General features: G+C 38.3%; 49 protein-coding genes, 4 tRNA genes and 1 pseudogene (2 of these 54 cut by a window edge). 38 read left to right on the forward strand and 16 right to left on the reverse strand.

From position 1 onward, the window contains the following. The 3 genes from A3Q33_RS15110 to A3Q33_RS15120 form a co-directional block, all read left to right on the forward strand. A protein-coding gene (locus A3Q33_RS15110) for an AAA family ATPase (protein ID WP_155866786.1) crosses the window boundary here: on the forward strand, nt 1–121 show its 3' end. The gene continues 809 nt to the left of window position 1, outside the view; only the last 121 of its 930 coding nucleotides appear in the window; its start codon lies off the left edge, out of view; it ends in the stop codon at nt 119–121. A gap of 136 nt (nt 122–257) precedes the next feature. Then, the gene (locus A3Q33_RS15115) at nt 258–1,331 is read left to right on the forward strand and encodes a DUF58 domain-containing protein (RefSeq protein WP_155866787.1); all 1,074 of its coding nucleotides are present in this window, start codon (nt 258–260) and stop codon (nt 1,329–1,331) included. 7 nt (nt 1,332–1,338) lie between these two features. Continuing rightward, a complete protein-coding gene (locus tag A3Q33_RS15120) occupies nt 1,339–3,516 on the forward strand; it encodes a transglutaminase TgpA family protein (protein ID WP_081180661.1) in 2,178 nt (725 codons plus the stop codon). A gap of 16 nt (nt 3,517–3,532) precedes the next feature. Here A3Q33_RS15120 and A3Q33_RS15125 read toward each other — a convergent pair whose 3' ends face one another. The 3 genes from A3Q33_RS15125 to A3Q33_RS15135 are packed head-to-tail and all read right to left on the reverse strand — an operon-like array spanning nt 3,533 to nt 6,711. After that, nucleotides 3,533–5,230, reverse strand: coding sequence for a GldG family protein (locus A3Q33_RS15125; protein ID WP_081180662.1), 1,698 nt, complete (start codon nt 5,228–5,230; stop codon nt 3,533–3,535). Next, a complete protein-coding gene (locus tag A3Q33_RS15130) occupies nt 5,231–5,941 on the reverse strand; it encodes an ABC transporter permease (protein WP_081180663.1) in 711 nt (236 codons plus the stop codon). After that, nucleotides 5,941–6,711 (reverse strand): ABC transporter ATP-binding protein, encoded by a 771-nt coding sequence (locus A3Q33_RS15135; RefSeq protein ID WP_231295703.1) that lies wholly within the window; start codon nt 6,709–6,711, stop codon nt 5,941–5,943. Before A3Q33_RS15135 ends, A3Q33_RS15130 begins: the two co-directional genes overlap by 1 nt. Nucleotides 6,712–7,857: 1,146 nt before the next feature. On the opposite strand from A3Q33_RS15135, the gene A3Q33_RS15140 reads away from it, so the two are divergent. From A3Q33_RS15140 to A3Q33_RS20875, 23 genes and pseudogenes are all read left to right on the forward strand, one after another. Then, the gene (locus A3Q33_RS15140; protein ID WP_081180664.1) at nt 7,858–10,320 is read left to right on the forward strand and encodes a TonB-dependent receptor; all 2,463 of its coding nucleotides are present in this window, start codon (nt 7,858–7,860) and stop codon (nt 10,318–10,320) included. Nucleotides 10,321–11,120: 800 nt separating this feature from the next. Further along, entirely contained in the window at nt 11,121–12,467 is a 1,347-nt protein-coding gene (gene nhaA / locus A3Q33_RS15145; RefSeq protein WP_081180665.1) for a Na+/H+ antiporter NhaA, read from the forward strand. Between the two features lie 278 nt (nt 12,468–12,745). Then, on the forward strand, nt 12,746–13,093 hold the full coding sequence (locus A3Q33_RS15150; protein WP_081180666.1) for a hypothetical protein: 348 nt from the start codon (nt 12,746–12,748) through the stop codon (nt 13,091–13,093). A gap of 124 nt (nt 13,094–13,217) precedes the next feature. Beyond that, nucleotides 13,218–13,550, forward strand: a complete 333-nt coding sequence (locus tag A3Q33_RS15155) for a YnfA family protein (RefSeq protein ID WP_081180667.1) — start codon at nt 13,218–13,220, stop codon at nt 13,548–13,550. 48 nt (nt 13,551–13,598) lie between these two features. Continuing rightward, nucleotides 13,599–14,753, forward strand: a complete 1,155-nt coding sequence (locus A3Q33_RS15160; protein WP_081180668.1) for an acyltransferase family protein — start codon at nt 13,599–13,601, stop codon at nt 14,751–14,753. A gap of 719 nt (nt 14,754–15,472) precedes the next feature. Then, a complete protein-coding gene (locus tag A3Q33_RS15165) occupies nt 15,473–15,901 on the forward strand; it encodes a DUF1090 domain-containing protein (protein WP_081180669.1) in 429 nt (142 codons plus the stop codon). Between the two features lie 120 nt (nt 15,902–16,021). Continuing rightward, nucleotides 16,022–16,258 carry a hypothetical protein gene (locus tag A3Q33_RS15170; protein WP_081180670.1) on the forward strand — a complete coding sequence of 79 codons (237 nt, stop codon included), beginning with the start codon at nt 16,022–16,024 and terminating at the stop codon, nt 16,256–16,258. A 107-nt stretch (nt 16,259–16,365) separates the two neighbouring features. Then, nucleotides 16,366–16,809 (forward strand): hypothetical protein, encoded by a 444-nt coding sequence (locus tag A3Q33_RS15175; protein WP_081180671.1) that lies wholly within the window; start codon nt 16,366–16,368, stop codon nt 16,807–16,809. 143 nt (nt 16,810–16,952) lie between these two features. Further along, a pseudogene (locus A3Q33_RS15180) lies at nt 16,953–17,323 on the forward strand (VOC family protein). A 269-nt stretch (nt 17,324–17,592) separates the two neighbouring features. Next, nucleotides 17,593–17,979 carry a DoxX family protein gene (locus A3Q33_RS15185; RefSeq protein WP_081180672.1) on the forward strand — a complete coding sequence of 129 codons (387 nt, stop codon included), beginning with the start codon at nt 17,593–17,595 and terminating at the stop codon, nt 17,977–17,979. Between the two features lie 123 nt (nt 17,980–18,102). Next, nucleotides 18,103–18,618: a flavodoxin family protein gene (locus A3Q33_RS15190; RefSeq protein WP_081180673.1), complete on the forward strand. Its 516-nt coding sequence runs from the start codon at nt 18,103–18,105 to the stop codon at nt 18,616–18,618. Next, complete coding sequence (locus A3Q33_RS20755; RefSeq protein ID WP_196797975.1) at nt 18,605–18,781, forward strand: hypothetical protein; 177 nt, start codon at nt 18,605–18,607, stop codon at nt 18,779–18,781. The genes A3Q33_RS15190 and A3Q33_RS20755 overlap by 14 nt, the downstream gene beginning before the upstream one ends. An 81-nt stretch (nt 18,782–18,862) precedes the next feature. Beyond that, entirely contained in the window at nt 18,863–18,985 is a 123-nt protein-coding gene (locus A3Q33_RS21005) for a hypothetical protein (protein ID WP_286160892.1), read from the forward strand. 90 nt (nt 18,986–19,075) lie between these two features. Next, the gene (locus A3Q33_RS15200; RefSeq protein WP_081180674.1) at nt 19,076–19,516 is read left to right on the forward strand and encodes an SRPBCC family protein; all 441 of its coding nucleotides are present in this window, start codon (nt 19,076–19,078) and stop codon (nt 19,514–19,516) included. Between the two features lie 145 nt (nt 19,517–19,661). Next, nucleotides 19,662–23,417, forward strand: a complete 3,756-nt coding sequence (gene recC, locus A3Q33_RS15205; protein WP_081180675.1) for an exodeoxyribonuclease V subunit gamma — start codon at nt 19,662–19,664, stop codon at nt 23,415–23,417. After that, the gene (gene recB, locus A3Q33_RS15210) at nt 23,414–27,166 is read left to right on the forward strand and encodes an exodeoxyribonuclease V subunit beta (protein WP_081180676.1); all 3,753 of its coding nucleotides are present in this window, start codon (nt 23,414–23,416) and stop codon (nt 27,164–27,166) included. Before recC ends, recB begins: the two co-directional genes overlap by 4 nt. Further along, on the forward strand, nt 27,159–29,381 hold the full coding sequence (gene recD / locus A3Q33_RS15215) for an exodeoxyribonuclease V subunit alpha (RefSeq protein ID WP_081180677.1): 2,223 nt from the start codon (nt 27,159–27,161) through the stop codon (nt 29,379–29,381). Before recB ends, recD begins: the two co-directional genes overlap by 8 nt. 54 nt (nt 29,382–29,435) lie before the next feature. Next, complete coding sequence (locus tag A3Q33_RS15220; protein ID WP_081180678.1) at nt 29,436–30,020, forward strand: DUF3087 family protein; 585 nt, start codon at nt 29,436–29,438, stop codon at nt 30,018–30,020. Between the two features lie 19 nt (nt 30,021–30,039). Next, complete coding sequence (locus tag A3Q33_RS15225) at nt 30,040–30,426, forward strand: VOC family protein (RefSeq protein WP_081180679.1); 387 nt, start codon at nt 30,040–30,042, stop codon at nt 30,424–30,426. A gap of 134 nt (nt 30,427–30,560) precedes the next feature. Further along, nucleotides 30,561–30,821, forward strand: a complete 261-nt coding sequence (locus A3Q33_RS15230; RefSeq protein WP_081180680.1) for a DUF5062 family protein — start codon at nt 30,561–30,563, stop codon at nt 30,819–30,821. A 105-nt stretch (nt 30,822–30,926) separates the two neighbouring features. Continuing rightward, a complete protein-coding gene (locus A3Q33_RS15235) occupies nt 30,927–31,151 on the forward strand; it encodes a DUF2986 domain-containing protein (RefSeq protein ID WP_081180681.1) in 225 nt (74 codons plus the stop codon). 37 nt (nt 31,152–31,188) lie between these two features. After that, nucleotides 31,189–31,680: an AAA family ATPase gene (locus A3Q33_RS15240; protein WP_155866790.1), complete on the forward strand. Its 492-nt coding sequence runs from the start codon at nt 31,189–31,191 to the stop codon at nt 31,678–31,680. Between the two features lie 974 nt (nt 31,681–32,654). Next, the gene (locus A3Q33_RS20875; RefSeq protein WP_081180683.1) at nt 32,655–33,257 is read left to right on the forward strand and encodes a PEP-CTERM sorting domain-containing protein; all 603 of its coding nucleotides are present in this window, start codon (nt 32,655–32,657) and stop codon (nt 33,255–33,257) included. A 391-nt stretch (nt 33,258–33,648) separates the two neighbouring features. Here the strand turns inward: A3Q33_RS20875 and A3Q33_RS15250 are convergent, their stop codons facing one another. Beyond that, on the reverse strand, nt 33,649–34,458 hold the full coding sequence (locus tag A3Q33_RS15250) for a crotonase/enoyl-CoA hydratase family protein (protein ID WP_081180684.1): 810 nt from the start codon (nt 34,456–34,458) through the stop codon (nt 33,649–33,651). 213 nt (nt 34,459–34,671) lie between these two features. Here A3Q33_RS15250 and A3Q33_RS15255 point away from each other — a divergent pair, with 213 nt between their 5' ends. The 6 genes from A3Q33_RS15255 (at nt 34,672) to A3Q33_RS15280 (ending at nt 42,279) form a co-directional block, all read left to right on the forward strand. Then, complete coding sequence (locus tag A3Q33_RS15255; RefSeq protein ID WP_081180685.1) at nt 34,672–35,721, forward strand: isoaspartyl peptidase/L-asparaginase family protein; 1,050 nt, start codon at nt 34,672–34,674, stop codon at nt 35,719–35,721. Next, complete coding sequence (locus tag A3Q33_RS15260; RefSeq protein WP_155866791.1) at nt 35,711–36,211, forward strand: CreA family protein; 501 nt, start codon at nt 35,711–35,713, stop codon at nt 36,209–36,211. The genes A3Q33_RS15255 and A3Q33_RS15260 overlap by 11 nt, the downstream gene beginning before the upstream one ends. Nucleotides 36,212–36,340: 129 nt before the next feature. Further along, nucleotides 36,341–37,123, forward strand: coding sequence for a hypothetical protein (locus A3Q33_RS15265; RefSeq protein ID WP_081180687.1), 783 nt, complete (start codon nt 36,341–36,343; stop codon nt 37,121–37,123). 145 nt (nt 37,124–37,268) lie between these two features. Continuing rightward, nucleotides 37,269–37,682 carry a CBS domain-containing protein gene (locus A3Q33_RS15270; RefSeq protein WP_081180688.1) on the forward strand — a complete coding sequence of 138 codons (414 nt, stop codon included), beginning with the start codon at nt 37,269–37,271 and terminating at the stop codon, nt 37,680–37,682. 216 nt (nt 37,683–37,898) lie between these two features. Further along, nucleotides 37,899–41,900 (forward strand): ATP-dependent RNA helicase HrpA, encoded by a 4,002-nt coding sequence (gene hrpA, locus A3Q33_RS15275; RefSeq protein ID WP_502687193.1) that lies wholly within the window; start codon nt 37,899–37,901, stop codon nt 41,898–41,900. A 79-nt stretch (nt 41,901–41,979) separates the two neighbouring features. Beyond that, on the forward strand, nt 41,980–42,279 hold the full coding sequence (locus A3Q33_RS15280; RefSeq protein ID WP_081180689.1) for a PilZ domain-containing protein: 300 nt from the start codon (nt 41,980–41,982) through the stop codon (nt 42,277–42,279). Nucleotides 42,280–42,367: 88 nt separating this feature from the next. On the opposite strand, the gene A3Q33_RS15285 is transcribed toward A3Q33_RS15280, so the two are convergent. Further along, on the reverse strand, nt 42,368–43,558 hold the full coding sequence (locus A3Q33_RS15285; protein ID WP_081180690.1) for a class I SAM-dependent methyltransferase: 1,191 nt from the start codon (nt 43,556–43,558) through the stop codon (nt 42,368–42,370). A gap of 158 nt (nt 43,559–43,716) precedes the next feature. Here A3Q33_RS15285 and A3Q33_RS15290 point away from each other — a divergent pair, with 158 nt between their 5' ends. Further along, nucleotides 43,717–43,986, forward strand: a complete 270-nt coding sequence (locus A3Q33_RS15290; protein WP_081180691.1) for an acylphosphatase — start codon at nt 43,717–43,719, stop codon at nt 43,984–43,986. A gap of 97 nt (nt 43,987–44,083) precedes the next feature. Then, entirely contained in the window at nt 44,084–45,061 is a 978-nt protein-coding gene (locus tag A3Q33_RS15295) for an NAD(P)H-quinone oxidoreductase (RefSeq protein ID WP_081180692.1), read from the forward strand. Here A3Q33_RS15295 and A3Q33_RS15300 read toward each other — a convergent pair. The 9 genes from A3Q33_RS15300 to A3Q33_RS15340 all read right to left on the reverse strand — a co-directional run bounded on the left by A3Q33_RS15300 (nt 45,058) and on the right by A3Q33_RS15340 (nt 49,116). Continuing rightward, complete coding sequence (locus A3Q33_RS15300) at nt 45,058–45,981, reverse strand: tetratricopeptide repeat protein (protein WP_081180693.1); 924 nt, start codon at nt 45,979–45,981, stop codon at nt 45,058–45,060. The two genes, A3Q33_RS15295 and A3Q33_RS15300, sit on opposite strands and share 4 nt — an antisense overlap. A gap of 401 nt (nt 45,982–46,382) precedes the next feature. Beyond that, nucleotides 46,383–46,589 (reverse strand): DUF1653 domain-containing protein, encoded by a 207-nt coding sequence (locus A3Q33_RS15305; RefSeq protein ID WP_081180694.1) that lies wholly within the window; start codon nt 46,587–46,589, stop codon nt 46,383–46,385. 16 nt (nt 46,590–46,605) lie between these two features. After that, nucleotides 46,606–47,076 carry a molybdopterin synthase catalytic subunit MoaE gene (gene moaE / locus A3Q33_RS15310; protein WP_081180695.1) on the reverse strand — a complete coding sequence of 157 codons (471 nt, stop codon included), beginning with the start codon at nt 47,074–47,076 and terminating at the stop codon, nt 46,606–46,608. Between the two features lies 1 nt (nt 47,077). Continuing rightward, nucleotides 47,078–47,326 (reverse strand): molybdopterin converting factor subunit 1, encoded by a 249-nt coding sequence (gene moaD, locus A3Q33_RS15315; RefSeq protein ID WP_081180696.1) that lies wholly within the window; start codon nt 47,324–47,326, stop codon nt 47,078–47,080. Nucleotides 47,327–47,337: 11 nt separating this feature from the next. Beyond that, the gene (gene moaC / locus A3Q33_RS15320; RefSeq protein ID WP_081180697.1) at nt 47,338–47,829 is read right to left on the reverse strand and encodes a cyclic pyranopterin monophosphate synthase MoaC; all 492 of its coding nucleotides are present in this window, start codon (nt 47,827–47,829) and stop codon (nt 47,338–47,340) included. 385 nt (nt 47,830–48,214) lie between these two features. Then, nucleotides 48,215–48,291: transfer RNA gene (locus A3Q33_RS15325), tRNA-Met, on the reverse strand. A gap of 205 nt (nt 48,292–48,496) precedes the next feature. After that, nucleotides 48,497–48,573: transfer RNA gene (locus tag A3Q33_RS15330), tRNA-Met, on the reverse strand. Nucleotides 48,574–48,756: 183 nt separating this feature from the next. Further along, nucleotides 48,757–48,833: transfer RNA gene (locus A3Q33_RS15335), tRNA-Met, on the reverse strand. Nucleotides 48,834–49,039: 206 nt separating this feature from the next. Then, nucleotides 49,040–49,116: transfer RNA gene (locus A3Q33_RS15340), tRNA-Met, on the reverse strand. 324 nt (nt 49,117–49,440) lie between these two features. Between A3Q33_RS15340 and rlmKL the strand changes: the two genes are divergently transcribed. From rlmKL to A3Q33_RS15360, 4 genes are read left to right on the forward strand one after another with little or no spacing between them, the layout of a single operon-like run. Next, nucleotides 49,441–51,570, forward strand: coding sequence for a bifunctional 23S rRNA (guanine(2069)-N(7))-methyltransferase RlmK/23S rRNA (guanine(2445)-N(2))-methyltransferase RlmL (gene rlmKL / locus A3Q33_RS15345; RefSeq protein WP_081180698.1), 2,130 nt, complete (start codon nt 49,441–49,443; stop codon nt 51,568–51,570). Between the two features lies 1 nt (nt 51,571). Beyond that, a complete protein-coding gene (locus tag A3Q33_RS15350) occupies nt 51,572–51,802 on the forward strand; it encodes a glutaredoxin family protein (protein WP_081180699.1) in 231 nt (76 codons plus the stop codon). Nucleotides 51,803–51,805: 3 nt separating this feature from the next. Continuing rightward, nucleotides 51,806–53,716 (forward strand): ATP-binding cassette ATPase Uup, encoded by a 1,911-nt coding sequence (uup, locus tag A3Q33_RS15355; protein ID WP_081180700.1) that lies wholly within the window; start codon nt 51,806–51,808, stop codon nt 53,714–53,716. A gap of 25 nt (nt 53,717–53,741) precedes the next feature. After that, nucleotides 53,742–55,514 (forward strand): DUF3466 family protein, encoded by a 1,773-nt coding sequence (locus A3Q33_RS15360; RefSeq protein WP_081182667.1) that lies wholly within the window; start codon nt 53,742–53,744, stop codon nt 55,512–55,514. Between the two features lie 101 nt (nt 55,515–55,615). Here the strand turns inward: A3Q33_RS15360 and ilvN are convergent, their stop codons facing one another. Next, nucleotides 55,616–56,119: an acetolactate synthase small subunit gene (ilvN, locus tag A3Q33_RS15365; RefSeq protein ID WP_081180701.1), complete on the reverse strand. Its 504-nt coding sequence runs from the start codon at nt 56,117–56,119 to the stop codon at nt 55,616–55,618. Beyond that, nucleotides 56,119–57,671, reverse strand: partial view of an acetolactate synthase 3 large subunit gene (locus tag A3Q33_RS15370; RefSeq protein WP_081180702.1) — the 3' portion only. Its footprint extends 172 nt past the window's final position; the window shows 1,553 of its 1,725 coding nt (coding positions 173–1,725); its start codon lies off the right edge, out of view — the gene reads right to left on this strand; the stop codon is at nt 56,119–56,121. Before A3Q33_RS15370 ends, ilvN begins: the two co-directional genes overlap by 1 nt.

The raw sequence follows: 57,671 nt of genomic DNA on the forward strand, positions 1-57,671 counted from the left end.
GGTTTTCTCACCTGTTTGTGAGCATAGGTTAGCACCACAACAACACCATATTTTTGATCAGGCAGATGAAATATCACAGCAAATACTATCGCAAGTTGACCCGACTAATCCGCTAGGTTAGTTGTTGCTTTATTTCATCAACTTTCGCTATGGCGTTAAGTCATTGTTAACTAATTTGTTAACTAATTTGTTAACTAAGTTGTTAAAGTTCAAGTTAGCTAATACAGTCCCAACAATCGAATGAAGAGGAGTGCTAATTGTCAAGTAAACGAAAAAACTCCATGCTTTCATCGATAAAGTCAGGATTAAAAAGCTTACTGAATAAGCGTTTTAATGCCTGGCTATCACGTCGTATTCCACAACACAGCCAACAAGTTATTAATCATCGCAATATTTTTATCATACCAACGCGATTTGGTGTCGGTTTGATGATGTTTATGTTATTGCTATTTTTACTGGGCACTAATTATCAGAATAATGTCATTATTTTGATCAGTTATTTGCTGGTGAGTTTTTTTATTGTTGTTTTGCACCACAGTTTTTTTAACCTGTCTGGCTTGCGGTTTCAGGCAATCAGTTCATTACAAGGCTTTGTTGATTCACAGCTGTATTTCCCGCTCGTTGTAACCAGTAAAAAAACACGCTTCAATATACGCTTTACTTTTGATCAACCCCCAGTAAAGCTTGAGCAAGAAATTGATCACAGGGAAGCTAAAAATAACACACTAAAAAGTCAGTTTGACCATGTAACACTTACAGAATTAGCCGTAGGTGAAAACAATATTCGAATACCCTATTTTGTTCGCAAGCGCGGTGAATATTCATTGGGTAGAGTGTTAATTATTAGCGAGTTTGGTTTTGGCTTATTTAGAACTTGGACAAGATTAGATTTTGCACAGCAAGTGACAGCTTATCCTGAACCCATTGAAAATATTTGGACGGATAAGCAACAAAGTGTTGCAGGCGAAGAGGTGGAAAATAATGTTGAAAGTTATCAAGACAGTTTTCAACCGGGCCAAGATGAATTTCATCAATTACAACAGTACCAATTAGGTGAACCGCTGAGTCGTGTGGCATGGAAACAAGTCGCTCGCGGGCAAGGTTGGTTAACAAAACAATATCAACAAGCCTTGTCAGGCAAGCTAGAATTAGACTTTGAACACTTGCCCTCAGGCACACTGGAGCAGCGTTTAAGTTGGCTAAGTTATGCCATTAAAGACTGCAGTGATAAACAAATTGCCTTTTCGCTGAAACTACCTAATCAAGTGGTTGAATACGACCAGAGTTCACAACATACCTTAAAATGCTTAACCGCATTGGCACGTTATTGAGCGCATAATGACAAAAAACATTCCACCAAAAATGAAAGAAAACGTTCAGCCTAGTGAAAGTAAAAGTAAAAAGGCTGAAAAAAATAATGATTTAAAGCTTAATAGCAAAATGTATTTTTGTTTATTAGCTTTTCAGCTGCTTAATCTTTTAACCTTGGTTTTGCAGTTTAATTTAATCTATTTGTTATTTGCCATTTTTGTATTGGTACTACAATTTATTGTTCATTTTAAAGTTTTTCGTAAAAGCACATTCATAAAACATCAGCCTGCACACTTTTATGAAGCCCCTAAAATAATACCTTCTTGGTTAATTTTAGTATTGGCCATATCAGGCAGTGTTGGTATTGCGGTTGCAGGTCAAACCCTCGGGCTTTTATTGAGTATGATCCATTTACTATGCTTTGCTTATAGTTTGAAAATGTTTGAAATACCCAGTCGTAAAGATCTATATCAATTGGTGGTATTAGGTATTTTTGTTGCTACCTCTTCATTAATTTTCATTCAGTCTATCTACTTTTCATTAGCCGTTATAATTTTAGTTTTAGGTAATTTTTTAATTTTAATTAATTTATTTGCCCCAACAATAGCCTTGTCTGCACAAGCTAAATTATTAGCAAAACTCAGCTTATATTCAATACCGTTAGCGGTGATTTTATTTGTAGGCTTTCCCAAGTTAAGTCCATTTTGGCAGGTGCCTAATGTTGAATCGGCGAAAGTTGGACTTTCTGATAGCGTAAAAATTGGCGATATAGCACAGTTAGCCTTGTCAGATGAATTGGCATTTAGGGTGAGCTTTCAAAACAGCAACCCCGAGCATGCACAGTTATATTGGCGTGCGATGGTATTAGATGATTTCGATGGTGTAACTTGGCGACAAGGGCTTCGAGAGAAAGGTCAACAGAATAATCAGCGTTATGGCTCAGCAAGCTTAGAGCATGCGAATAGTTCAACAGGTATTGAGATAAGTGGCACAGGCTTAAGTTACCAAGTCATTGCAGAGCCTAGTTTCCAGTCTTGGTTGTTTGCACTTGATTTCGCTACCAGTGAACAAGGCAATATTGGCCAGCGTAATGACTTTTCGTTGTTTTATCGCGGTATTATTAGTCAAACATTGAGTTATCAAGTCACCAGTTATCCCAAAGCCATACTTGCGCCGACATTGGGCGATGAAACACGCGCAGTGAATTTAATTTTATCAACCGACAATAATCCTAAACTGTTAGCTAAAGGCCTACAATTACGCAAAAAATATCGTGACGACAGGCAGTTAATTAATCATGTATTAGCTGAGTTTAATCAAGAGAATTACTTTTACACCTTGCAACCACCGCGCTTAAATAACAATAGTTTAGATCAGTTTTATTTCGATACACGGGCGGGTTTTTGTGAACATTATGCCAGTACCTTCACTTATTTAATGCGTGCCGCGGGTGTTCCTGCTCGGATGGTGGTGGGGTATTTAGGTGGCGAGTTCAATCCTAATGGTAATTATTTAAGTGTATATCAGCGTAATGCTCACGCTTGGTCCGAGGTATGGCTTCCTGATAGCGGTTGGCAGCGAGTTGACCCTACCGCAGCGGTTGATCCCGAACGTGTTGAAAGGGGCTTTTCAAGTAATTTAATGCAGGAATATGACAATTTATCTTCTGGAATTTTTTCGATGCAACCGTTACGTGCAATGTGGTGGTATAAGCAACTTAAAATGCAAATTGACTCGATTGACTATCAATGGACACGATGGGTAATTGGTTACACAGGCCAAAAGCAATCACGTGTTATGGCACAACTGCTAGCAAGTTTAAAGCAAGGTAAAAACATTGTTTACTTCCTACTAATATTAATCGGTATCGCCTTGCTCGTTTATTTGTATAAATTAATGAAAGTGAAGGCAAAGCCTGATGATAAAATTAAAGCACTTTATTTAAAAACCCTGACATTATTAGCACAGCATAAGCTCGTTAAAATAAGGTCGATGACCGCGCAACAGTTTGCTGACTTTATCGATACGACAAGACCTGAGTTGTCTGCACACTTTGCGATAATATCCAATGGTTTTACACAATTAGCCTATCAAAACTTTGATGTTAAAAGCGAACAAGAACGCCATATTCAGTTAATCAAATTGCAAAGTAGTTACCGGCATTTACGCATGCAATTATGGTTAGTCAAGTTTGGTATAAGGTAATAGTTACTTTGCTACATCAACGTTGTTTTGACTTTAACCAAACCACCATTCCAATAATAAAAAAGAAAAATATGGTGAAGAATAATATCACTACGACTTGACGCATTTGTTTGCTGGTTAAGTCTAAACGTTCAATCTTTATCACTTTTGCACGCACAAAAGCCTGATAGTCTAGTTCGGCTAACCAATTGACAATATTCAGTCCCATTTGGGCATTGCTGTATTGATTAATATAAACATTGGTGATGAAATCAGCGTCGGTAAACACAATGATACGAGTGTCTGAACGAGGTGTATTCGTTTTGTAGGGAAGGGGACTTGGCGCAGTATTGTCAGCTTTGTGTTCTTCAAGCACGACATAAGAAATTGGCACCGGGCCTGGGGTATCTATGCCTTGGTCATATTGAATGGCTAAATTTCTATTAGTTTCTGCCCAACTTTTTTCTTTTGATGCGGTAGACGCAATGACTGCTAACTTAATGCTTGGACGACGCTCCGGTAACATTTCAATGGAGCGTGGTCTAACGTAAAAGGTATAATCTAAACCTTCGGTAATGGCTTTATGTTGTTGATAGTTTTTGGTGGCTGGGCTGCCAACATCGTCGCCAACATGGTTAGTTAAATCAACCACAATATCTGACTTAATGTTAAGCCCCCAGTGATTAATAATACTATTTAATGACGGGTTTTCTTGCAGCTGCTCTGCCGTTAGGGGCTTGTCAGGCGAGGTAACTGTGGTATGTTCAATCAGAAATAGCGCATCGCCACCTGCGGTCAAATAATCAATAATTAACTTATCTTCCTGTTCGGTAAGTTCAGTTCTCGCACCGGCAATAATCAGCACATCACAATCAGCAGGAATCGACTGCGTTATACCTAACATCAATGTTTTGCTTTGTACGTTGTTATCTGCCAATAACTGTTTAAAGGTTGATAAACCAACATTGTCAGTATTTGTTATTGAATATTCGCCATGGCCAACGAGAAAGTAAACTTGCCTTGGTGGACTACTAGCACGGGCAATGGCATTAGTGAGTTTTTCTTCCGTGAGTGCGTCATCACTAAAGTCAACGTCCTTACGGCCATTACTTGATTGCACAATAACCTTGCGCTCACGGCCACTGACCACATTTCCAAACTTAGCAGCGAATGAAATATTATCTATTGGGTCTATTATTTGTGTACTAATAAGCCCAGCAGATAGCCTTTCATATTCATTAAATAAATCTTGTAAATATTTGGGTGGTAACCCGACATACAGTGCGGTTAATTCGACTTCTTCTTTAAGTGTGCTAATAAACGCTATGGTGTTCTTTGTTAAGGTATGTTGTTCATTTTCGGTAACATCCCATCGAGTCGTTATGCTATTGGCCGCATAATGGCTAATCGCAAGAAACGCTAAACTCGCCATTATCATAGTGAAAATGCGTAAGGGTTTTTTCCATTGTTTGCCGATGGAAAGTCCGCTAATAGCAACTTGGTTAGTTTCTCCTAACGTAGCCGTATCATTAAGTTTGTTGTTTAATATCAGCAAGACAATAAAGGCTATGCTACCACCAAGTGTCAGACAACTGGCTAGGTTGAAGGACAGTATGGAAAACTGTGCATCGATATAAAATAGCGACAAACCTAATATAAAGCTAAACAGTGTTATACCGATTAACGCTGGCAATAGTTTTTTCAGTTGTAAAATATGATTGTTTTTAATGCTCATTTATTGCCACAACTTATGGTTGATGCTTAAAGTGGTTAATACCAAGCAAAGTATAATACCGGCTAAATAATAGATAATATCGCTGGCTGTGATAACACCAACGGCAAAGTTTTCAAGATGTGTTCGAGTGCTTAATTGCATCAGAAAGCTTTCTGCAAAACCCGTGAAATATTTTGTAAAGCTTACTGAAAAGTAAAGTGAAAATAGCATAACGTAAGCGGTCATGGCGGCAATTATTTGATTACGCGTCCATGACGAGGTTAGTAAACCTATAGCGATAAAAAAGGCACCCTCTAACCAAATACCAACATAACCCGATAAAATACTATAAGGGTCTGGCTCACCATAATATTCAACAATAAAATAGTAAACACTGGTTACAGCAATTAATAACGAGTAAAAAATTAGCATGCTGAAATATTTACCCAAAACGATCATAGTCGGTGTTAAAGGCGCCGTAAGTAAAAACTCCATGGTGCCATTAGCCTTTTCTTCAGAAAATAACTTCATGGTTAATAAAGGGATAATGAAAATAAACATAAACTCCATCACTTGAAAAATATCGCGTAACGACACTTCTCTATTTTGCTCTATCAGCATAAAAAAAAGCACATTAAACAATGACAGGCAAGCGATGAGGATGATGTAGGCGACAGGGCTACTAAAATAGCCATGGAGCTCTTTTTTGGTGAGTGCAATAATTTTATTCATCATAAATTACTTACATGTTGGGTCAACGTTGGCGCTTGGTGATGGTTAATAAATACTTGCTCTAAGGTCATAGTGGACGCTTGATTTTCATGCTGCACTTTACCTTTGAGTAGGGTATCCAATGGTGCATCTATAATAAGTTGACCAGATTTAATCATTAAAATACGTTGCGCTATTTTTTCAATTTCAGGTAAGGTATGCGTGCTGAGCAACACCGTTCGTTGCTCGCGTTGTTGGTTAATTAGCGCTAATACTTGTTGAACTTGTATTGGGTCAAGACCACTGGTTGGTTCATCTAATATAAGTAGTTTAGGTTCGTGAATAATCGCTTGCGCTATACCCACTCTTTGTTTGTAGCCTTTAGATAACGTTGAAATTATTTTATGTTTAACGTGCGCTAATTGGCATTCTTCTAATGTTTTTTCTATTTGCAGCTTTTTATTTTTCGATGACACGCCTTTTATGTCAGCGGCAAACTTTACGTACTGCAATACCGTCATGTTGTTATACAAAGGGGGTGTTTCGGGTAGATAACCAATTTTCTGTCTAATGGTTAACGAGTGCTTAGTAATATCATCGCCGTCAATGAAAATTCTGCCAGCAGATGGCGCCAGAAAAGCGGTAATAATGCGCATTAACGTCGATTTACCCGCGCCATTTTTCCCTAAAAAACCGACAATATCACCTTGGTTAATCTCAAAGCTGACATTATCGACAGCTTGCAATGTACCAAAGCTTTTACTGATATGCTCAACCGTTAGAATACTCACGCTATAGCCTTTTATTGTTTGAGGGAAATACTTACTTAAAGGTTACTGTTAGCCACAGAATTTATCGTATATTCCAAGCTAGCATTTCTCGCTGAACTTGTACTTATACAATTTAATATCGCTTCAATATTTCTTGTCGGCTTTAATTACAAGCCGCTAGCCGCTATTAGTAATCAAAAATCTGATCCGGCAGTGTAGCATGAAGTAAGCGTTTTAGTGTTTTATAATCAATATGTTATTTTAAGTGTTTAATTAATAATTTAAAACGAAAATTTGAATGGATAGCTTAAGCCGCTAGCGTCTTTTAAACATAATTAGGCTGGTATTATTTGACTTAATTATTAATGGATTTTCTAGCGTTGTTAACAAAGTTAAGTTAATTGAAAGTAATATTTTTTAATAAATTAGTGACTTAAGGTTGAAAGTGTGTAGGTACTCACGACCTTGCTGGCCTTATTTTCCATAGGTGATACCACCTTTGATATTGAAGAAGAAACTTTACCGTTTTACACCTTAATAATTCCTGTTATGATGCCGCCGGTTTTTACAGGGGCACTGGTGTTTTGGGCTTTATGATAGGACCTGAACTTGGCGCTTCAGGTGCGACTATGAACCCATCTGCCAGCATTATGCTTCGAATGCTTCACATTACCCGTAATCAAAAATGGTGATAGTCGTGCTAGGGAACACTTTTAGCATTATGGTTTGGGGTGTTTCTAGTAAAGGTTGGTGGATGGCTGAAATATCAGTTTTGTTTCTCGGTGCAACTTTGCTGGTGGGTTAAATTGCAAAGATGAATGAAGAAGCCATTTGCCATAACTTTATTGAGGGCACGAAAGACTTTTTGGGTGTGGTCTTAATCATTGCCCAGCGCAGAGTCTTGCGATGACTATGGGATAAGGTCAAATTTCCCACTCACTTTTATTTTACTGTGAATTGTCATGGGGGGCTTGCCATGGGGCGTGTTTCTTATATTACGTGGCTTAAATTTATTGCACCTTTAATCGTCGCTTTAACCTTAATGATTATGACAATACTGAGTATTGGCGTTGCTATTTACTAAAACGTTGAGCATAAAAATTTATGCTCAACAGGTACTAAAAAATTAAAACAACTATCTATAAGTTGAACTTGAGGGAAATACACATGAGCATTCACAACAGTCCGAATTTTAAAAAATCGGCCTTATATATCGCATTAACAAGCGCGTTAACCATATCTACACCGACCTTGGCAGAAAATGCATCGGTAGAAGGGATTGAACGCATTTCAGTTACCGCTTCTCGCCGCGCGTCAAGCGTACAGGAAACACCGGTGAACATTACCGCGCTTGACGGTGATGTCATGAAAGATCAAAACATTAATCAGCTTTCTGATGTTGCACGTTGGGTACCGGGTTTATCTGTCCCCGATCAAGGTGGTCGTTCAGGCTCTTCAGTTATTGTGCGTGGTTTAAATACTAACTCGTCTGGCCCTGATTCAGATGGCGGTACGGTGGCCATTTATGCGGGTGAAATTCCGTTATTTGTTGATATGAAACTGATTGATATTCAGCGAGTAGAAGTTTTGATCGGCCCACAAGGGACTTTATATGGTGCAGGTACGTTAGGTGGGGCGATTCGCTACTTACCCAATAAACCGGTTTTAGATGAAACTTCTGGCTCGATTTATGGTGATGTATTTTCGTTATCAGAAAGTAGCAGTGTCGGTGGGGAAGCTGGTTTTGTTTTTAACACGCCGTTAATTGACGATACGTTAGGTTTTCGTATGGCGTTTAATCAACTAGATGAGCCTGGTTATGTAGACTATGGTTATGTGCTTCGAGAAGGTGGTAGCTCTTTACCTGATCCTGATTGGTCAAACGACGCTGAAGTTAACACTAACTTAAAAAAAGTAAAAGATGTTAATTTTGAAGAAACGTCAACGGCAAGGTTAATGTTGCGTTGGACACCGACAGATTATCTTGATACTACGCTGTCTTACTTTTATCAGAAGCAAAAAGTAGGTGGTCGTTCAATCGTTCACTACGATAGCTTAAGTGACAGCAATCCTTTGTTAGCGCAGGTCGGAAAATATGAGTCAGCCTATCGCTATGAAGAGCCTCAAGACAGAAAAGATTCACTCATTAGTTTAGAAATAACCGCAGATTTAGGCTTTGCAGAGCTAACGTCGGCAACAGGTTATTCTGAATTTGAAGAAAGCGGGCAGCGCGATCAAACCGATTTGCTAATTCGCTTAGATTATAGCTATGAAGAATTCCCAGCGTTTTCAACCTTCACGCGAGAAGATACCAACAGCGAAGTGTTAACTCAGGAAATTAGATTAGTTTCTACGTCAGACTCAGCATTCAACTGGATAGTTGGTGGTTATTACAATAACTTTAAAACCACTGAAGGTAGTCTTGAATACACGCCAGGGTTTGATCAATACGCCGTCGACAACTGGGACGCTAATAAACTTCGCCCAGATGCATTGGAATATATTTCAATTATCAATTCAGAAATAACCGAGCAAGCTGTTTTTGGTGAGTTAACGTATCAAGCTACTGAGCAATTATCACTGACCTTTGGTGCTCGATATTATGAGTACAAAGTCGCGTCTGACTCAGCGGTTGATTTACCACTTTATTACACTTTATTTGGCGATTATGCGGCTGATGAAATTAACCTAGATTTTAAAGAAGTAACAGCTAAAGATGATGGTAACTTATTAAAGTTTAACGTTAGCTACCAATTTAATGAAGATATTCTTTCTTACTTAACCATTAGTGATGGCTTTAGAATTGGTGGCTCAAATGGTGTTGCTGAATGTCCTGATAATATTGACGAGTTAGAAAATCAAATTGTCTGCGCCTTACCAAACGAGGTGACTTATGAGGCAGATACCACAACTAACTATGAACTAGGCTTTAAGAGCTCATGGTTTAGAAATAAGCTGCATTTTAATGCCGCGGTATTTATGGTTGAGTGGGATAATGCTCAGGTTGGAGGCGCTACCTTAAACGGACAGCAACCTATTACGGCAAATGCGGCGACAGCAAAAGCGAGCGGCATTGAAATATCTACCAGAGCCATGCTAGCTGAGAATTTAACCGGTTTTGCTACTTACGCTCAAACCAAAGCTGAACTAACTGATAACGCACCGTATTTATTTGGTGTTTTTGGTGAGCAAGGTTCTGAATTACAAAACTACTATGACGGAGCGTCTGGTGACCGTTTACCCGGGTCTCCTGAACAGCAGTTCTCATTAGGATTAAAGTATAGTACGGAGTTATTTGATAAAGCTTTAGACATTAATTACGGCCTTACTTATCAAAGTGATGTTTATACTAAACTTGGCTTAAAAGCTGACGGTGAAAAATTACCCGGCTATGCATTAAGTAATGTTTCGGCGCAGCTTGCTGACGATAACTGGTCGGTAACTTTATATATCGACAATTTATTTGATAAATATGCCTTTAGTTCAGTACGTCGTGATAAAGGCGATATTGGTATGGCTCAATTTCCAGAAATGAACTCTAACGATCCAGCATTACAAAGAAACTACGGACATTACTTAGTAACGCCAAGAAAAATTGGCTTACGTTTTGAGTATATGTTTGATATGTAATCGTTAAACTACCATCTGCGGGTATTATTCCATTTAGTGTTACTCTTTCGAGGATTGAGACTAAAAGTGGGTAATACCCTTTTTTATGGTCAGAATGTCATTAGCGTGTGTTGTCGAACAGGTAAGCAGCAGGCAATAATATATTGCTCATTTAGCCAAGTACTTCGCCGCCGCGTTCATTCAATATTTCCGTGCCAATAATCTAACAATCATCTAAAAATAATAAACCAACTCTAGTGTGCTTAGCTTAATCTTGCGGCCACTAATTTGTTACACATAAAACTTTTGATAATATGCCAAGTTGATTTATTCGTTATTCATTTTTCCGCATGAAAAAGTAGATCATTTAGTTAATCAAATGGTATTACTCGATGGGTGACTTTATTCGGGCTAACACATAAATTATTTTTGTACTTGTGAAAAAGCAATCGGTCAAGATTAAGGGTTATTCCGCACAGTATTTATTTCTATATTCAGTATTTAAACTATTCTTTATTTTCAGCTTCAAAATTTTTACTATTATGATAGTGTTAATTTAATCGTTGGCGCAAATATGTAAGTAAATATTTAAGTAATGCCAAGTTGATTAATTAACTGCTCACTTTTAATGGTTAAAATGAATTACGACGGCGTTATAAAATTTATAAGTAGCATAACTACTGACTACATTTTATGCCTTGTCATTATCCATTTTTTATCATGAAAAAGTAGAACTCTTAATTAATCAAATTGGTATATTAACTATTTTATAAGCCAACTCCCACTTTTTCTAAAGTTACTTAGATCATTAAGGAGACACGATGTCTGATAATAAAAAAAACTTATTACAACGTGGCTTAGACAATATTCAGCCACCACTTTCCAGTTTTATAGGTGCTCAAACGACCTCCAGCTTATTTCTTTTACTGTCGACAATTGTTGCTTTATGGTGGGCAAACTCTATTCATTCAGCAAGCTATTTCAATTTGGTATATACACCAGTTGGCTTGTTTTTTGGAGACTTAGAGTTTAAAGCGTCACTCAAGCACATAATTAATGATGGCTTGATGGTCATATTTTTCTTTTTACTCGGACTTGAGATCAAACGCGAAGTATTAGTTGGTGACCTTGCTAAGCCTGAAAATCGCCGCATGCTAATTATTTGTGCCTTAGGGGGCATGATGTGTCCGGCGTTAATTTACTCAATGTTCAATTACTCATTTGATTCACAAATAGGCTGGGGAATACCCATGGCGACCGATACTGCTTTTGCACTCGGTGTGCTCACTATTGTTAGAAAACACATACCTGCTAGTCTGTTAGCATTTATTGTCGGACTTGCTATTGTCGATGATGTAGGCGCGATACTGGTTATTGCTATATTTTACACTGAGCAAATATCTGTTCTGCACTTGGCGAGTGCATTTGCACTTATTGCTTTTTTAGGGGTTGCTAATTATGCCGGAGTACGACAGCCACTATTTTATATTATCGTCAGCGTAATAACTTGGTTGATGATGCTAAAATCTGGTGTTCATCCCACGGTTGCCGGTGTTGCCATTGCCTTAACTGTACCTGCAAGACCGGGGCTAGCGTCAGGTAAATTATTAGATAAAGCAAAATCGATCATTAACTCGATGGAGAGAAAACCACAATCGGTAGATGTACTTGCAAGCAAGGAAGATCACGAAAAGGTATTAGAAGTGCGCGATGTTGCCGAAGAGGCAAGTACACCATTGCGTCGATGGGAAGATGCGCTGCATTTACCTGTTTCTCTATTTATCTTGCCGCTATTTGCATTAACTAATGCAGGCGTAATCTTTAGTTTCAGCTCGCTCGCTGATAGCCTGCAACATCCGATTGGTTTAGGCATTATTTTTGGCCTAGTATTGGGGAAATTTATCGGTATTTCTGGATTTTGTTGGTTGGCACTTCGCTTCAATCTAGGTAGTTTGCCTAGCAATGTAAATTTCCAACATGTTATAGGGGCATCGCTGATAACCGGTATTGGCTTTACCATGTCTACTTTTATCGCCATGCTAGGTTTCGACGGTCAGCCAGAGCAACTGCAATATGCCAAAACAGCTATTTTGGTAGGCTCAATACTTGCGGCCGTGCTTGGTGCTATATATCTTAGAGTTACTGCTACGAAGCAAAATAGTGAATGATTAAACATCAGGCTAAGGTCCTCACGTTGAGATTTGCATTAAGTTGATATCCACTGAACGCAAATCTAAAAATATAATTTACATGGTGAGTAAGTCTTAAACTATAATCCCCATCTGATTAATTATCTGACCATTTATACTAGGTTAAAACGCGTAATAACTGCGTATAAAGTAGATCACGGGATAATGATTTAAAGCGGAACTGCTAACAGTTTTTTCGGTTTCGCAACATTCTTTAAGCAGACTATTATGGTCCATAAATTGGAGTTAGGTTTAAAATGAATATTGTTTGTCCAAATTGTCAAAAAACACTTATTTCTAGCAGAGAGGTAAATAAATCATTACCACTGAAACAGTTTGGGCAATCGGAGATAAAATGTGAAAATTGTGGAAGCCTTTGTGGTTCAACACTAAAATCGAGAAGTATTTGGTTTGCTGTTTTTTTGGCGACATTAATACTTTCAATGCTTGCGGGTAAGCAACTTGTAGAGTCAGCAGGCTATGATTCAACAGCGAGTATAATTGCGCTGCTTGGTGTTTATTTTTTCGTGAATTGGCTGTTTTCTAATCTTTGGCCAAGAGTTATTGCTATAGAGTTAAAAAGTAACATTAAGCCTATTAAATAAAAGATGGGCAAGGAAACTTAATTTTAGAGCGTACCTCCCTGTCTTAGCATTGTTTCAAATTTTACCTTACCACTATTTAGCCCGTCATATAGGCTTTTAAAGTCGCACAGATGCAAGGAATTTCATGTTTGAATTTAAAACAATCGCTCTTTTTGCGCTCACGGCAGTTGCCGAAATTGTAGGTTGCTACTTACCCTATCTTTGGCTTAAAGAAGATAAAAGTATATTGCTGTTAATTCCAGCAGCAGCAAGTCTTGCTTTATTTGCTTGGCTTTTAACCTTGCATCCCTCTGCTGCTGGTCGAGTATATGCTGCGTATGGTGGTGTATATATTTTTGTCGCCATATTATGGCTTTGGGGTGTTGATGGCATAAAACCATCACTTTGGGATATTGTTGGTGGCTCAGTTGCGTTAATGGGCATGGCCATTATTATGTTTGCGCCAAGAACTGCTTAGCAGTGATCCCGTGAGGCTATTTTGTTGTTACAAGGATAGGACTAACAAATGCAATTGAAAAATACCCCAAGGTTATCTGAATTAGATTGGCTCAGAGTCATACTTATTTTTGCCGTATTTATTCATCATGTGTTTATGCCTTTTAATGGCGATAATTGGCATATAATGAATAGTCAATCAAGTAAGTTACTTGACGATGTTATGGTCTATTTTGAACAGTTTAGGCTACCTATTTTATTTTTCATTTCTGGTGCTGGAGCGGTTATTTTACTGTCGAAAATAACGGTTAAGAAATTTACGTTAGACAAATTATTAAGGCTTTTTATTCCGTTACTTGTCGGTATTTTATTGGTTGTACCTCCACAAAGCTATATTGAAAACATCAACGAATTTCAGTCTTATTGGCAAGCATATCCTACTCTTGCACTGAACTTCTCAACTAATCATCTTTGGTTTATAGAGTACCTCATTGTATTTTCCTTTCTTGCTATTCCGCTTAATAAATTTTTAAAGTCTACACCTGGAATTGCCATTGTTAACTGTGTTGCAAAGCTTACTAAATTTAAGGGAGGTTTGTTTTTATTAGTTGGTTTGCTCATTGTTATAAAAATTTACTTTGCTTTATTGTTTCCAAGCGACGATAACAAAATTGAAAACTTGTCTTCATCAACTTACTACCTGTTCTTTTTTATCACAGGTATGATATTTATGACTAATAAGGTTGTATGGCAAGCAATTTGCGACTATCGATTTTATAATTTAGTTATGCTCTCGCTAAGTACAGTAATTTTTTATGCTTACTATTACTCTCCAGATCTTAGTGAATATTTATCTGTAACTGTTCGATGGTCGATTTGGTGGTTAGTGTGTTGTTTGGTTTCATGGTCTGCGTTGTTAACTATTTTAGGATATGCTCAGTTTTATTTGAAAAATACACCTAAGTGGCTTCACCTTAGTAATGAGCTAATTTATCCATTTTATATTTTTCATCAAACGGTAATTGTTGTGATTGGTTTTTATGTCATTACTTGGCAAACATCAATGTTAATTAAAATCGTTTCTCTGTTGCTTTTATCATTAGCTATCACCGGTGGGATTTGCTTTTTTATTATTAAGCCATTTAATTGTTTTCGTTTTTTATTTGGTGTAAAACCAAATGGAACGGCGAAACCATTGCTTAGTAATAAAAGGTCTGACACTTAACGCTAAGTGTTTTATTAATTTAGCTAACTTTTTAGTTTTCTGGCTAGTTAATTTATTACTCTAGGCTTTGATAGCGTTATTAGAAATGTATCGGTTTTATTTAATTATCACCCTATTGAATATGTGGTATTAGCATAACGTTAACAAAGATTGGGAGTTTAGTGAAAACGCCGATTATATTGGCTTCATCTCGAGTAAATGACAATACCCATCAATTATTAAATTTTTATATGGCATTAGTCCTGTGATTTTTTTAAATAATCCATTGGCAAATTTAATAAATTGTTAAGTTAAACTTACTAAGCTTTAGGCAGGTTAATGATTGTTCAATTCATCTAAATACGAATATTAATATTATCCAGATGGATCAAGATTTTTTACTTAGTGTAAAACTAAAGCTAACCAATATATTTACATCTTAGGTTATTAAAACAACTCAACGCAGTTAGACTGCTATGATTAATAAATATTGATATAAACCCGTGATGCTAAAGCTCGCTGATAAGCCTAATAACGATTAAGCGCTGTATATGGCTGGCAGTTGGGCGCGAGACTACGCGTATTTGTGAATTTATTTGCAGGTATTGAAGATAAAATGAAATTATCCATAATGTAAACATTTTTGATTGTGTAAAAAAATCAATGCAGTTAGAGTGTTACGACTAATAAATAATATTAATTGAACAGGTTTGTTCCTATTTCACTACTATTGGAGAACAATGATGACCAAGACATCTAATAAGCTATTTACAATTCCAACAATTACCGTCGTCGGATTACTTTTTTTCGGTGGCTCTATTTCTGCCCAAGCATCGCCTAGTTGCGAAAAAATGAAAGGTTGTGATAAGAAAATTTGTGAACTGGAAAAAAAGCTAGTTATCGCTGGTAATCAAGACAATAAGCCTAAAGCTGATAGGTTAACAAAAGCCCTTGAAAAGGTGAAAGAGCATTGTACCAACGATGGTCTTAAAGACGAATTAATTGAAGATATTGCTAAGGCCAAAGCAGAAGTAGCTGAATATGAGACCGATCTCAATAAAGCTGTAAAACAGAAAAAAAGTGATAAAGTCTTCAAATATAAAGCAAAAATTAAAGATAAAAAAAGAAAGATAAAACAACTTGAGAAGAAGTTATCTAGTTTAAATTAAATTAAATTAGATAGTAATGCTGAAACAAAAGGGCGGAAAATATTTTCAATTGTGTTGCTTAAATACAAATTTTTGCGAAATTATTTTCCGCCGCTTATGCAGTTAATACAACGGATATGTATGAAATTATTAATCATCTTAGTAACATTATTACTGACTAGTTGTTCAGCAAGAGATGTAGGGCATTTTTTTCTGGAGGAAGTTACTAATAGTAATATTGGCCAAAGTGCAGCAGCTTGTAATCAAATCAAAAATAGTTGTGAAATTGCTAATATTAATACCCCCGACGCTTTTCGTCAGTATTCCCAGTGGAATAATGATGACGCAAGTATTAGTTGTTCATGTAGTAATAAGTGATTTTATATAAATCATGTTATTAGATTGATACTTTGAATGAGTACAAAACTCATTTTTAACGTATCGTTAGGGAAGATTGACCCTCTTCATATTATCAGGGAGCGGAAATGAATAAACTTTTATTTTTGTGTTTATACCTACTATCCAATGTTGCCTTAGCCGCGAATGATGAGGTTTATAACACCAATACAATTGAAGAGGTCAATGCTATTTATTGGCTAAATCAGCAACAAGAGAGTGCCATTAAGTATGCAAGGTGGGAAAACTTTCATGCAATAAAACGCTTCATTGGTAACGCGGTATTAACGGGTGAAACCAGCCAAAAACCGATTAATATTGACGGTGCTGATCTATTATTATTAACGTCTTCAAAACAGAATGAAATGTTAAAAGTTTACTTTACTGAAAACGCCATAACGCTAAGTGGCCAATCTTACTTGGTCAATTCAGCGATGTTAACTAATTTTAGACAGATAAATAAGCGAAGGATTGCTAAAGGGGATTTAATATCGCCACAAGTTTTACGTCGAGTATATAAATCAAATAATTAGTTAGTGAACAGTATCGGTTGTTATCGCTTAATATAATAAAAACCAGCGAGTTGTTTTCATTTCTCTACACTTTGGCTAGCTTATTAACTTTAAGGTTTTAGTGTCGAAATTAAATCAGCAAACCAGTAAACGAGGATTTAATGATGGAATTAGGGACTTTTTCAGTAAGTTTATCAGTGAAAGACATTGAAAAATCTAAAGTGTTTTATCAAAAACTTGGCTTCGACGTTGTCGGCGGAGAGCAGTCACAACACTGGCTAATATTGCGAAACGGCGATCATACCATTGGTTTATTTCAAGGAATGTTTGAAGGTAATATTATGACATTCAACCCAGGTTGGGATAAAAATTGCAAAACACTTAGATCATTTACTGATATAAGAGAGCTTTTAAAAACCTTTGAAGCCCAAGGCGTTGATATAATAAAAAATTTATTACTGGTGAAAGTGGCCCATCGAGTTTATCGCTAAAAGATCCTGATGGTAATTCAATTCTCATTGATCAGCATGTTTAACATGCCTTAGCTCAGGCAAAAGCTAAACGTAACTTGAATAAATAGCGCATACCCGCTTTTTACAATTAGCTGAAAAATCTATCTCAACAAACAAAAGACCTATCTACCATAATAGCAATGCAATCATTAATGATAGCGTCTTTTTAACGCTGTTTTATTTCAATATAGCGTTTTAGTTTTATAACCAGAAACGGGTATAAACAGTAAAAATAAAAACGACGCATGGCTTTTTTAGCTCGTTAATCAAAATCTCTAACGGAGAAAAACAGATGCCTCGCATCCCACTTTTAGTTATTGCCTTATTCTTTATCACTGGCGGTATAGCACACTTTGTAGTCGCTGACTTCTTTATGAAGGCGATGCCAGACTATTTGGGATATCACAAAGAGATAGTGCATATCAGTGGCGTACTAGAAATTTTAGGTGCCATCGGTATTTTAGTTCCACAAACACGTTTACTCGCAGGCTATGGATTAATAGCATTAATTATTGCGGTTTATCCGGCTAATATAAATATGGCTTTACACCCAGAAAAATTTCAAAACATATCAGAATTATTTTTATATATTCGGCTACCATTTCAATTTATATTCGTATGGTTTGTATGGTGGGCAATTGCACCAGAGCGGCTAGAAAATAAAAATGTTAACGAGTAATAGGGTTACATTCTTTATAGCGCTAACTAAATGCTATGTTCCGTTCAAAATTAGGAAAATATTATGTATGAAAGACTTACCTGATGTTAATTGGTAAATCCGTTTAAAAATATGGAGAGTTTAGTGAAAACGGCAATTATATTGGCTTCATCACGAGCGCATGGAAATACTCAACAATTAGTTAATTTGTATATGGAACATCAATCCTGTGATTTATTTAACTTAACGGACTATTCAATATCGGGATTCGACTACCAACATCGAAATCAGCACGATGATTTTCTAGGCTTGATTAAGACCTTGATAGAATATGATCATTTAGTGTTTGCAACACCTGTATATTGGTATTCAATGAGTGCTCAGTTGAAAATATTTATTGACCGTTTAACGGATCTTTTAAGCATTGAGAAAGACTTGGGTAGGGCGCTAAAAGGAAAAAGTTGTTCTCTACTTGCTACTGGAACAGATAAAGAAGCACCTGAATGCTTTATCGCACCGTTTAAATTGTTAGCTAATTATCTTGGGCTTAAATTCACCTCTAGCTTTTATAGTTGTTGTAGAGAAAGCTTTATAAAGCAAGAGCACGTTGATGACTTAAAAAAATATTTGGCGATGGAGTGTTCAAATGGCGCAAGGTAAACATAAAAAATTATTGAGTAAAAGACTTCGAAAAGGTGACAAAGGTTATCCCATAGCAACCATTGCATTTTATGGTGCCGATAACAAAATGGCATCAAAAGTTGTTTGTGCAATCATTGCTTTTGATGGTGCGGAAGCAGAGCCAATGAAGAAGTGGTTTTAATCATCAGATCTAAGAAAGTCAGAGCAAGCTTTTAGCGAGATACTGGCATTTATAGATGAAAATGGCGCGAAATTCGTCAGTATGATTGAAGAAATATTTGGCTGTCCACATGAAGAAGGCATTGATTATCCTGATGGTAATTATTGCCCTGAATGCACCTATTGGCAAGGGCGGGATAGATTTAGTGGCGAGCTAGTTAGTTAACGTTTGTATACAAATGCTAATGCTCTATAGTTAACATAATAAGCGAGCACTATAACGTTAAAGTTTAGCGATAAATATTAGGAGAATATTATGCATAAAATAAGTCACCGAGTTGGTATTAAAGCATCAGCGGAAAAAATTTATCAAGCATTGACGACAAATACTGGCCTAACTCAATGGTGGACTAACGATATATCAGGAGCTGGAGAAGTTGGTTCAATTATCAAATTTCGTTTTAATGGCGGTGGCCCCGACTTTAAAGTTATCGAGCTAGTACCAAATAAAACGGTACGTTGGCAGCATTCAGGCAACATGCCAGAGGCTTGGGTAGGCACCGAAATCAGTTTTCAATTACATGTTGATGGCGAACAAACATTTGTGCGCTTTACCCATGAGCATTGGCAAGAGTCTTCAGACTTTATGGCGCATTGCAGCACTAAATGGGCCGTGTTTTTGCTGAGCCTTAAAGATGCTATGCAAACGAATAAAGGTCGACCGTTCCCAAATGATACACCGATAGATCATTCTTAAGTTCTAAAAACGCTTTTCTGCAATAAAATACCATACCGATAGCACAACATCCGCTAGTGTTATCGGGCTTGATGTGGTTAAATTTAGCTATAAGAAAAATGGCTAAAAAGGCGCGCATTTGTTCTATCTTTATCCCGCTAATAAAATGGAAAATTTGTTAGTATTGCTTGATAAAATCCAGCAACTTTCCCCACTTCCTGTTTTCGCTCAAGACACCGTCATCGTACAAAATGCTGGTATGCAACATTGGCTTAATATGTCGCTGGCCGAGCAACGGGGCATCAGCATGAATATGCGTTATGCCTTACCATCGCAATTTTTGTGGAATTTAATTAGAAACTTAGCCAGCGATGAAGACGTGCCTGAGCAGTCGCCTTATTCTCGAGAAGTACTCGCTTGGCGTATTGATACTTTATTAGCCTCGAATGAAGTGGTTGATGACAGTGCGTTTCAAGTAGCAACTGATTATTGGCAGGCAAGTTCAAACCATATTGTTAATACCCCATACAGTGAAGCACAGCAGCTAAAACGTTATCAGCTAGCGTGTCAGCTTGCCGATTTATACGAGCAGTATTTAATATTTCGACCTGAATGGATCCATGCTTGGCATCAAGGTGAGTTTCCGGCTTTTGATCAACCAATTAGTGCAGCTGTTTCAGACGAGCATGCACAATCTGAAGAAAGTAGCGCTATTTGGCAAGGTAAACTTTGGCATTTATTGGTGCGCGAACAACCTTATAACCCGCGTGAACTCGTCGCACTGGCAATAAAAAACTTAAACAATGCTGATAGATTAAAAGCACAAGCTTTACCGCATCGCTTATCGTTTTTTGGCATTAATGCCATGGCACCACTTTGGCTTGAATTCATTAATGCCTTAAGTGAACAAATAGACGTACACTTTTTCCATTTAAACCCTTGCTATGCGTATTGGGGCGATGTGGTTACGGAAAAAAATGCTATTGAAGCTTGGCTCAAAGGAACTGATTTTTCCGTGGGACAAAAATCTGCAGACGAAAATAGCAGTGAAAACGATCAACAATTAGGCCTATTCACTGAAGTTGAGTGTGCTGATGATAATAGTGCTGACGATAAAAACTCTGATGGCGAAAGCCTTGATGGCGAAAGTTTATTCGAAAATAAAGATTTAGCTGATATAAACCGACAAGTGGGTAATCCACTATTAGCCAACTTAGGTCAACAAGGTCGAGAATTCATGGCTTTGTTATATCAATACAGCACCATAAATATTGATGTATTCGAGTCGGCAGTGGCTGATTTGGCGACTGAGAACTCAAAAAGTGCAGACCAAGCCAATCCAAGCCCAGAAGCTATAGCACAAGCCAGTGTTTTAGCGAGTGTTCAGCAAGATATTCTATCGTTGACTGATGCGCGTTCGCCTGAATCACAAAGCCACCGTAACCCAGCGCCTAAAGTAGATGGCTCAATTTTAATTACCAGTGCGCACAGTGCCTTGCGAGAAGTGCAGGGCTTACACGATTGGCTATTACATCAATTTAACCAAGATAAAAGCTTAACGCCAAAAGACGTTTTAGTGATGTGTCCGCAAGTTGAGCAATACGCGCCATATGTTAATGCAGTATTTACCCGCGGTTGGCAAGATATTGCTGATGAAGTGCCGCCGCTACCGTGTTCAATCGCTGATCGCATTAGTAAAGACGCAGAGCCTTTAGTCGCCGCGTTTTCCCAGTTATTAACTTTGCCTGACAGTCGCTTTCAAGTATCGAGCCTAATTGCTTTATTACGTTTACCCGCTATGCAAGCTCGCTTTGGCATTAACCTAGACGATATTGAAAAAATCACCCACTGGCTTGAAGTATCAGCTGTGCATTGGGGCTTAGATAAAGCTCATAAACAACACGTGTTAGCGCAAAGCGAAGCTCAAGAGGCCGAAACGCTTAGCGGTACTAGCGATAGCTTCACCTGGCAACAAGGTTTTAGCCGCTTAATGCGGGGTTTTGCCTATGCTGACCATAGTGTTATTTATCAAAACCAAATGCTATTGCCCACTATTGAAGGTAGCGACAGTGAGTTACTTGGCAAGTTAATGCTTATTATTGAGCAGTTACAACTTACCGCTATTAACATGTCAAAAGCGCGAACAGCGCCGCAATGGCAACAGTTTTTGTTTGAATTACTACAGCAACTATTCGACGATGAAAACGATAATGGTCTAAATGTAGTGCGCAGCGCTGTTGAGTCGCTGGTCGAATTTTGTCAGCATGCCGCTTATAGTAGCGATATTAGTTTGGCGGTTATTCGCGACTTTTTGAACAGTCATTTTAGTCAGCCAGATCCCGGCCGACAGTTTATGATTGGGCAAGTCACCTTTTGCTCTATGCTACCGATGCGCAGCATTCCCTTTGAAATCATTGCGGTATTAGGGTTGAACGATGGTGAGTTTCCACGCCAACGCCAACCACTAAGTTTTGATCTAATGACCACAACACCTGCGCAGTTAGGTGACAGATCACGTCGCGGTGACGATCGATATTTATTCCTAGAAGCGCTTATTTCTGCTCGCCAAGCTTTGTATTTAAGCTACCAAGGGAAAAATATTCGAAATAATAAAGACCGTCAGCCGTCGTTAGTATTAAAAGAGCTCATGGAATATCTTGCCCGCGGTTATGGTTGGCAATTACTGGGTTTAAATGCCGAAACTAACACTGGAGCTCAAACGCATACACTAAGCCAAGTTAGGCAATTACCGATGCAGGCCTTTAGCGAGAAAAATTATCTGGGCAACTTTGCCAGTTTTGATGCTAACTGGCTTAATTTACGTCGAGCAAAACCTGAGAACGGCTCAGAGCATAACCTGATAGAAAATAACCATGCACCAATAGTTGATACCAGCACAACTATTACCGACGATAGCTTATCGGCTAACGATGTTATTCGTTTTTATCAACATCCTGCGCGCTATTATGGCCAGCAAGCGATGTATTTATATTTAGACAACACAAATACGATCATCAATGACGTAGAGCCGTTTGTGCCTAACCACCTCGATAGTTATTTACTTAGGCAAGAATTGCTTAACTATTACTTAGCGCCAGCGCAAAGCAAACAAAGTTGTGAAGACATATTACTCAGTGCCAAACTGTCAGGTAATTTACCTGACTTACCGAGTACTGATGAGCTTATTGCGGGTTGGCAAAAAGACAGTGAAGATTTCAGCCAGTTTATTATCACAGAGTTAGCGCAAAATGACGCTTTAACTATTGACCCGATAGATTGCAGCATCACGCTCGATTTAGCCAATATCTTAACCAGTCAAAGCGTAGTCGCGGATGATCTGTATTCAAATGATGAATTAAGGATATTAAAAGCAATATTACCAAAACGTTTAACGCTGAGTTGCAAACTGACCATCGTTGATAATAAAAGCGTGTTTTATCGCGGCAGTAGCGCAAAAGCGAAAGACTTATTTACTTTATATTTGCATCAGTTAATTATTCAAATAGCGCAAGCGGATGAAGCACAAGAAAATGCTGACCTATTTGCCAATATTAGCGCTACGCATGGTTACTATTTTGATACCAAAAGCCAGAAACCCAGCCAATTTTACTTCAGTGAACTTGATGATGCTAAAGGGCAGTTATTACGGTTAATTGCAACGTTTTACTTAGGCCAACATCAGCCACTATTACTTAATGGCGATATCGCTGAGAAAATACGTAAGAGCAAAGTATTTGAGCAAACTCAGTTTGAACAGTTTTGGTCTGACAGTAACAGCTTTCAAGCTTTTGGTGATGACGCCTATGTACAGTATTTTTGGCCACAGTGCCCTGATTATGACGAAATATCGCCGAGGTTATTGACCTTATATCAGCCGATGTTCGATGCCTTGCAAACCGTAAAGCAAGGAGCTAAAAAATGAAAAATTTAAACGCCAATACCATAGCCCTGCAAGGTAAACATTTAATTGAAGCCAGTGCAGGAACAGGTAAAACTCACAATATCACTCGAATATTCTTACGCTTATTATTGGAGCGAGAACTACCGATTGAACAAATTTTGGTGATGACATTCACCAAAGATGCGACAGAAGAAATTCGCGGCCGTATTGATGACTTTATTCGAGAAAGCTTGCACAGTTGGGACAGTTTAATTGTTAGTGATGATTACTTTACAACCTTAAGTGCAAATCTGGCTATCAAGAATATTGGCAGCCGAGAAGTAAAAGCACGATTAAGCCAAGCCTTGTTGTATATTGACGAGGCCGCTATTTTTACCATTCATGGCTTTTGTAAACGTGTGTTAAATCAATATGCTTTTGCCAGCGGTATTAGTTTTAATGCCCAGATGGAAACTGACACCCAAGATATTACCTTGGAAGCCTGCCAAGACTGGTATCGGGTACTGGCATTAAACACCGAAAATAACAGTCAAGCCTTTAAGCTAGTGACTGAATTTTGGCCAGAGCCGGGCACTTTTATTAACCAGTTTTCAAAAGCATTAACGACACAAAACCAATTAAACGTGCAAGACCCTGCAAACATTAGTGTGGAATTTAAAGCGTTAGTTGAACAGGCCATTGCAAGTTTGAACGAACATAAAGCCATGTTAACCGAGTCGCTAATTGATGTTAAAAAGGGCGTTGAGCGAGAAAAACGTCAGCAAGAGTTAGATCTGTTACTCAATTGGTTAGCTGCGCTTTCAGCCGATGTAACGGGGCAGCATGGAAAAATACCTGATGCTTTTATTGATGGCAGGCGTTATGCCCGCTCAAAAGTTAAAAGCGAGTTAGTTGAGATTTTTACGGCGGTTAATACCGTGAAAAAACAACATCCAGAATTAGCCAAACAACTTAATCGCGCCCATGCCTTACTCGTGGTGAGAAAGGGCATTTATCATATTCGAACTGAAATCACCCGTAAAAAATTACAAGCTAATGTGATGGGGTTTGACGATTTAATTAGTACGCTAAATGATTGCTTAACCAATGAACAAGCGCCTGAAAATAAGTCATCACAGGTTTTAGCCAACAGCATATTCACCCAATTTCCAGTCGCGCTTATTGACGAATTTCAAGATACCGATCCACAGCAGTTCTCGATATTAAAAGCGATTTATTATCATCAGCCAAACGCCGCGCTGTATATGATAGGCGATCCTAAACAAGCGATTTATGGTTTTCGAGGTGGTGATATTTTTGCTTACCTTTCCGCACGAAACGATTGCGACTACCAATGGTTAATGGATACCAATTGGCGCTCAAGTGCTGCCATGATAACTGGCTATAATCGTTTGTTTTACGGTAATAAATTATCAGACGAACCCGTGGATGTTTTTGGCTATCAAATACCTTATTTACCGGTTAAAGCCTCGCCAAAAGCGCACGAGAAAGTGTTTTCAGACCGTGAATTTAACGCACTGCAGTTTATTCATTTTAATGTCGAATCAGAATCTAAAAGCAAAGACGGTAAAGATAAAGCGGTTAAACAAAGTTATCGTGCAAATATGGCCGCTTGGTGCGCCAATGAAATTGTACGTTTGTTAGCTTGCCCAGACCTTAATATGGCCAGTGGTGATATTGCGTTACTAGTGCGCGATGGCACTGAAGCAGCAGATATTAAATTTGCCTTAAATACCTGTGGTTTAGCCAGTGTATTTATGAGTAATCGCGCTAATTTATTACAAAGCGACGAAACCAAACATTTACTGCAAGTGTTAAAAGGTATTCTATTTTTAGAAAATGATCGTTTATATACCGCCGCATTAGCCAGCCCACTAATGGGCTTTAATCGTGAGAAGCTATTGCAGTTACAACACGATGAACAGCAATGGCAGCATTTAAAAATTAGTTTTGAAAAGCTGCGTAATGAATGGCAGTTTAAAGGCTTTATCAGTATGGCGTTGCAGTTAATGCATCAGCACTTTCATATTGATGTTAGTGATGCTGATAACAGCTCCGCCAATAATAATCCTGATAGAATACTCACCAATTTATTACATTTATTTGAATTATTGCAGGGGGCAAGTCAACGACATCGCCAACCACAAGAATTGCTATTTTGGTTTGAACAACAAAGCCAAGTAGATAACCCAGAAGTTGAAGCAGAGCTGCGTTTAGAAAGTGATGAAAACTTGATCCGTATTATCACGCAACATGGCTCTAAAGGCATGGAATATCCGGTGGTGTTCGTGCCGTTTGCCACGCGCCATAAAGACCCACTCAAGTTCGGTAATCGTAATGTCACCTTTATTGAGCATCATGATGAAAGTGGTAAGCTACATCATAGCCTTGATGGCAGTGAAGAGGCGAGAACGCGCATGGCAGCAGAAGCTTATGCTGAAGCGATTCGACTGCTTTACGTTGCAGTTACGCGCGCTGAAAAACGTTGTTATATTCTCAGCACAGCGTTTGACAACTTTGAAAAGTCGCCCTTAGGTAAAACTCTGAAATGGTCAGCAGAAACTGACATCGCGACTAGTTTGCAGCAATTAGCACAAGACAACCCTGACGAGGTTGCGCTTGAAGTATTAGATAACTACTTACCTTTAGAAGAAGCACCCATTGATTCTCCGGCTAGGTCAATGACTGATAGTAATTCTGATGAATGTAAAGTTAAAGCTGAACCAGCAGTGGCACGCTTTAACGGCAAAATTGAACGTGACTGGTGGTTAAGTTCGTTTTCAGCTTTAAGTAAAAATTTACGCCATAACGGTGTTTCAGCGCCAGATCGTGATACTGAAGAAGCGACACATGCTGATGATCAAACTGAATTGTTTAAATCGTTAGCTAAAACGGCTATTGAATTACGTTTCTCGTTAACCAAAGGCGCACAAACCGGTAACTTGCTACATGATATTTTAGAACAAACGGATTTTTCAGCACCTGATTGGCAAAAAAGTTGTCATTGGCCGCTAGTGAAATATGGTGCTGTAGATGACGTATTTGCAAGTTCGGTTGAGCCTTCTCTCGACAGTGATGCGAGTCAGCTTAGGGGCCAAGCACAACAAGGAAATGGCCAGGTATTGTTGGTGAAATGGTTAGAAGAAGTATTACATACGCCACTTAATCAAGACGGCATGTTGTCGCTAAGCCAATTAACACCGCAAGCGACATTGCGTGAAACAGAGTTTTATTACCCAATGCGTTCTGCAAGCAGTAGCCAATTAACTCAACTGTTGTCCGAGCATAGAAATAACTATGTCGGTAGTAATGCCAGTAATGATAGTAATACCAACATCAATACAAACAGTAAAATAGCGCGACAACACCGAGTGCATTTGCCGTCTTATCAACAGCTTAAAGGCATGATGCATGGCTTTATCGATTTAATCTTTCAAGCAGATGGTAAATATTATGTTTGTGATTATAAGTCTAGCCACTTAGGCGATGAGTATAGTGACTATAACGATGTCGCGATGCGTCATAATATTGAAAAAAATCATTATGATTTACAATACCTTATTTACGCTTTGGCACTACATCGACATTTAAAATATGCCTTGGCAGATTATGACCCAGCACAGCACTTTGGCGGGATTTATTATCTGTATTTACGTGGTATGAGTGATCAAGCTGATCACCAAGGTTGTGGCGTTTATTATCGTCAAATTACGCTCGCAGAATTAGAACAACTAGACAATATATTTGCTGGAGAAACCACCAATGCCTGAACTTGTTATTAGCAGCGAAAGCAAGGTTACCAGCGACAAAGAGAGTATTTATGCCTCGTTTCAGTATGCCGCTCGTCAATTAGATGGTTTGGTTGCTGTAGACTACTTTTTCGCGAAAGAAATAAGCCAATGTTTGGGCTTTAATGGTGCTAACACTATAGATAAAACAAGTCAGCAAGAGACTGAACAGCAACAATGGTTTCATTTATTAATCGCCTTAAGTGCGAGCTTGCGCGACGGCCACAGTTGTTTGCCACTGGCACAAGTCGCGGGCAAACGTTTGTTTACTGACGGAATGAATCAAAGCGAATCGCGCACTAAAGGCTTTTTATTTTCTGATCTTGAAACACTCACCGCGCTGATGGCGATACTACCCATTGCGGATTCAAATAATAAAGACGAGTCTGAGCAGCATCCGATAGTCTTTAATCATGACCGTTTGTATTTGCGCCGTTACTATCAATTTGAACAAGAATTAAAGCAAGTTGTGCGCGAACGACGAGTTATTAGCGCAAAGTCAGTTGAGCCAGCGAGTAATGGCAGTGAAGCATTAGATGATGTTGGCAATATTACAAACATTATAGCGACGCTATTTCCAGATTTAGCGTCCCTAAACCATGCACTAAGCGATACAAAAAGCGATACAAAAAGCGATACACAAAGCGATACACTAAGCGATACACAAAACGATACACTAAGCGATACACAAAACGATACACAAAACGATACACTAAGCGATACACAAAACGATACACAAAATAGCGAAATAGATTGGCAAGCCGTTGCCGTAGCCAATGCCATTAATAAAGACTTTGCCATTATTGCCGGTGGCCCCGGCACAGGTAAAACTTACACCGTAACTAAACTGCTGGCTGCGCTAGTTATGCTAGCCCGGGCTAAAGTCGAAAGCCCAAATAACAACCAGTTTACGGCACCAAAAATATCCTTAGTGGCGCCTACGGGTAAAGCCGCACAGCGTTTATCAGAGTCTATCACCAGTGCGGTTAAAGCTTTTCGCGGCACTATTGCTGACGAAGTATTAGACCTTATTCCAGAGCAAGCTAAAACTATCCATAGATTACTTGGCGTTATTCCTGAGCAGGTAAACTTTCGTCATCATCAAGAAAATTTACTCGATATAGATATTTTGCTTATAGATGAAGTTTCAATGGTCGACTTACCTATGATGGCGAGAATTTTTCGGGCTTTGCCAATCAACACTAAAGTTATTTTATTAGGTGATGCCGACCAATTACCTTCAGTTGCGGTTGGCAGTGTTTTAGCTGATTTTGCACCACGTCCTCATCTTGGTTTTAGCGCATTGAACCATCAATACTTAGCACAAGTCACTGGCTATAAATCGCTGACTAAAGATGAAGCACCTGACGAAAATAATGCACAATACAGCGCTGCCGACTGTGTCACTTTTTTAATGAAAAGTCGTCGGTTTGATGGCAAAGGTGGCATAGGTAGAATCGCGAATTATGTCATTAATGGTCAATATCAAGAAAGTTGGCAGTTATTAAAGCAAAGTGAGAGTGATAATAGATCATCGGAAGATGAAGCTCTAAGCAACGATAAACAATTAACATTATTATCAGGCAACGTTGAAACTTGGCTAATACCACTTGTTGAACAGTATTATTTGGGCTTGTCTCAATGTAGCAAGGTTGAAGATGCATTTAAATTGTTGGCAAAGTTTAGAATTTTATCGTCAACCCGCAAAGGCCCGCAAGGGGTTGAAAGCCTAAATGCTTTAGTTGTTGATATTTTGCGTAATAAAGGTGTTATTCCGTTTAACCGTTTTGAGTCAAATACAAGTTTGTATGCCAGTCAACCGATCATGATCAACGAAAATGACTACCGTTTAGGTGTTTATAATGGCGATATTGGCGTACTTTGGCGTAATAGCCAAGGACATTTAATGGCAGTGTTTGAGAATGCACAGGGCGGTTATGACTGGATCTTGCCCTCGCGTTTACCTAAGTTTGAAACGGTTTACGCCATGACCATCCATAAAACCCAAGGTAGCGAGTTTGAACATGTCGCTATGGTGCTGCCTGAGCAGAAAGACAATAGATTATTGTCGCGTGAATTATTATATACTGGCATCACCCGAGCGAAGCTAAAGTTGAGCATCGCTAGTAGTCAGAGTGTTTGGCAAAGTGGCGTAAGTCAGCAAGTTAAACGTCACTCTGGGCTCGCAATTGACTAGTTCCTGTTATCGTCCTCGTAATTATTTATTGAAAACATAGAAGTAAGTTGAGAAATGAAGTTAAAAGACATAGAAAAAATCGTTTATCGTAAACATTTGAATATTATTATTGTCGGCTTTATTGCCAGTTTACTTATTTTAGCTTTGGCATATGGGCAGGGGCTGATTATGTTATTTGCTGATAGCGCGACAACAACGGCTAACCCAATTAATGTTACGGCGGGGGAAATAGCAGCTGAGGTTGCGGCGACAGAAAGTAATTTTAAGTATAATTTTCTTGGTGTGTTACTCGCGTTATTAACCTGTGTTTTTGCCTTACATCGATTACGCTTTAGTGCTTTTTTCAGTGAAGTGTATTATGTTTGGCAAGTTAAGCAGCAGCAGAATGCGATATATCGTAAATTGAAAAAAATCAAAGCGGCAGCGAAAAATGACGACGAAAATGCTGTAAATGTTAATGCTTTAATTATTTTAAATTTTTATTATGCCAGCTTAAAACAAATTTATTTATTAGATGACAATACGCTCACAATGTCTAAACTCAATACTGATATAAATGAATTGAACACACAGATAGAGCATCTACAATTAACCATATCAACCGACCAGTTTGATAAAGCAATGTTGGCTGATTTCTAATAGTGATAAGGATTATGACATGATAGGTTACGTTACTTTAGGTACCAATAATTTAGAACGCGCAGTAGCATTTTATGATGAATTATTTGCCACCATAGGCGCAGGACGATTTCTAGAAACCGAACAATTTGTTGCTTGGTGCAAGTCACCAGAATCTCCGGGCATTTCAGTTACTAAACCCTTTGATGGACAACCAGCAACGGTGGGCAATGGTGTTATGGTCGCGATTATGCTTGACTCAAATGATGAAGTAGACACCTTTTACCAAAAAGCGCTAGAACTGGGTGCAACATGCGAGGGCGCTCCTGGCCTACGTGGTGAAATGGATGGTTTTTATGCCGGTTACTTTAGAGATTTAGATGGCAATAAGCTTAATGCCTTTCATGTTGATATGTCGGCAGCGTAAATATTGATAAGTGTATTGTATGCTTAAAACTGCCATATTAAGTTTGAAGTAAAAATCATAAATGCTCAGGTTTAAGCATCAAGATGAAACCTGAGCTAGTTGTAAAATAAATATAACAGGAAAGAATATTAGAAATGAAGAAGTTAAAAAACGAAGCTGACTTATTGAAAAAAGCCATTGTTATTGGTGAAGGTTACGCGAAAAATCGAGGTTATAAAGGTTTTTCAGGCACTAATGCTGCGAAAGAAAAAATTGAAAGTTTATATCGTTTACTCGTCAATGATAAGCTTATTCAACCGTTGCCAAAAGATGGTGAAGACCTAGCAAGCATGAAGCATAAGTTAGCGTTATGGATTGCAAAACAACTACCGGCAGATCATCCCTTACTTAAATAGCTAATGTACTCAACATTTGAGCGATTAACTAAACACAGAATTCACAACAACTAGCGGATTGAATACGTTCGCAGTTTAAGTAATCAACAGAAGAATACTCGTTATATGAACCGTAAAAAGAAAATTAACCAAACCTTAAAATCAAAACTTAAAAAGATGAATGCTAAACTGCAAAATTCTAGCAAGCCTAAGTATGTTTCAAAAGCTGAACGTGCGGCGATTGCTGCACAAGAAGCTGAAGCTAATGTAGCTCTAAGCTCGGATGAAAGCTCAGATGAAAGTACTTCGGCAAATGATACGGATAGTGTTGCTAATAGCGAAAAAAAATAAGGTCTAATTTATTACTATGTTGGAAGCGAGTTGTGACGTGAAAAGAATTGTAATTTTTGGCAATTCGGCATCAGGTAAGTCTAGCTTGGCAAAAGCTCTCGCTGAACATCAGCAACTTGCTCATTTAGATTTAGACACCTTAGCCTGGCTTCCAATCACAGATAAATCACCTATGCCGCATCGTCAAAGTGTCGATATCTCTGTCAGTGAAATAGACCGTTTTATTAAGCAAAATAACCAGTGGGTGATAGAAGGTTGCTACAGTGATTTACTCATCCACACGCTAGATAAGTGCAGCGAAGTAATATTCTTAAACCTACCAATTAAACTTTGTATTAGTAACGCTAAAAACCGTCCTTGGGAACCGCATAAATATAAAACCAAAGCCGAGCAAGACGCTAATTTAGCTATGCTAATTGATTGGATATCGCAATATGAACATCGCACAGATACCTTTTCAAAAACTGCCCATAAAAAGCTTTATGATGAGTTTTTGGGTGAGAAAAAACAACTTATCGATAATCAATAACTTCATCTTATAAGTCGTCATATATTTTCGTGAAATTACTTATGAAGAACCCGTGAAACGGTCGTAATATTAATTATTATTATGGCAGTTTTGAGCATATTATAGCCATTAATCGTATTAGATTAAATGAACACTTGTGCGCTAAGCGGAAGCTCTGGTCACTCGTTTATCCTATTTATGAATATCATTGAAGGTAAAAATTAATTAATACGAGGTATTGGTATAGAGTGATGTGGAATAAAAATTACAAACCTGTATAACTGAGATTAACAGCTTGAATCTGCATATTTGTTAAAATATGGTAAATATCGTTATTACTGACACTTTTACTTTAATTGTTGACACTATCAATATTTAGATGTAAAAATAAAAAAAAACAATGACTTACATCTGTTCTCTATTTTAAATTCAAGTAAATGACAAGGTCTATCATTTTGCATTCTTTGATTTTCTGATTAAAGTTATTTTAGCTTATCTAAGTTACATAGGGAGTGAATAAATAATGGCGGATCAGCATAATACAAGACCTGACCCCGTAGGCTTTACTAGTAATGAATATTTCAACAGTAAATTAAAGCACTAACTGGCAGGCGTATGTTGCCAAAAAAACAGAAAAAATCCGAATAGCCTCCACAGATTTAACGCTAAGTTTTACTTTGCCCCCCCCGATTTTTACACAATTTTTAGTTGGTTTGCCAAAAACTTACTTTGTCAGGTTCTTTTACAACCTTGTATTGTTAAAAAAAATTGATGTTTCTATGTGTATAAAAGTAATGAAAATAATATATTTAGCATGATTTATGCATTGTGTCCTTCTTGAAGCCTTTCGCAACATCCTGCTGTTTATTTTAGCTGTATAATTTGATAGTGCTAATGAGTTTTCAGTTGTAACTAGTTATGTAGTAAAGAATGTTATTACATAATTTACCCACCGCATACTCGCGGGTCTGATCACTTTATGTTAAGGAATAAACATGAAATTCAAATTATTTAAAGCCTCTTTTTTAGGCTTACTATTGACCATTAGTAATTATGCAAATGCATCTTTAATCTCTTTTGAGTTTAACAGTACCGATTCGACACTTACTTATGAATGGACCATTGAATCGTCTCAACCGGTATACAATATTAATTGGGGAATTTACTATCTTGCTGAAATTATTACGACACTCGATGGTATTAGCACAACACAAGATGGTTCTTTTGGGGCTTTAAGTATAGGTGACGATGTGTTGAGTTCAGGTCCTCCTGGTGCGAGAATATCCAATGGTGGTTTTGAATTATTCAAACATATTCCTTTACCTAATGGGGGGTTTGATATTCAAGGGTTTTTCGTCGCGGAAGGTCAAGTGTTATTCAGCAGTAGAATCATGGGGGATGCGGATTTCCAGGGGGGGAGTGCGTCGTTTATAGACAGTCAGTTTGATTTAATTAAAGATACTAATCCAAATTTACCTAATTTTGTAGATACTCAGAATGGCACTTTAAATATCAAAGTTCCAGAACCCTCTACTTTAGCTATTTTTGCATTAGGCTTGATAGGTCTAGCATCACGTCGATTTAAGAAACAATCTTAGGTTGGTTTCATTAATGTCGAAATTGAGTATAGAATGCGGCATGCCTGAATAAACCGATGTAAAACAATGTTATCGATTATCATCAAAAAGCATTTGCCAGTTTGGTAAGTGCTTATGGCTCTGGCGGTTATACGCAAAAGCAGGTCGGCGACTACTTTGGTTTGCATTATTCTCAAATTAGTCGCATTGTCGCAAAGTACAAGACCTGACCCCGTAGGTTTTACTGACCCCGTAGGTTTTTTTGGCAAAACGGACTGTTTATTAAAATAAAAACGCTTTTCTTAAACTAGAATGACATCAATCTCGTTTGTAAAACACCGAAAATGTAAAAATAGCCGATATCATGCGTAATGCTATTGCACAAATATTGTTGATTTTAATAGTGCCTAATCTACCACTTCTTGCGCGTTAAAAATGGCTTATGCTGTTCAGCGTCATGAGTTTGATTATAAATTTTACGGTGTACATTTTTTCCCATTAAAATTCTGATTTGATAGTAAGACTCTCTAAATAACGCCCAGCCTTTACTACCTTTCCAACTTTTGTTGTATAACTTTTTATTTGCCGCAATCGCATCTGGAGATTGTGACATTAAGGAAAGCGCGAAAACTTGTGCATCGGCTAGTGGCGTTGCTGTTAATTCAGTCACTAGATTTAAAGCTAATGCTTGTTCGCCAGTAAACATCTCTGCTGTCATGGCGAGTTTTTTTGCTTGATCAATCGGCATAAGGTCGCGCAGTGCTATTGTGCCGCCCATATCAGGTATTAAGCCCCATTTACCTTCTAGAATCGATAGCGAGCTGTCTGGCGTGGCAAATCTAAAGTCGGCGCCTAAAGCAATTTGTAAACCGCCACCCCAACAGCGCCCTTGAATAACACAAATTACCGGTACAGGAATAGTTTGCCAACCGGTTGAAACCACTTGCGCTAAATTAGACCGCCAAGGCAAAACTTTAAAGAGTAGTTTTAGCATGTTCATAGGTGATTTCATGATGGACTTTACGTCTAAGCCGGAACAAAAATCGTCACCATTACCTGATACGATAACCGCACGAATTTCACGGTTTTTACGCAATGTTTTAATGGTGCTACGAATGGCAATAAACATTGGCATGTCTAGCGCATTTAGTTTGTCAGTGCGATTAAGTTTTACGTGGGCGATGTTATTGCTGATCTCTACACTTACGCGTTGTTCGGTCATGAAAGTCCTTAGCGTTATAAGCGATTGGCCTATAAAGATAATGTGATGGTATGACCAGTACCATAGCGAAAGTGGCTATTAATGTCTACATTGAGTGGGCTCGCTGAGCGCTGAAAGCTTGTAAATACATTGAATTTATCGCACATTGTATTTATAGCGTTTAAGAACACAATTATGGCGACGAAATCACATGAAAAATAACGGCAAAATTATATGAAAAATAAAATTATTTTATCGACGATCTTAACACTAGCAAGTGCACAATTATTTATCACTGATTTAGCACAAGCTCAGCAAGAGCAAGCTTTCGCTATCGCCATACATGGCGGGGCAGGCACAATAAATAAAAGTAAGATGACCAAAGAAAAACGTCAAGCTTATGAAGGTAAACTAAAAGAAGCACGTGATGTAGGTTACGCTTTGTTAGCTGATGGTAAATCTAGCCAAGCGGCTGTTATTTCGGCTATTCAAATATTAGAAAACTCGCCATTGTTCAATGCTGGCAAGGGCGCTGTTTACACTTTTGATGGCGAACATGAGCTCGATGCGTCAATTATGAACGGTAAAACCTTAAATGCTGGCGCAGTATCGGGTGTAAAAACGGTTAAAAGCCCAATAGCATTAGCTGAAGCTGTGATGGAAAAGTCGGTTCATGTCATGCTCAGTGGCGAAGGTGCTGAAGTTTTTGCTAAACAACAGGGCTTAGAAAGCGTTGAAAATAGTTATTTTGATACCGATGCGAGATACCAGTCGTTATTAAAAGCTAAAAAGCAGCTAGCTGAGAAAGAAAAAGAACTGAAAGATTTTCAAGCTGCGCACCAAACGCTAAATAATGAATATAAATTTGGCACCGTTGGTGCTGTAGCGCTTGATAAATCGGGCACTATAACCGCTGGCACGAGTACCGGCGGAATGACAGCTAAACGCTTTGGTCGTATTGGCGATGCGCCTATTATAGGTGCAGGGACATACGCGAACAATGACAGCTGCGCGGTTTCAGCAACGGGTCATGGTGAATACTTTATTCGCTACCATGTGGCAGCTGATATTTGTGCGCGCATGCAATACCAAGGTATTAGTCTTGAAAAAGCGGCTGATGTAGTGATAAATGATGTGTTAGTTAAAGCTGGCGGCTCTGGTGGTGTTGTTGCAATAGATGTAGCAGGTAATATTGCTATGCCATTTAATAGCACGGGTATGTATCGTGCGAGTAAGTCGTCAAATGGTGAAGAATTTGTTGGAATATTTAAAGATGATAAATAAAAGCAGGTTAAAAATAGCGCGTAATACTTTTTTAGGATTAGCTTTTGGCTCAGTGCTTGTCGGTTGTTCAGATGATGTGGGTAAAGTTAGCTTAGGCTTATTTACGACCAAAGATGTCGTTATCAGAGCTCAGCAAGACCCAATTGTAACCGGGGTAACTTGCCATATTAGCCATGTAGAAGCCGATTTAGACTTTTCAGATCCTTCTGATATGAGCATAGCTTGTCGACAAACAGGTGAAATAACAGCAGAGCATTTAGCGCAAATTGATCGCACAAAAAATGGTGAAGTGGTTTTTAAAGAGTCAAAAAGTATTTTATTTAAAAGCTTAAAGGTCAGACGTATTTATGATGCTGAAAATAAAACCCTAATTTACCTGTCTTATTCAACGAAAGAGTCGTCGGGCAGTCATCATCATTCATTATCCACCGTGCCTTTATATAATACCAAGGCTTGGCAATGGGCATTGGCTCAAAAGGTTAAAAACTAGTTGTTAACCTGATAATAATTTAGCGTAAGCTGTTTGGTATAAACCCTATTTGCTTTTGGCATTACTCGCTATGTTTTAATTTACGGCGTATAAAGCCAAAAGCTAAAGATTTAAAAAGTAGTAAAAACTATGTTGGCAAACCTGTTTAGCCCAAAAGCAATTATTGACGAGAACAGTAAAAATTGGATACTCGATACTTTTGCATGGGCAATTGAAAATTTTGATATTAATGTTCTTAAAGACGATGCGCGCTTAATACTACCAACCAATGAGTTCTATCCTGGTACGGTTACCAGTATTGAAGAAATGGCTCAAGCGATGTTTACCAATACAAAAAACTATGCCGGTATGCAAAAGTGGCCGATAGAACTTACTTCTGCTACGCCGACATCGACCACTGCCATTGAAGATTTAAGTTTAGGAGCGATTATTCGTGGTGAACATGCTGAAGTTGATGTCAGCATGAGTAATGCGCCATTAATGCTTGGGTTTACGCAAAATCAAGTAAATCAACCACAAGATTTAATTGCCGGTATTAGCCAGGCACTTGCCAGTATTTTGGTAGTTTCTAACAAGGTATTACCACCCGGTGGTAAAGAGTATTTACCACAAGCGATAGATCTTGTTGCCTGTTTTATGGGCTTTGGTGTTATTTTTGCCAATACGGCTTATCAATTTAGAGGTGGTTGTGGCTCATGTAATAATGCCAGTTTAAACCGCAAAGCCGCATTAACTGAGCCTGAAACGTTATATGCTTTAGCACTGTTTTGTGTCTTGAAAAAAGAACCGATAAAAAATGTTAAAGGCCATTTAAAGTCTCATTTGAAAAAAGATTTTGTTAGTGCTTATAAAAGTATTGAGCAATCAATTTCATCTACCACACAACCGGCATTATTAGCTTTAGTAAGTTAATAAATTGAAAAAGCTAAAAATTTAATAAAATTTGCTGTAAATGGATGATTTATTTGCAAATGGGTCTACAGTTAATAGTGTATAAGAAAATTATGTTTAATCAGTACTTGGGTATTAGCTTTATTTAAATTTTTAGGGATCCACTATGGAATCATTACAAGTAAAAGAATATATGAACCATTATCCCGTGACTTTCACGCCAGATATGGTGGTAGAAGAAGCGGCGCTGCGGTTTTTAAAAACCAAGCAAATTGGTGGTCCTGTTATCGATAAAAATAATCAGTTAATTGGCTTTTTATCGGAAAGTGATGTGTTATCTAAAATGATCGAAACTATTTACTATAACGAGCACATTGCCGATGTTGCAGATTTAATGCGCAAAGATGTGTTAACAGTAAAACCTTATGACAGTGTTATTGAGCTAGGTCAGCAAATGCTGAAAAATAAACCTAAGGTATATCCCGTTGTAGACGATGATGAAAATTTACTCGGCACAATATCCCGTAATGATGTGCTTCGTGCTATCGACCTACATTTACGTTCAGGTTACAAAAGCTAACTAGTTAAGCTATATAACTCGCTTATTAAAGCGTTACCTTTTGTTAACGCTTTAATTTTGCTTTTTTGGTTAACTAAAATTTTACGTACACAAATAACTGTACACAAAATAGCTGAACATAATAATAACAAACTGACACTTTCAAGGACTGTGCGTATTCATTTGCCATTGTTTACCTGTTAAACTGGCTTTTTTGTTATCTGTTTTGAGTCTCTTTTGTCCACTGCAATCCCCGCAAATGCTAATGCAATTAATAAAGCTAATAAAAACGTCACGTTAAAGTCACTTTTTGATCTTTTAGATCAGGTTAAGTTATCTGACAAAGCGCGTATTAGAAACCGCTTATTGGGCGTTAAAAAAATAACTGACCAAAGTAAGCAAGAGAAATCCTTGCAGCAAATAGCTAAGTCGATCGAGCAATCGATAGCCAATAAGCAACTTCGCCTGGCTAATTTACCTAAAGTAAGTTACCCAGAAGGCTTGCCGGTTTCACAAAATGTTGATGTTATTGCCAAAGCTATTGCTGAAAACCAAGTGGTGATTATTGCGGGTGAAACTGGCTCAGGTAAAACGACTCAAATTCCAAAAATATGTTTACAGCTTGGCCGCGGTATCGACGGTATTATTGGTCATACACAGCCGCGCCGAATTGCAGCAAGAACGGTAGCAAACCGAATTGCAGATGAGCTAAACACCAAGTTAGGCGACGCGGTAGGTTATAAAGTTCGCTTTAACGACCAAGTGGGTGAACAAAGTTATATTAAACTAATGACCGACGGTATTTTGCTTGCTGAAATGCAAAAAGATCGCTTGTTACGCCAATACGACACGTTAATTATTGATGAAGCGCATGAGCGTAGTTTAAATATTGATTTTATTCTCGGTTATTTACGCCAAATATTGCCTAAACGCCCAGATCTAAAAGTTATTATTACCTCGGCGACGATTGACCCTGAAAAATTTGCTCAACATTTTGCCAGTGCCACCGGTGTTCCTGCGCCAATTATTGAAGTGTCTGGCAGAACATTCCCGGTTGAAATGCGCTATCGTCCACTGAATGAACTAAACGAAGACAGTGACAGTGATGCAGATATTATTTCCGGCATTCTTAATGCCGTTGATGAGCTTAGTTCGGAAAACCGTGGTTCAGAAAGTGATGGCGATATATTGGTTTTTCTTAACGGTGAACGAGAAATTAGAGATACCGCACGAGCATTAGAAAAAGCTAATTTACGCCATACCAATGTGTTGCCGTTATATTCTCGATTAACGGTTGCCGAACAAAACTTAATATTTAAACCACATAGCGGCCGTAACATAGTTTTAGCCACTAACGTTGCCGAAACAAGTTTGACGGTGCCCGGTATTAAATACGTTATCGACCCAGGCACAGCAAGGATTTCGCGCTACAGTTATCGCACTAAAGTACAACGTTTGCCTATTGAAGCCATTTCACAAGCCAGTGCAAATCAGCGAGCCGGTCGTTGTGGTCGTGTGTCTTCAGGTGTTTGTATTCGCCTTTATGCAGAAGATGACTTTTTAAATCGTCCTGAATTTACCGACCCTGAAATACTTCGTACAAACCTAGCGACCGTTATATTGCAAATGCTAGCCTTAGACTTAGGCGAAATTGCCGACTTTCCGTTTGTACAGCCACCAGATAACCGTAATATTAATGACGGTGTAAAATTATTAGAAGAGCTAGCCGCAATTGATGCCGATTCAACTCGGGTTAAGTTAACACCAATAGGACGCTCGTTATCTAAATTTCCTATTGACCCGCGTTTAGCCAAAATGATTTTAACCGCAGCAGATTTAGGCTGTATTGAACAAATATTTATTATTGTTAGTGCTTTAAGTATTCAAGACCCACGTGAACGTCCGCATGAAAAACAACAAGCAGCAGATGAAAAACATGGTCGATTTAAAAACAAACAATCAGACTTTGTTGGTTTATTAAAACTGTGGAGCTATGTTGAAGAACAGCAGAAGCTTTTAACAAATAATCAATTTCGCCGCTTGTGTCAGAAAGAGTTTTTGTCGTATGTGCGTATTCGTGAATGGCAGGATATTTATAGCCAGTTAACGCATTCGTTGCGAGAGTTAAAAATTCCGATGAGCCGTATCGAATTGGACTTATCAGAAGAAGCTGAAAAAAATGCCACTAATTCGAATTTAGATATTGTGCATCAAGCTATTTTGTCAGGTTTGTTGAGCCATTTAGGTCAGCAAGATGAAAATAGAGAGTACAAAGGCGCTCGCGGCAGTAAGTTTTTTATCTTCCCAGGCTCAGCCCTCGCTAAAAAATCGCCTAAATGGTTAATGGCAGCAGAGTTAGTTGAAACTAGCCGTTTATTTGCTCGTATGGCCGCTAAAATTGACCCGCTATGGCTTGAGCCATTAGCACCACACCTAGTTAAACGCAGCTACAGCGAGCCACACTGGGAGAAGAAGCAGGGCGCTGTAATGGCGTTTGAACAAGTAACACTCTACGGCCTGATTATTGTAGGTAAGCGCAGTGTTAACTTTAATAAAATTGAACCTGACACTTGTCGTGAAATATTTATCCGTGAAGCTTTAGTTAACGGCGAAAGTACGATTAAAGAAGCATTTTTAAAAGAAAATCGCCAACTGGTTGATGAAATTGAAGTCTTAGAACAAAAAGCTCGACGCAAAGATTTCTTGATTGAAGAACAGCAGTTAGTTGACTTCTATAATGAAAAATTGCCTGAAACTGCTATTTGTCAGCGCAGCTTTTTAGCTTGGTGGAAAAAGCAAAAACAATCTGATGCTAAGCTATTAAACTTTACCAAAGCCTTTTTGTTAAAAGAAAGCGCGGTTAAATTATCGGCTAATGAATATCCTGAGACTTGGCAACAAGGCAGTTTAACACTACCGCTTAGTTATCATTTTAGCCCAGGTGATGCAGATGACGGTATTAGCGTCATGATACCCGTAGGTATTTTAAACCAAGTAGAAAACACCGGTTTTGATTGGTTGATTCCTGCTTTGCGACTTGAGCTAATTACGGCACTGATCAGAAGCTTACCTAAGTCATTAAGACGTAACTTTGTACCCGCGCCAAACTATGCTGAAGCCTGTTTAGCGGCAATATCTAACACCGACATAACGTTAGCCGCTGCGCTTGAAAAACAGTTATTAAGAATGACGGGAGTGCGGTTACCTGAAGATGCTTGGCAAGGCGCAGAGCTTGTGCCGCATTTATTAATGAATTTTAAAATTGTTAATGAGCATGGCAAGTTACTTAAAGAAGGGCGTAACCTTGATGAGTTAAAAGATAGCTTGCAAGGCAGGGTACAAGCGTCGATTAAAAAGGTGGCTGATAAAGGCATTGAGCGCAGCGATATTGCGCAATGGGATTTTAAAAACTTACCCAAAAGCTACGAGAAGAAAGTCGCGAATATCACTATAAAGGCCTTTCCTGCGTTAGTTGATAAAAATAAGTCAGTTGCAATTGAGCTCTTTGAGCATGAGAGCTTAGCTGAACAAGCCATGCTTGATGGTGTTAGCCGACTTATATTATTGAACATACCTTCACCACTAAAATATTTGCAGGAGAAGTTACCTAATAAAGCTAAATTAGGGCTGTATTTCAATCCTTTTGGCTCTATAAACGATTTACTGGATGACTGTATTGTTGCGGGCTGCCAATTTTTAGTCAACGAATACGGTGATTTACCGCGCGCTCAAGCTGAGTTTGATGCTTGCAAAGAATATGTTCGTGCCGAAATTGCTGATTGTGTATTAAGTGCCGCGATTAAAGTCGAACGCGTATTAAGTTTAGCGCATGATGTACGTAAAAAAATGAAAGGTAAAATGTCGTTAAATGTAGTGCAGTCGCAAGGCGATATTAAAAGCCAGTTAGAGACTCTAGTTTTTAAAGGCTTTATTACTAAAGCAGGATATCAACGTTTAGATGATATTGCTCGGTACTTAACCGCTATGCTACGACGTTTAGAGAAATTACAAATAGACCCAAATCAAGACCGATTGAAAATGATAGAGGTTGAAAAAGTACAAAAAGCGTTAGATGCTGTTGTTGCTCAACAACCCAAAGGACAGCCTTTAAGTAAAGCATTAGTGCAGGGATACTGGATGATTGAAGAGTTGCGAGTATCACTTTTCGCGCAAAACTTGAAAACACCGTTTCCAATCTCAGCTAAGCGGGTATTGAACTACCTAAAAGAAAATGCATAATTTCAAGGCACAATGATTTGACAGTGATGGTCACGATTAGTATAAGTAATACAAACTATAATAAAACATTGGAGTAGTAATGGTTAATTACGATGACAAGCGCAACTTTTATCGCATGATGTTAAACAGTGAAGTAACCGTGACCATTATTGACGATGAAGCTAATAGTAAAGTTTCAGCTACGTGTCGTGACTTAAGTGCGACAGGGATCGCGATTGAAATGGAGCACCCAATAGAAATGAATACAGCGGTGCGTATCAGTGTTCAGTCGGCTAACAGTGCTGTGCAACCATTAGATGCAAAAGGCAAAGTGGTTAGAGTAACTGAAGAGAGCGCAAACTGTTATTTGATTGGCGTTAATATCACTGAAATTGATTAAGTCATTATTGATTAATTTTTCATGAGTGATGTGACATAGCTGTAGCTAGCAACATAAACTAGCTACAACTGAAATTTATACCAGTAAGCTATTCAACTTGGCAAACCAGGCCTTTTAGGTAATAACCTTCTGGGTAATTAGACGACACTGGATGATCGGCAGCTTGATGCAGTCTATCAACAAAATATGCATTTCTTTTCGCATCTAATGCCGCATCGGCAACCACTTTTTGAAATAAGTTAGATTCCATCAAACCAGAGCAAGAAAAAGTTAACAATATGCCATTGGGCTTAAGTAACTGCATTGCTAACATGTTGATATCTTTATAACCACGACAAGCACCCGTGAGTTGAGCTTTTGATTCAACAAACTTAGGTGGGTCGAGAATGATCATATCAAATGTGCGTTTTTCTTCACGGTACTGACGTAATAATTTAAAAACATCTGCTTTAACGAATGAAATATCTTTATCACTTAAGTTATTAAGTTCAACGTTTTTCTTTGCTAGGTCAAGTGCCGATTCTGAAACATCAACATTAATGACTTCTTTAGCACCACCTGCTGCACAATGCAGGGCAAACGTACCCGTATATGAGAAGCAGTTTAATACCGACTTATCTTTGGCATATTTACCAGCGGCAAGTCTAGATTCACGTTGATCTAAATAAAAGCCAGTTTTGTGGCCTTGGGCAACATCAACATGAATTTTAATGCCGTGTTCTTCAATAATACATTCGGTTGATTCTTGTGGCTCTGTTAACCAGCCTGTTACGGGTTCTAAGCCTTCTTTTTTACGTACGTCAACATCTGAGCGCTCATAGATATGACAACCCGGGTAGAGCGCTTTAAGACACTCAACTAAGGTATAGCGGTGAAAGTCTGCTCCGGCGCTAAGTAATTGGCAAACAATAAAGTCGTCGTATTTATCTATAGTAATACCGGGGAGGCCGTCAGACTCGCCTGCAATGAGTCTATAACCCGTTAAGCCGCCTTTTTCGATGAACCAATCGCGTCTTTTTTGAGCGCTTAACAATTTATTACGAAAAAAATTGCTATCAATTTCTTCATCAATATCAAAACTCCAAACACGAATTCTAATTTGAGATTCAGGGGAATAAGCGCCTTTAGCAAGCCAATTACCTTTATTATCAAAGACATCGACTGTATCACCAAGTAAAGGGTTACCTTTAATTTTGTTGATTGCTTGTGAAAAAATCCAAGGATGTTTCCTGCGTAATGATTTCTCACGAGCAACTTTTAAATAAATTCTTGCTGACATAGGCCTATACTTATAATTAACAATAATAATTGCGCGAGTTTAGTCAATGCAAGACTAGGGTGCAATGTTCTATTTTAACTATTTTTCATTTCAGCATTCGGATGGGAATGAAAGTTAAAAATAACAATAACAAGAAACGCATATTAAGGTGGAATATTATGAATGTAAGTTACATGGCGCATGTCAGCGGCAGGGTTCAAGGCGTTTATTTTCGGGCTTCTAGCCAGCAAATTGCCATTGAGTATAGCTTAAGCGGATATGCGCGTAATTTAACTAACGGTGGTGTTGAAGTACTGATGTGTGGTGAAGAGAAAAACATAGAAAAAATGATAAAGTGGCTCGAGCAAGGCCCTCCTGAAGCGGAGGTTGATAATATTGACGTGCAAAAAGTGCCATGGCAAGAGCATCACTTTTTTGCGATTAGCTAAGTATAATATCAATTGTAGTAAATTTTATCTCATTGGTATTTAAAGCTAAATAAGGCAAAATACCCATTGAAACATCAGTATATAAAAAGGAAGTAAATTGCGTTATATAGCTATTAATGAACAACAGCAGTTAAGTTTTGATGAAGTTGAAAAGCCAGTAATAGGTGACGACGAATGTCTCATCAAAGTCAGGGCTATTGGGGTTAATCGCGCTGATATTTTACAAAAGCAAGGCAGTTATCCACCACCGCCAGGCGAGTCTACTATTCTTGGTATTGAAGCTTGTGGTGAGTTAGTCGCTATTGGCGAGCAACAATCTAGCTGGAGTATTGGCGACAAGGTTTTCGCTATTGTTCCCGGCGGCGCTTACGCACAATACGTTAAAGTGAAAACCGCTCACTTAATAAAACTGCCTGAAAATTTTACTTATGCTCAAGGCGCGGCAATGGCGGAAGTTTTTTTAACCGCTTATCAATGTTTATTTACTATCGCTAACTTACAACCCAAAGCGAAAGTGCTGATCCATGCAGGGGCCAGTGGCGTAGGTACTGCGGCTATTCAGCTCGCAAAATACTTAAATTGCACCGTTACCGTTACAGTTGGCAATGAAGATAAAGCAGATGCCTGTAAAGCATTAGGTGCTGATGACGCGATAAATTATCAACAAACTGATTTTGTTGATTGGGCAAAACAAAAAGCGCAGAACTTTGATGTTATTTTAGATGTGGTTGCGGGTGAGTATGTAAATAAAAATATTAGCGTGTGTGCCTTAGATGGTCATATCGTTATGCTTTCAATGCTTGGCGGCCGTTTTGCAGAAAATATCGATGTGGCTAAAATGCTCGTCAAACGAGTCAATATTCACGCTACTACATTACGTAGTCGAAGTAATGATTATAAAACCAAACTAATTAACGCCTTTATTGATGATTTTTATCAATGCCTTGAAATAGGTTCAATCAGTCCGGTTATTTATAAACAATATAGTTGGCAAGAAGTAGAAGTTGCTCATCATGTTATGTTAAATAATGAAAATATTGGTAAAATAGTATTAACCATCGACGAACAGTGTTAACGCGGATTATCGACGGTAAACTTGGTGTCTAATTCTCTCACTTTAACATTAACTCCGGCTGCAATTAAGTTCTGAAAAAAGTCATATATTTGGCAACTGGACACCTGTTTACAAATAATTTCATATTTTAAAATAGCGGTTTTATGGCTTTGTAATGAAGCCTGATTCAGCCAATAAAGTGCTTTATTAAGATCTTTCTCTATGTATTGACCATTGATATACATTTCAGCTAGGTTTAGTTGCCCTTTGGCGAAACCAAAGTTTGCTGATTTAGTAAATAACTCAAATGCTTGTTGTAAGTTAGTTTCACTGAAACGCTCATTAAGAAAAGCTTCACCTGATAAATTATCTCTTCGCCCAGGTACAAAATTACTACTGCGAAGCTTTCTTTGCGCAGGGCTTACATGCTGCCCTAAAAGTTTATCGCGCACTGGGCGCATGGCCTGATAAATAGCACCGGTATTTAATTTTTGTTGAATTTGTTGGTGCTTATAATCAAAGCGTTTAGCTTCGAAATAGTCTACATAAGTTAATTGACCATAGTAAATACTATTAATGGCTGCATGGTGGCTGGGATAATAAAAACCGCCATAAGTTAAAGTAATAATATCACCAGTTATATCAACTACCTTGGCAAGGCGATATTTTTCATTAGGTCTTAATTTGTCGCTCAGAAGTCGAAAATCAAGAAAATAAATATCATTAATTTTTGGTGTCGCTATTATTTCAAGGGTTTGTTGTTTTTCCTGATAGGATTTATAAACGACATAGTAGCTGTAATAGGCTATACATAATAATACAGGGATTAATAAGGATTTTTTTGTAAAAATAAGCTGTTGAAACAAGGTTAAAAAAGTTGATGCCGAAAGTCGCTTATCTTCCTGTTCAATACTATTCTTTAACGCATTTACTTTAACCATGTTATATCCTTATAAATTTTAATTGCTCTGGTATAGCTCCATTGGCAAGCCACATTTTTGCTAAAAAAAGTATACTTTTTGTTCGTGAACTCAATAACCTTAACACCTTTAAGTTTAATATTAAAATTACTCAAATGATGGCTACATTAACTATGCCACTACAATAATTCAATTGAATCAACTGCAAAGGCTATGTGCCGTAACCAAGAGTCTCAAGAGCTTGGTTTTATAGGGGAGTTAGGAAGCGAAAAATTGCAATTTGGCCAGCGTCCGATAAGGCTAAAACGAATTTATGTGAGTTTCGCTTCTTTCTAAAGTTTTCAGAAGTAGGGGGAGTTAGAACAAATATCTAGCGGCGTGATATATCGCATTTTACATGGTTTTGCTTCTGATATAAGTATTTAACCTACATATTTAAAGCGCTTAATTAACTTTCCATCTCTTTCAATGGTTTCATCAAACATCGTCAGTGGCCTAACCCAAATTGCTCGTTCACCGTATTCAGGTTGATAAACAACCATCGCTTCTTCTGTTTCGCTGTGTGTTGCTAAATGTAATACTTGGTAAAAGTTACCTTTAAAATGTTGATACCGTCCGATCTTAAGCATGTATATCTCAATATTGTTAGCTTGTTAGTTTGTTAGTTATTTTTTTCGACCATTGCTGTGAAATCTCATCATCACTGGCTTTGGCGTCTAACCATTTACTGCCTTGCGTGGTCAGCTCTTTTTTCCAAAACGGTGCTTTAGTTTTCAAAAAGTCGATAAGAAATTCGCAAGCAGCAAAGGCGGCTTTACGATGTGGACTGGTTACACCAATAAAAACAATTTGTTCACCAAGTTTTAAGTCGCCAACGCGATGAATAATAGTTACTTTATTCAATGGCCAATGTTCGCGAGCTTCAGTCTCTAGGTTACTCAATACTTTTTCTGTCATGCCAGGGTAGTGTTCTAAAGATAAGCCTTGGACACCCAACCCCTCGTTAAAATCCCTGACTTTACCGACAAAAGTGACTACAGCACCATCTTGGTTGTCAGTGGCGAGTTTTTGATATTCATCGGCAACGACAAAATCGTTCTGTTGTACGTAAATCATATTAGCCGCCGGTAACTGGAGGAAAAAAGGCAACTTCGTCACCCTCATTAACGTTATGTGACCAGTCAGTGATCTGCTGGTTAACGGCAACAAGTAAGCTATCAGCGGTCATAACCTCAGCCCATAAATCGTCGGTGTTAGCGAGTTGCTGACGAATATGCTCTGTGGTCATATCTTCTGATATCGAAATTTGTAAACTGTCTGTTGATAATTGTTCGCGTAGGCGAGCAAAAAACAATACGTTTATCATTATTAGCTCCATTAATTCGTTGTAGGCTGGTGAAAGTAACTGCCCGATTTTCCACCTTGTTTTTCACATAAATGGATATTAGTAATTATCATATCTTTTTGTACGGCTTTACACATGTCGTAAATGGTAAGGGCTGCTGTTGAAGCGGCAGTTAATGCTTCCATTTCAACACCGGTTTTACCTGAAAGTTTACAAAGTGCGGTAATTTTAACGCGATTTTGTATAGGCTCAGCCACTATATCGACTTCGATTTTTGTCAGCATAAGCGGATGACAAAGGGGAATTAGTTCACTGGTTTTTTTTGCTGCCATGATGCCGGCAATTCTTGCAGTAGCAAAAACATCACCTTTGTGGTGCTTACCTTCAACAATCATCGCTAAAGTTTGCGCTGACATTTCAATATAAGCTTGAGCAATGGCAGTACGCTCAGTAACTTTTTTTTCGGTAACGTCTACCATGTGGGCATCGCCATCGGCATTAATGTGAGTAAATTCGTTGCTCATCAAAAAATAATCTCTTCATAGTTAGCTATTCAGCTTTTTGTAAATACACCGTTTATATTACATTATCTTAGCGCTGACTTAGAGACTATTTAGAGATTTAAATTAAGATATATATTCGATTTTTATTTTAAGGCGATCAGAAAGATATTTTTAGAAGTAGAATGAGCTTGTGAAGTTGAAGTGCTAAAAGAGTAGGTATAAAGCTATAGTGTGTTTAAAAGGATTTTTTAAGGTGAATTTAAAGTGGTATGCTAATTTTTTAGAGAAGTATATAAGAATATAAATTGGTTGCGGAAGCAGAATTGAACCTACGACTTTCGGCTATTTATAAAGAGTAGCCCGAAGAGGTTGAGTTTTGAAGTTGTTTTATTCATTCTAAAAGAATTGGTTGCGGGAGCAGGATTTGAACCTACGACCTTCGGGTTATGAGCCCGACGAGCTACCAGACTGCTCCATCCCGCGTCCGAATGGCCTAAATTAATAGGCAAGCCAAGTTGTTTTAATTCAAACTTAAGAATTTATTGTGGAAGTAGGGTTTGAATCTACGACCTTTGGCTATTACTTTAAAAACAGCCCGACGAGGTTGAACTTTTAGACTGCTCCATCCCGCGTCCGAATGGCCTAAATTAATAGGCAAGCCAAGTTGTTTTAATTCAAACTTAAGAATTGGTTGCGGGAGCAGGATTTGAACCTACGACCTTCGGGTTATGAGCCCGACGAGCTACCAGACTGCTCCATCCCGCGTCCGATTAGTTTGTTTTGATTCTAACTTAAGAATTGGTTGTGGAAGTAGGGTTTGAATCTACGACCTTCGGCTAATTATAAAAAGCAGCCCGACGAGGTTGAACTTTTAGACTGCTCCATCCCGCGTCCGAATGGTCTAATTAAATTAGACAAGCCAAGTTGTTTTAATTCAAACTTAAGAATTGGTTGCGGGAGCAGGATTTGAACCTACGACCTTCGGGTTATGAGCCCGACGAGCTACCAGACTGCTCCATCCCGCGTCCGAAATATCTAAATAAACTAGATAGACCAAGTTGTTTTAATTCAAACTTAAGAATTTATTGTGGAAGTAGGGTTTGAATCTACGACCTTTGGCTATTACTTTAAAAACAGCCCGACGAGGTTGAACTTTTAGACTGTTCCATCCCGCGTCCGAATGGTCTAATAAATTAGACAAGCCAAGTTGTTTTAATTCAAACTTAAGAATTGGTTGCGGGAGCAGGATTTGAACCTACGACCTTCGGGTTATGAGCCCGACGAGCTACCAGACTGCTCCATCCCGCGTCCGATTAGTTTGTTTTAATTCTAACTTAAAGAATGCTTCTAAGGTGCAATAACTTGCCTCTTCAAAGCGAGGCGTATAATAAGGATACATCATCTGATTTGCAACCTGTTTTAAGTTTATTTTAGCTATTAATTTGATTTATTTTCTACTTGTTGTTTTTTTACTCTTGAATGACTCGGAATTCAGGCAATTAGCTAGAATTTGACAAAATTCAAAATAAAACGGCATAACTTAATAGATAGTTGGCGCTAATTTGTAAAATGCCTATAAGTAGAACGTGTCTTTGTTTATAATCGCGGCATAAATTAGATTGGAAATCCTATATGCAGCAATTTTTAGCATTAACCTCTCCAGGTATAGAAATATTACTGGCGCAAGAACTTAAAGATTTGAAAGCCGAACAAGTTGTTCAAAAGCCTGAAGGTGTTTATTTTAATTCAACTATCGAGCATGCTTATCACATTTGTCTGCGCTCTCGCTTATCAACGCGCATACTTTTAAAGTTGGGTGAAGGAGATGCGACCAATAAAGATGAACTCTATGCGGTTGCAAAGTCTATAAATTGGTCTGAACTATTTTCGGTAGATAATACCTTTGCTATCGATTTCGTGGGTACCAGTGATGAAATTCGAAACAGTCAGTTTGGTGCTTTAACGGTTAAAGATGCTGTTGTTGACCATTTTCGGGATTTAAACCAAGAACGTCCGTCAGTAGATAAGTCCGCGCCACAGATAAGTTTTCAAGCGCGCTTATTAAAGCAAAAAGTTGTTATTTATTTAGACTTTTCTGGGCGTAGCTTATTCAAACGTGGTTACCGAGAGCATTCAGGTGCCGCACCATTGAAAGAACATTTAGCGGCAGCCATTATTACCCGCTCTGGTTGGTTAGACGACACAACTAAACCTTTAGTCGATCCTATGTGTGGTTCTGGCACCATAGTTATTGAGGCTGTATTAATGGCAGCTGGCTACGCACCGGGTATTGATAGAGCACAATGGGGTTTTGATTTTTGGTTAGGACATCAACCTGAAGCCTGGAAAGCAGCAAAGTCTGCAGCCATTGAGCAATCGCATGTCGGTTTAACTCAACTCAAAGCTAAAGTTTTTGGTGTTGACCTTGATAGCAGAGTATTAAAAACTGCTCAGCAAAATGCTAAAAATGCTGGCGTGCAACGATTTATCGAGTTTTCTTGTAAAAATGCCAATGATATGAAAAATGGCTTTGGACCAAAAGGGGCGATTTTATTCAACCCGCCTTACGGTGAACGAATAGGTGAACTCCCTGAACTAGTAGAAAGCTTTGCCTTGTTAGGGCAGACGTTTAAAGCACAATTTGTTAATTGGCGCATAGCTGTTTTAACGGCCAATGTTGAATTGTTAGCCATGATGAAAATGGTGACTTTAAAGCGCTACAAGTTTAAAAACGGTCCGCTAGATTGCCAATTTGCACTTTATAATTTAGATGACAAGCAAGTATCAAGCAGTAATGTTAATGCTGAATTTGAGCAAAAAGACTCAGATTTTGGTAATCGCTTATTGAAAAATAAAAAGAATTTAAAAAGCTGGCTTAAGCAAGAAAACATTGAGTGTTATCGCTTATATGATGCCGATATTCCTGAATATAATGTTGCTGTCGATGTTTATGGCGACCACCTTGTTATTCACGAATACACAGCGCCGGCTATTATTGAACCAGAAAAAGTTGCTAAAAGATTACAAGAAGTGGTTTACTTCGCGCCGAAAGTGCTTGGCGTTCCTACGGATAAAGTGATTATTAAAACCCGAGCTAAACAAAAAGGTAAAGAACAGTACCAACGTGTTGAGCAAACCAAAAAGTCTATGGTTGTGCATGAATACGGCGCGAAATTAAAAGTGAACCTTTGGGATTACTTAGATACAGGACTGTTTTTAGATCACCGTAAAACTCGTCAAATAGTAGCGAAAAAATCCACAGGCAAATCATTATTAAACCTATTTGCTTATACCGGTTCAGTTTCTTTGCAAGCTGCATTGCATGGCGCGGATACGGTAACAACGGTTGATATGTCGAATACCTATTTAAGTTGGGCACAAGACAATTTTGTATTGAACAATCTTAGTGGTCATAAATATGACTTTATTCAAGCAGATTGTTTACAGTGGCTGAAGAAGAATGAGCAAAAGTTTGATGTGGTGTTTATTGACCCACCGACTTTTTCCAATTCAAAACGTATGGGCGAAAGTTTTGACGTGCAACGTGACCACGTGAGTTTAATCACTGACGGGGTGAATTCACTTGCTGAAGGTGGTGAGTTAATTTTTACCAATAATAAGCGTAATTTTAAAATGGACTTTGATGCTATCGCTGCTTTAGGTTTGAACGTGCAAGAGTTGAGCGATAAAACACGAGATAAAGACTTTCAACGTAACAAGCATATTCACAACAGTTGGTTGATCAAGCGTAAGGCGAGCTAGCATGTCAGTAAAATTTAATCTTTATGGCACAGAAGGCTGTCATTTATGTGAAGACGCTTTGGCATTATGTTTATCAGCAATGCCTGCAGCAGAAGTGCGTGAGGTTGATATTATTGATGACGATAAATTAGTCAAGCTGTATCGTGTTCACATTCCGGTATTAGAACGTCTTTCGGACCAAAAAAAATTATTTTGGCCATTTGAACAGAAACAAATTTTGGAGTTATTGTAGTTTATGGAATTAATTCGTATTTCCCAAGGTGAATTAGCCTTTGGTGAAGACAAAGTCTTAGATAAAGCAGACTTAAGTGTACAAACAGGCGAACGAATTTGTTTGGTCGGTAGAAATGGTGCTGGAAAATCGACATTAATGAAAGTATTAATGGGTTTTCAAACCTTAGATGACGGACAAGTACTTAAATCTAACACTATGCAAGTTGCTATGTTGGAACAAGATCCACCAGAATCTTCTGATATCAGTGTTTTTGATTTTATCGCCCAAGGCGTAAAGGAAAATGCTGATTTAATTAAGCGTTATCATGCGATTATTCATGACGTTACTGAAGATCCATCAGAAAAAAACCTCACTAAAATGGCCACGATTCAAGAACAACTTGAAGTGGCTAACGCTTGGCAGGATGAGCAGCGTATCGAACAAGTGATGACGACTTTAGCGTTGAATCCAGATGATAAAATTTGCGATCTGTCAGGTGGTTGGTTACGTAAGTTAGCGTTAGCTAAAGCCTTAGTGACTGCACCTGATATTTTACTGCTTGATGAGCCTACCAACCATTTAGATATTAAAAGTGTTTTATGGTTAGAGTCATTTTTAAAAGACTTTGCCGGTACCATACTGTTTATTAGTCATGATAGAGCATTTATTCGTGGCGTTTCAACGCGTATTATCGATCTTGATCGCGGTGTTTTGAAAAGCTACCCAGGTAATTATGACTTATATATAGAACAAAAAGCGCATGACTTGCAGGTAGAGTCACAGCAAAACTCATTATTTGATAAGAAATTAGCTGAAGAAGAAGTTTGGATCAGACAAGGTGTAAAAGCGCGACGCACTCGTAACGAAGGTCGAGTAAGAGCTCTTGAGAAACTGAGAGGTGAACGTCAAGCTCGTCGTGAAGTACGCAATCAAAGCACGATGAATATTACTCAAGGCGATCGCTCAGGTAAATTGGTCTTTGAAGCCGAAGATTTAACTATCGCGTTTGACGACAAGGTTATCATCAAAGATTTAGATTTATTAATCACTCGAAATGATCGCATTGCATTTATTGGTGCTAACGGTACGGGTAAATCTACGCTAATCAAGATGATTATGGGTAACCTAGAAGCAACGAGTGGAAAAATGCGTTCAGGGGTTAATTTAGATATTGCCTATTTCGATCAACATCGCGATGCGCTTGATCTTAAGAAAACTGTACAAGAAATTGTGGGTGAAGGTAAGCAAGAAGTCGTAGTAAATGGCAAACCAAGACATGTATTAGGTTACTTGCAAGACTTTCTGTTTAGCCCGAAACGTGCACGTACTCCAGTTAGAGCATTATCTGGTGGTGAAAAGAATCGTTTGTTGCTCGCTCGCTTGTTTTTACGCCCAAGTAATTTATTGATTCTGGATGAGCCAACTAATGATTTGGATATTGAAACATTAGAGTTATTAGAAGAAGTCGTTGCAAATTACGCAGGAACGGTTATTTTAGTGAGCCATGATCGCGACTTTGTTAATAATTGTGTTAGTAGTTGCTTGTACTTTGATGGCAGCGGTCACATTACACAAATTGTTGGTGGTTATGATGATGTTGATAGTTATCTTGAACATAAAGATAAACAACGCCAAGCGATGGCAAAGCCAGTTGTTAAAGCTAACGCAAATGATAAAGTGGTAAAGGCTGAGAATAAAGTCGCTACACCGGCAAAGAAAAAACGCTCATTTAAAGAAAAAAAAGAGCTAGAAGAGCTACCTGGGCAAATTGATGAGCTGGAAAATTTAATTGCACAATTACAAGAAAAAGTGAATCAAGCTGACTTTTTTAGCCAAAGCCAAGAGCAAAGTAATAAAATATTGAACCAGTTAGCCCTAAGTGAGTCCAAACTCGAAGTTGCCTACGCTAGATGGCAAGAATTAGATGATTAATAACGAAAGTGAGTTTAGTAGTTACATGAACAAATTTGTAAAATCAATTTTAGCATTAGGTATCACTAGTGCATTAGGACTATCCGCGGTTAATGCAGCAACATACCAAGTTATTGATAAAGGTAATGTTTCCTCATTAAAATACACCTATTCACAACAAGAAAATAATAATGGTGAAGCTGCTATTTCAGGCACTGATATCTATAATTTTCCGGTTCAGTTTCAATATCTAGATGAAGACGACTTTAACGGTATAGTCACCTTAGCTAATATAAGCCATGAAGGTGTTCATGACTTATTGAATATTGAAGATGAGACTGCTCTGCGCGCAGGAAACCCAACCGCGAATGATCTTTCATGGGTAATTAGGTATCTAAAAGCAAGAGCCGGTAATAGTCTTTATCAGGAAGTTGGCGACATTTTTGCAATGACCAATTTTAATGGTCAAACTGAGCTCTTTAATGTTTTTGATGAAAAGTTTACCGGGACTGATATTTATACCCGTTCTACAAAAGAGTACATAAGTGGTATTACCAACGAAGGTTGGGTATACGGTACTGCATCTGCACCTTACTTGCCGCTGGACTTCACTCAAAGTGATGGAGAAGAAGTAACACACTGGTTGCGTGATTTTACTACACGTGGCTTTTTCTCTTCAGACGGTGGTGCAAGTATTACTGAAGTCATTCCACCTAGTGAGACAGACTTACCTGAAGAACAACGCTTTGGTGGTGAATCAGCCATATTAGACATTAGTGAATCTCACTTTGCGGTTGGTTATGCTAGTACCAGTATTGATCAGAATGCCTTAGATTTTTTTGCTGACGAAACTGGTGGCTGTGCTGACCCTGACGTACTTGATGACTTGCCATTTAAGGCTTGTGTACAACAAGTTATTGAAGACATCTATAATACTGAAGCAATAAAGTGGACGATTGATGAGCAAGGCATTATTACCTCGGAAATATTAGGGCAGTTAGTTACTCCGCATGTTGATGATGTTCGTGAATATGAAAACTATGCCCAAGCCGTTAATAATCAAGGTGTAGCTGTTGGGTACGCTCATGGTTGGGTCGATGAGAATGAAACTGATCCAAGTGCAACCGAACAACGCAGTTTATATGCCGTAGTTTATAAAGACGGTCAAGTTACTGACTTTACTGATGACCATGGTAAATACTTTGATTCACGTGCTTATGATATTAATGATGCTGGTATCGCTATAGGGCATGTTAATACGTTTGTTAATGGTAATCAGAGAACTAAGTTCTACCATGTTGATACCAATGCTGAAACGATGGAAATGATTTTACCAACTGACTTTTTTACGGGTAGTTCAAGTACCGCTCGTGCGATAAATGAAGATGGTAAAATAGTCGGAGAGGGTGAAGTTGAAACGCATAACGACAATAGCAGTACACCAAGAAGAACCCATGGTTTTATCTACGATATTACCAGTAAAGCTTTTACTGATCTAAATGACTATATAGCCTGTGACAGTGATTATACTATTATTGAAGCACGTGATATTAATGACCAGAATGAAATTTCTGCAACTGCATTGATCAGAGTACCTCGCCGTGATTCAAAAGGTGTTTTAATGCTTGATGATAAAGGTGAACAGCAATTTGAAGATGTGGTTCGCGCTGTGACATTAGAGCCTATACCGGGTGAAATTGAAAACTGTAGCGCCGTTGAAGAGAAAGTTGAAAGACAAGGTGCAGGCTTTGGCTTAAGCAGTGTTTTATTGTTAATGCTTGTAGGCTTACGTCGCAGATTTACTAAGCGAGTTAGCTAATTAATCAACTTGCTATTAAACCATTCGATCATCAAATATAGATAAAAATAAAGCCAGCTTTTAGCTGGCTTTATAGTATTTTGGAGAATTTAAAATCAATATTATTGTTTAATTCTTAAGGCTTTCTCACCTCGAGCAATACCAACACAGCCAGATCTGACCGACTCAATAATTTCTGTTTCATTGGCGAGAGTGCAAATAAAAGCATTGATTTTTTCTGCGTTGCCCGTCAATTGAATGGTATAAACTTGTTTGCCAATATCTATGATAGAACCTCTAAAAATATCGGTTATACGCATGACTTCACTGCGTGACTTTTCATTCATTGCTAGCACTTTAATTAACAGTAATTCGCGCTCTACATGACTGCGCTCAGTTAAGTCAGTAATTTTAATGACATCGATGAGCTTGTTTACTTGTTTTACTATCTGTTCAAGTATTTTATCGTTACCTTTGGTGACTATCGTAATACGAGACAAACTGTCATCTTCAGTGGGGGCAACGGTTAAACTTTCAATATTAAATGCTCGTTGAGAAAACAATCCGACAATGCGTGAAAGTGATCCTGCCTCGTTCTCTAATAATATCGCTAAAATTCTGCGCATTAGGCTTTAACTCCTTTTTTAATCCACATTTCATCAATTGCGCCGGTACGTATTTGCATCGGATATACATGCTCATTTTCATCAACTAAGACATCAACAAAAACCAGGCGGTTTTTAATATTAAATGCCTCTTGTATCTTTTCGTCTAATTCATCAAGGTTATTAATTTGCATTCCAACATGACCATAAGACTCTGCTAATTTTACAAAATCAGGTAACGATTCCATATAAGAAGAAGAATGGCGTCCCCCATAAACCATGTCTTGCCATTGGCGCACCATACCTAAAGAACGATTATTCAATGAAATAATGACCACAGGTAAGTTATATTGTAAACAAGTCGATAGCTCTTGAATGTTCATTTGAATTGAACCATCGCCAGTAATACAAATAACATGGCTATCAGGGAAGGCTAATTTTACGCCCATAGCGGCGGGTAAACCAAACCCCATAGTGCCTAAGCCGCCAGAGTTTATCCATTGGCGAGGCTTAGCAAAAGGGTAGTATTGCGCGGCAAACATTTGGTGTTGTCCAACATCAGAGCATACATAGGCTTCACCTTTGGTTGCTTTATACATCGACTCAATAACACGTTGCGGCTTTATCTTTCCATCAGTTTGTTCATAGCTAACACTATTAACCGCTCGCCATTGTGCAATTTGTTGCCACCATGTTTGGTTTACTTCTTGGTTTACACTAAATTGCTTCTCTTCCAACTCATCAAGTAACTGTTTAATGACAATATCGAGTAAACCCACTACAGGAATATGAGCATTGATGGTTTTAGATATTGAAGTTGGATCTATATCAACATGCACAATAGTCGCATCAGGGCAGAATTTTTTAACATTGTTGGTGACACGGTCATCAAACCTTGCCCCTAAAGCGAGAATTACATCAGCATTAGCCATGGCCTTATTGGCTTCTAGGCTACCGTGCATACCTAACATACCAATGAAATTATCATGCAAACCTGATATGGCGCCTAAGCCCATCAAGGTATTGGTAATCGGCGCATTGAGCTTTTCTACTAATTCGGTCAGTAACTCAGCAGCATTAGCTATTATAACGCCGCCACCAGCGTATATAACTAGACGTTTTGCTTTTGTTATCGCTTGAACCGCTTTCTTAATTTGACGATGATGGCCCTTTACGGTTGGGTTGTATGAGCGCATGTTTACTTCTGAGTTAAAGACAAACTCAGCGGTAAATTGTGGCATTAAAATATCTTTGGGTAGCTCGATAACAACCGGGCCAGGTCGACCTGTACTGGCGATATAAAATGCTTTTGCGATAGTGTTTGGAATATCGACAACACTACGACAGTTAAAGCTATGTTTTACAATTGGGCGCGAGCAACCCACAATATCGGTTTCTTGAAATGCGTCGTCACCGATCAAACCCGTTGGCACTTGGCCTGATAGCACGACCATCGGTATGGAGTCCATGTAGGCTGTAGCTATTCCAGTAATGCAATTAGTTGCACCAGGACCTGATGTTGCTAACACAACACCGACTTCGCCTGTAGCGCGAGCAAAACCATCTGCCATAT

The sequence above is a fragment of the Colwellia sp. PAMC 21821 genome (genome assembly GCF_002077175.1).
Lineage (GTDB): Bacteria > Pseudomonadota > Gammaproteobacteria > Enterobacterales > Alteromonadaceae > Cognaticolwellia.

What these genes read in the sequence shown, in the direction of transcription:
- A3Q33_RS15120 (WP_081180661.1), top strand. Translation starts at nt 1,339, where the DNA reads ATGACAAAAAACATTCCACCAAAAATGAAAGAAAACGTTCAGCCTAGT.
- A3Q33_RS15125 (WP_081180662.1), bottom strand. Translation starts at nt 5,230, where the DNA reads ATGAGCATTAAAAACAATCATATTTTACAACTGAAAAAACTATTGCCA.
- A3Q33_RS15130 (WP_081180663.1), bottom strand. Translation starts at nt 5,941, where the DNA reads ATGAATAAAATTATTGCACTCACCAAAAAAGAGCTCCATGGCTATTTT.
- A3Q33_RS15140 (WP_081180664.1), top strand. Translation starts at nt 7,858, where the DNA reads ATGAGCATTCACAACAGTCCGAATTTTAAAAAATCGGCCTTATATATC.
- nhaA (WP_081180665.1), top strand. Translation starts at nt 11,121, where the DNA reads ATGTCTGATAATAAAAAAAACTTATTACAACGTGGCTTAGACAATATT.
- A3Q33_RS15150 (WP_081180666.1), top strand. Translation starts at nt 12,746, where the DNA reads ATGAATATTGTTTGTCCAAATTGTCAAAAAACACTTATTTCTAGCAGA.
- A3Q33_RS15155 (WP_081180667.1), top strand. Translation starts at nt 13,218, where the DNA reads ATGTTTGAATTTAAAACAATCGCTCTTTTTGCGCTCACGGCAGTTGCC.
- A3Q33_RS15160 (WP_081180668.1), top strand. Translation starts at nt 13,599, where the DNA reads ATGCAATTGAAAAATACCCCAAGGTTATCTGAATTAGATTGGCTCAGA.
- A3Q33_RS15165 (WP_081180669.1), top strand. Translation starts at nt 15,473, where the DNA reads ATGATGACCAAGACATCTAATAAGCTATTTACAATTCCAACAATTACC.
- A3Q33_RS15170 (WP_081180670.1), top strand. Translation starts at nt 16,022, where the DNA reads ATGAAATTATTAATCATCTTAGTAACATTATTACTGACTAGTTGTTCA.
- A3Q33_RS15175 (WP_081180671.1), top strand. Translation starts at nt 16,366, where the DNA reads ATGAATAAACTTTTATTTTTGTGTTTATACCTACTATCCAATGTTGCC.
- A3Q33_RS15185 (WP_081180672.1), top strand. Translation starts at nt 17,593, where the DNA reads ATGCCTCGCATCCCACTTTTAGTTATTGCCTTATTCTTTATCACTGGC.
- A3Q33_RS20755 (WP_196797975.1), top strand. Translation starts at nt 18,605, where the DNA reads ATGGCGCAAGGTAAACATAAAAAATTATTGAGTAAAAGACTTCGAAAA.
- A3Q33_RS21005 (WP_286160892.1), top strand. Translation starts at nt 18,863, where the DNA reads ATGATTGAAGAAATATTTGGCTGTCCACATGAAGAAGGCATTGATTAT.
- A3Q33_RS15200 (WP_081180674.1), top strand. Translation starts at nt 19,076, where the DNA reads ATGCATAAAATAAGTCACCGAGTTGGTATTAAAGCATCAGCGGAAAAA.
- recC (WP_081180675.1), top strand. Translation starts at nt 19,662, where the DNA reads ATGGAAAATTTGTTAGTATTGCTTGATAAAATCCAGCAACTTTCCCCA.
- recB (WP_081180676.1), top strand. Translation starts at nt 23,414, where the DNA reads ATGAAAAATTTAAACGCCAATACCATAGCCCTGCAAGGTAAACATTTA.
- recD (WP_081180677.1), top strand. Translation starts at nt 27,159, where the DNA reads ATGCCTGAACTTGTTATTAGCAGCGAAAGCAAGGTTACCAGCGACAAA.
- A3Q33_RS15220 (WP_081180678.1), top strand. Translation starts at nt 29,436, where the DNA reads ATGAAGTTAAAAGACATAGAAAAAATCGTTTATCGTAAACATTTGAAT.
- A3Q33_RS15225 (WP_081180679.1), top strand. Translation starts at nt 30,040, where the DNA reads ATGATAGGTTACGTTACTTTAGGTACCAATAATTTAGAACGCGCAGTA.
- A3Q33_RS15230 (WP_081180680.1), top strand. Translation starts at nt 30,561, where the DNA reads ATGAAGAAGTTAAAAAACGAAGCTGACTTATTGAAAAAAGCCATTGTT.
- A3Q33_RS15235 (WP_081180681.1), top strand. Translation starts at nt 30,927, where the DNA reads ATGAACCGTAAAAAGAAAATTAACCAAACCTTAAAATCAAAACTTAAA.
- A3Q33_RS20875 (WP_081180683.1), top strand. Translation starts at nt 32,655, where the DNA reads ATGAAATTCAAATTATTTAAAGCCTCTTTTTTAGGCTTACTATTGACC.
- A3Q33_RS15250 (WP_081180684.1), bottom strand. Translation starts at nt 34,458, where the DNA reads ATGACCGAACAACGCGTAAGTGTAGAGATCAGCAATAACATCGCCCAC.
- A3Q33_RS15255 (WP_081180685.1), top strand. Translation starts at nt 34,672, where the DNA reads ATGAAAAATAAAATTATTTTATCGACGATCTTAACACTAGCAAGTGCA.
- A3Q33_RS15260 (WP_155866791.1), top strand. Translation starts at nt 35,711, where the DNA reads ATGATAAATAAAAGCAGGTTAAAAATAGCGCGTAATACTTTTTTAGGA.
- A3Q33_RS15265 (WP_081180687.1), top strand. Translation starts at nt 36,341, where the DNA reads ATGTTGGCAAACCTGTTTAGCCCAAAAGCAATTATTGACGAGAACAGT.
- A3Q33_RS15270 (WP_081180688.1), top strand. Translation starts at nt 37,269, where the DNA reads ATGGAATCATTACAAGTAAAAGAATATATGAACCATTATCCCGTGACT.
- A3Q33_RS15280 (WP_081180689.1), top strand. Translation starts at nt 41,980, where the DNA reads ATGGTTAATTACGATGACAAGCGCAACTTTTATCGCATGATGTTAAAC.
- A3Q33_RS15285 (WP_081180690.1), bottom strand. Translation starts at nt 43,558, where the DNA reads ATGTCAGCAAGAATTTATTTAAAAGTTGCTCGTGAGAAATCATTACGC.
- A3Q33_RS15290 (WP_081180691.1), top strand. Translation starts at nt 43,717, where the DNA reads ATGAATGTAAGTTACATGGCGCATGTCAGCGGCAGGGTTCAAGGCGTT.
- A3Q33_RS15300 (WP_081180693.1), bottom strand. Translation starts at nt 45,981, where the DNA reads ATGGTTAAAGTAAATGCGTTAAAGAATAGTATTGAACAGGAAGATAAG.
- A3Q33_RS15305 (WP_081180694.1), bottom strand. Translation starts at nt 46,589, where the DNA reads ATGCTTAAGATCGGACGGTATCAACATTTTAAAGGTAACTTTTACCAA.
- moaE (WP_081180695.1), bottom strand. Translation starts at nt 47,076, where the DNA reads ATGATTTACGTACAACAGAACGATTTTGTCGTTGCCGATGAATATCAA.
- moaD (WP_081180696.1), bottom strand. Translation starts at nt 47,326, where the DNA reads ATGATAAACGTATTGTTTTTTGCTCGCCTACGCGAACAATTATCAACA.
- moaC (WP_081180697.1), bottom strand. Translation starts at nt 47,829, where the DNA reads ATGAGCAACGAATTTACTCACATTAATGCCGATGGCGATGCCCACATG.
- rlmKL (WP_081180698.1), top strand. Translation starts at nt 49,441, where the DNA reads ATGCAGCAATTTTTAGCATTAACCTCTCCAGGTATAGAAATATTACTG.
- A3Q33_RS15350 (WP_081180699.1), top strand. Translation starts at nt 51,572, where the DNA reads ATGTCAGTAAAATTTAATCTTTATGGCACAGAAGGCTGTCATTTATGT.
- uup (WP_081180700.1), top strand. Translation starts at nt 51,806, where the DNA reads ATGGAATTAATTCGTATTTCCCAAGGTGAATTAGCCTTTGGTGAAGAC.
- A3Q33_RS15360 (WP_081182667.1), top strand. Translation starts at nt 53,742, where the DNA reads ATGAACAAATTTGTAAAATCAATTTTAGCATTAGGTATCACTAGTGCA.
- ilvN (WP_081180701.1), bottom strand. Translation starts at nt 56,119, where the DNA reads ATGCGCAGAATTTTAGCGATATTATTAGAGAACGAGGCAGGATCACTT.